The sequence below is a fragment of the Pseudomonas sp. 2 genome (assembly GCF_056627435.1).
Genome location: NZ_JBWXNG010000016.1, coordinates 114042 through 171712, shown reverse-complemented (window position 1 = coordinate 171712; position 57671 = coordinate 114042). Strand labels below are relative to the sequence as shown.

General features: G+C 61.6%; 47 protein-coding genes (2 of these 47 cut by a window edge). 42 read left to right on the top strand and 5 right to left on the bottom strand.

The window, feature by feature from the left end:
- The 8 genes from AC1MEK_RS23560 to AC1MEK_RS23525 form a co-directional block, all read left to right on the top strand.
- Positions 1-972, top strand: the 3' portion of a protein-coding gene (locus tag AC1MEK_RS23560) for a hypothetical protein (protein ID WP_480398679.1). Its footprint begins 216 nt before the window's first position; the window shows 972 of its 1188 coding nt (coding positions 217-1188); the start codon falls outside the window, past its left edge; its stop codon occupies positions 970-972.
- Positions 932-1726 (top strand): class I SAM-dependent methyltransferase, encoded by a 795-nt coding sequence (locus AC1MEK_RS23555; protein ID WP_480398678.1) that lies wholly within the window; start codon positions 932-934, stop codon positions 1724-1726. Before AC1MEK_RS23560 ends, AC1MEK_RS23555 begins: the two co-directional genes overlap by 41 nt.
- A 25-nt stretch (positions 1727-1751) precedes the next feature.
- On the top strand, positions 1752-2363 hold the full coding sequence (gene cysC, locus AC1MEK_RS23550; protein WP_480398677.1) for an adenylyl-sulfate kinase: 612 nt from the start codon (positions 1752-1754) through the stop codon (positions 2361-2363).
- A gap of 102 nt (positions 2364-2465) precedes the next feature.
- Positions 2466-3101 (top strand): CGNR zinc finger domain-containing protein, encoded by a 636-nt coding sequence (locus AC1MEK_RS23545; protein WP_480398676.1) that lies wholly within the window; start codon positions 2466-2468, stop codon positions 3099-3101.
- 123 nt (positions 3102-3224) lie between these two features.
- Positions 3225-4142: a DUF72 domain-containing protein gene (locus AC1MEK_RS23540; RefSeq protein ID WP_480398675.1), complete on the top strand. Its 918-nt coding sequence runs from the start codon at positions 3225-3227 to the stop codon at positions 4140-4142.
- 101 nt (positions 4143-4243) lie between these two features.
- On the top strand, positions 4244-4945 hold the full coding sequence (locus tag AC1MEK_RS23535; RefSeq protein ID WP_480398693.1) for an endonuclease/exonuclease/phosphatase family protein: 702 nt from the start codon (positions 4244-4246) through the stop codon (positions 4943-4945).
- Positions 4946-4947: 2 nt separating this feature from the next.
- The gene (gene clsB / locus AC1MEK_RS23530) at positions 4948-6186 is read left to right on the top strand and encodes a cardiolipin synthase ClsB (RefSeq protein WP_480398692.1); all 1239 of its coding nucleotides are present in this window, start codon (positions 4948-4950) and stop codon (positions 6184-6186) included.
- Positions 6183-7211, top strand: a complete 1029-nt coding sequence (locus AC1MEK_RS23525; RefSeq protein ID WP_480398674.1) for a lysylphosphatidylglycerol synthase domain-containing protein — start codon at positions 6183-6185, stop codon at positions 7209-7211. The genes clsB and AC1MEK_RS23525 overlap by 4 nt, the downstream gene beginning before the upstream one ends.
- A 740-nt stretch (positions 7212-7951) precedes the next feature.
- On the opposite strand, the gene AC1MEK_RS23520 is transcribed toward AC1MEK_RS23525, so the two are convergent.
- Positions 7952-8875: a MurR/RpiR family transcriptional regulator gene (locus AC1MEK_RS23520; protein WP_480398673.1), complete on the bottom strand. Its 924-nt coding sequence runs from the start codon at positions 8873-8875 to the stop codon at positions 7952-7954.
- Between the two features lie 239 nt (positions 8876-9114).
- Between AC1MEK_RS23520 and AC1MEK_RS23515 the strand changes: the two genes are divergently transcribed.
- The 12 genes from AC1MEK_RS23515 (at position 9115) to AC1MEK_RS23460 (ending at position 24617) form a co-directional block, all read left to right on the top strand.
- Complete coding sequence (locus tag AC1MEK_RS23515; protein ID WP_480398672.1) at positions 9115-11052, top strand: bifunctional 5-dehydro-2-deoxygluconokinase/5-dehydro-2-deoxyphosphogluconate aldolase; 1938 nt, start codon at positions 9115-9117, stop codon at positions 11050-11052.
- A gap of 67 nt (positions 11053-11119) precedes the next feature.
- Positions 11120-12028 (top strand): myo-inosose-2 dehydratase, encoded by a 909-nt coding sequence (iolE, locus tag AC1MEK_RS23510; protein ID WP_480398671.1) that lies wholly within the window; start codon positions 11120-11122, stop codon positions 12026-12028.
- Between the two features lie 2 nt (positions 12029-12030).
- Positions 12031-12840 (top strand): 5-deoxy-glucuronate isomerase, encoded by an 810-nt coding sequence (iolB, locus tag AC1MEK_RS23505; protein ID WP_480398670.1) that lies wholly within the window; start codon positions 12031-12033, stop codon positions 12838-12840.
- A 145-nt stretch (positions 12841-12985) separates the two neighbouring features.
- The gene (locus AC1MEK_RS23500; protein ID WP_480398669.1) at positions 12986-14485 is read left to right on the top strand and encodes a CoA-acylating methylmalonate-semialdehyde dehydrogenase; all 1500 of its coding nucleotides are present in this window, start codon (positions 12986-12988) and stop codon (positions 14483-14485) included.
- Positions 14486-14674: 189 nt separating this feature from the next.
- Positions 14675-16606, top strand: a complete 1932-nt coding sequence (gene iolD / locus AC1MEK_RS23495; protein WP_480398668.1) for a 3D-(3,5/4)-trihydroxycyclohexane-1,2-dione acylhydrolase (decyclizing) — start codon at positions 14675-14677, stop codon at positions 16604-16606.
- Positions 16607-16751: 145 nt separating this feature from the next.
- The gene (locus AC1MEK_RS23490) at positions 16752-17774 is read left to right on the top strand and encodes a Gfo/Idh/MocA family protein (protein ID WP_480398667.1); all 1023 of its coding nucleotides are present in this window, start codon (positions 16752-16754) and stop codon (positions 17772-17774) included.
- 273 nt (positions 17775-18047) lie between these two features.
- Positions 18048-18272, top strand: coding sequence for a hypothetical protein (locus tag AC1MEK_RS23485; RefSeq protein WP_480398666.1), 225 nt, complete (start codon positions 18048-18050; stop codon positions 18270-18272).
- A gap of 58 nt (positions 18273-18330) precedes the next feature.
- Entirely contained in the window at positions 18331-19260 is a 930-nt protein-coding gene (locus AC1MEK_RS23480) for a sugar ABC transporter substrate-binding protein (RefSeq protein WP_480398665.1), read from the top strand.
- 79 nt (positions 19261-19339) lie between these two features.
- Positions 19340-20896 carry a sugar ABC transporter ATP-binding protein gene (locus AC1MEK_RS23475; protein ID WP_480398664.1) on the top strand — a complete coding sequence of 519 codons (1557 nt, stop codon included), beginning with the start codon at positions 19340-19342 and terminating at the stop codon, positions 20894-20896.
- A gap of 57 nt (positions 20897-20953) precedes the next feature.
- Positions 20954-21979, top strand: a complete 1026-nt coding sequence (locus AC1MEK_RS23470) for an ABC transporter permease (protein WP_480398691.1) — start codon at positions 20954-20956, stop codon at positions 21977-21979.
- A 352-nt stretch (positions 21980-22331) separates the two neighbouring features.
- Positions 22332-22736, top strand: a complete 405-nt coding sequence (locus AC1MEK_RS23465) for a TraR/DksA family transcriptional regulator (RefSeq protein ID WP_166597929.1) — start codon at positions 22332-22334, stop codon at positions 22734-22736.
- 417 nt (positions 22737-23153) lie between these two features.
- Positions 23154-24617, top strand: coding sequence for a phospholipase effector Tle1 domain-containing protein (locus AC1MEK_RS23460; protein ID WP_480398663.1), 1464 nt, complete (start codon positions 23154-23156; stop codon positions 24615-24617).
- A gap of 110 nt (positions 24618-24727) precedes the next feature.
- Here the strand turns inward: AC1MEK_RS23460 and AC1MEK_RS23455 are convergent, their stop codons facing one another.
- Complete coding sequence (locus AC1MEK_RS23455) at positions 24728-24964, bottom strand: DUF2789 domain-containing protein (protein ID WP_480398662.1); 237 nt, start codon at positions 24962-24964, stop codon at positions 24728-24730.
- A gap of 336 nt (positions 24965-25300) precedes the next feature.
- On the opposite strand from AC1MEK_RS23455, the gene AC1MEK_RS23450 reads away from it, so the two are divergent.
- Positions 25301-25768: a hypothetical protein gene (locus AC1MEK_RS23450; protein ID WP_480398661.1), complete on the top strand. Its 468-nt coding sequence runs from the start codon at positions 25301-25303 to the stop codon at positions 25766-25768.
- 28 nt (positions 25769-25796) lie between these two features.
- Here the strand turns inward: AC1MEK_RS23450 and AC1MEK_RS23445 are convergent, their stop codons facing one another.
- Positions 25797-27929, bottom strand: coding sequence for a TonB-dependent receptor (locus AC1MEK_RS23445; protein ID WP_480398660.1), 2133 nt, complete (start codon positions 27927-27929; stop codon positions 25797-25799).
- Between the two features lie 222 nt (positions 27930-28151).
- The gene (locus AC1MEK_RS23440; RefSeq protein WP_480398659.1) at positions 28152-28544 is read right to left on the bottom strand and encodes a DUF2946 domain-containing protein; all 393 of its coding nucleotides are present in this window, start codon (positions 28542-28544) and stop codon (positions 28152-28154) included.
- Positions 28545-29640: 1096 nt separating this feature from the next.
- On the opposite strand from AC1MEK_RS23440, the gene flgB reads away from it, so the two are divergent.
- From flgB to AC1MEK_RS23415, 5 genes are all read left to right on the top strand, one after another.
- Entirely contained in the window at positions 29641-30048 is a 408-nt protein-coding gene (gene flgB, locus AC1MEK_RS23435; protein ID WP_480398658.1) for a flagellar basal body rod protein FlgB, read from the top strand.
- 3 nt (positions 30049-30051) lie between these two features.
- Positions 30052-30495 (top strand): flagellar basal body rod protein FlgC, encoded by a 444-nt coding sequence (gene flgC, locus AC1MEK_RS23430; RefSeq protein ID WP_480398657.1) that lies wholly within the window; start codon positions 30052-30054, stop codon positions 30493-30495.
- Positions 30496-30510: 15 nt separating this feature from the next.
- On the top strand, positions 30511-31206 hold the full coding sequence (locus AC1MEK_RS23425; RefSeq protein ID WP_480398656.1) for a flagellar hook assembly protein FlgD: 696 nt from the start codon (positions 30511-30513) through the stop codon (positions 31204-31206).
- Between the two features lie 28 nt (positions 31207-31234).
- Positions 31235-32557, top strand: coding sequence for a flagellar hook protein FlgE (gene flgE / locus AC1MEK_RS23420; RefSeq protein WP_480398655.1), 1323 nt, complete (start codon positions 31235-31237; stop codon positions 32555-32557).
- Positions 32558-32813: 256 nt separating this feature from the next.
- The gene (locus tag AC1MEK_RS23415; RefSeq protein WP_480398654.1) at positions 32814-34625 is read left to right on the top strand and encodes a flagellar hook protein FlgE; all 1812 of its coding nucleotides are present in this window, start codon (positions 32814-32816) and stop codon (positions 34623-34625) included.
- A gap of 196 nt (positions 34626-34821) precedes the next feature.
- Here AC1MEK_RS23415 and AC1MEK_RS23410 read toward each other — a convergent pair whose 3' ends face one another.
- Positions 34822-34998 carry a hypothetical protein gene (locus AC1MEK_RS23410; protein WP_480398653.1) on the bottom strand — a complete coding sequence of 59 codons (177 nt, stop codon included), beginning with the start codon at positions 34996-34998 and terminating at the stop codon, positions 34822-34824.
- A 273-nt stretch (positions 34999-35271) separates the two neighbouring features.
- Between AC1MEK_RS23410 and AC1MEK_RS23405 the strand changes: the two genes are divergently transcribed.
- The 16 genes from AC1MEK_RS23405 to pseB form a co-directional block, all read left to right on the top strand.
- Positions 35272-36012, top strand: coding sequence for a flagellar basal body rod protein FlgF (locus tag AC1MEK_RS23405; RefSeq protein WP_480398652.1), 741 nt, complete (start codon positions 35272-35274; stop codon positions 36010-36012).
- A 48-nt stretch (positions 36013-36060) separates the two neighbouring features.
- Positions 36061-36849, top strand: coding sequence for a flagellar basal-body rod protein FlgG (gene flgG, locus AC1MEK_RS23400; RefSeq protein ID WP_480398651.1), 789 nt, complete (start codon positions 36061-36063; stop codon positions 36847-36849).
- An 88-nt stretch (positions 36850-36937) separates the two neighbouring features.
- A complete protein-coding gene (gene flgH, locus AC1MEK_RS23395; RefSeq protein ID WP_480398650.1) occupies positions 36938-37651 on the top strand; it encodes a flagellar basal body L-ring protein FlgH in 714 nt (237 codons plus the stop codon).
- A gap of 13 nt (positions 37652-37664) precedes the next feature.
- A complete protein-coding gene (locus AC1MEK_RS23390) occupies positions 37665-38774 on the top strand; it encodes a flagellar basal body P-ring protein FlgI (protein ID WP_480398649.1) in 1110 nt (369 codons plus the stop codon).
- A gap of 25 nt (positions 38775-38799) precedes the next feature.
- Entirely contained in the window at positions 38800-40071 is a 1272-nt protein-coding gene (flgJ, locus tag AC1MEK_RS23385; protein ID WP_480398648.1) for a flagellar assembly peptidoglycan hydrolase FlgJ, read from the top strand.
- An 18-nt stretch (positions 40072-40089) separates the two neighbouring features.
- A complete protein-coding gene (gene flgK, locus AC1MEK_RS23380) occupies positions 40090-42135 on the top strand; it encodes a flagellar hook-associated protein FlgK (RefSeq protein WP_480398647.1) in 2046 nt (681 codons plus the stop codon).
- A 13-nt stretch (positions 42136-42148) separates the two neighbouring features.
- A complete protein-coding gene (locus tag AC1MEK_RS23375; protein WP_480398646.1) occupies positions 42149-43738 on the top strand; it encodes a flagellar hook-associated protein 3 in 1590 nt (529 codons plus the stop codon).
- A gap of 119 nt (positions 43739-43857) precedes the next feature.
- The gene (locus AC1MEK_RS23370) at positions 43858-47472 is read left to right on the top strand and encodes a glycosyltransferase (protein ID WP_480398645.1); all 3615 of its coding nucleotides are present in this window, start codon (positions 43858-43860) and stop codon (positions 47470-47472) included.
- A gap of 1043 nt (positions 47473-48515) precedes the next feature.
- Positions 48516-49289: a glucose-1-phosphate cytidylyltransferase gene (gene rfbF, locus AC1MEK_RS23365; RefSeq protein ID WP_480398690.1), complete on the top strand. Its 774-nt coding sequence runs from the start codon at positions 48516-48518 to the stop codon at positions 49287-49289.
- Positions 49280-50353, top strand: a complete 1074-nt coding sequence (gene rfbG / locus AC1MEK_RS23360; RefSeq protein ID WP_480398689.1) for a CDP-glucose 4,6-dehydratase — start codon at positions 49280-49282, stop codon at positions 50351-50353. Before rfbF ends, rfbG begins: the two co-directional genes overlap by 10 nt.
- Positions 50350-50910, top strand: coding sequence for a dTDP-4-dehydrorhamnose 3,5-epimerase family protein (locus AC1MEK_RS23355; RefSeq protein ID WP_480398644.1), 561 nt, complete (start codon positions 50350-50352; stop codon positions 50908-50910). The genes rfbG and AC1MEK_RS23355 overlap by 4 nt, the downstream gene beginning before the upstream one ends.
- Positions 50907-52142: a methyltransferase domain-containing protein gene (locus AC1MEK_RS23350; RefSeq protein WP_480398643.1), complete on the top strand. Its 1236-nt coding sequence runs from the start codon at positions 50907-50909 to the stop codon at positions 52140-52142. Before AC1MEK_RS23355 ends, AC1MEK_RS23350 begins: the two co-directional genes overlap by 4 nt.
- Positions 52139-53005 (top strand): NAD-dependent epimerase/dehydratase family protein, encoded by an 867-nt coding sequence (locus tag AC1MEK_RS23345; protein WP_480398642.1) that lies wholly within the window; start codon positions 52139-52141, stop codon positions 53003-53005. The genes AC1MEK_RS23350 and AC1MEK_RS23345 overlap by 4 nt, the downstream gene beginning before the upstream one ends.
- Entirely contained in the window at positions 52995-54092 is a 1098-nt protein-coding gene (locus AC1MEK_RS23340) for a class I SAM-dependent methyltransferase (RefSeq protein ID WP_480398641.1), read from the top strand. The genes AC1MEK_RS23345 and AC1MEK_RS23340 overlap by 11 nt, the downstream gene beginning before the upstream one ends.
- 71 nt (positions 54093-54163) lie before the next feature.
- Positions 54164-57097: a TIGR00180 family glycosyltransferase gene (locus AC1MEK_RS23335; RefSeq protein WP_480398640.1), complete on the top strand. Its 2934-nt coding sequence runs from the start codon at positions 54164-54166 to the stop codon at positions 57095-57097.
- Positions 57098-57121: 24 nt separating this feature from the next.
- Positions 57122-57671: the 5' portion of a UDP-N-acetylglucosamine 4,6-dehydratase (inverting) gene (gene pseB / locus AC1MEK_RS23330; RefSeq protein WP_480398639.1), read on the top strand. The gene runs 452 nt beyond the window's last position; 550 of the gene's 1002 nt are visible here — the first part of the coding sequence; it begins with the start codon at positions 57122-57124; its stop codon lies off the right edge, out of view.

Genomic DNA, 57671 nt, shown 5'->3' with positions numbered 1-57671 from the left:
GAGCGCAATGCCAACACCCTTTCCAGAATCAGGCCGGACATCATTCTCAACTGCGCCTCGCTGCAGTCCTGGCGCGTCATCACGCAACTGCCCAAGGCCACGTTCGAGGCGCTCGATCAGGCGCAACTCGGGCCCTGGCTGCCCATGCATCTGGCGCCGGCCTACGCCCTGATGCGTGCGGTCAAGCAGTCGTGTCCCAGGGCACTGGTGGTCAATGCGGCGTTTCCCGATGCGGTCAATGCGGTGCTGTTCAAAGTCGGCCTGGCGCCGGACGTGGGCGTGGGCAACATCGCCAATCTGGTGCCGGCCACGCGCTGCGCCATTGCCCGGCTGGCGCGCTGCGAGCCGCTGCAAGTCTGCGTCAAGCTGGTCGGCCAGCACTTCTTCAGCCATTACGTGCCGCGCCGGGGGCTGCCAGCCCAGGCCCATTTCAATCTGAGTTACTGGATCGACGGCCGTGAATGCAGCGATGAGTTCGAGCCAGCGGCCATCTTTGCCATTGTCGCCGAGCACTTCCGTCGTCTGGGTGGCGTCGATGGCCAGTACCTGACCGCCATGTCGGCGATCCGCGTGGTGGAAAACCTGTTCGCCGCGGAAGAAGTGCATGTTCATGCCCCTGGCCCTCATGGCCTGCCGGGCGGTTACCCGGTCAAGGTCGGCATGGGCCAGGTGTTGCTGGGGCTGCCCTATGGCGTCACCCGTGAGGAGGCGATCGGCCTGAACGAGGCCGGGCAGCGTCAGGACGGCATCGAATCGATTCTCGCCGATGGCACTGTGGTGTTCGGGCGCCCGCAGATGGGCGTCATGGAACAGATGCTGGGTTTCTTCATGCCGCAAATGAAGGTGTCGGACGCCGCGCAATACGCACAGGAACTGGGGCGCAAGTATCAGGCGTTTGCCACGAGTGTCCACCAACAGGGAGTCAGCAGCCATGTCAGTCAGCAACACGCTTTCACTCGTCGTGCCGGTTGAGATGAACGACCAGGCCAGTGATCAGGACTATGCCCAACAGTATTGCGCCGACTTCGTGGCCCGCTGGGACGAGCTGATCGACTGGAAGAAACGCGCGGCAGGAGAGGGCTCATTTTTTTCCGACCTTCTGCTCAGGGCGGGTGCCTGTCGGGTCCTTGATGTATCCACCGGTACAGGCTTTCATGCGGTGCAGTTGCGCCGGGCGGGGTTCGACGTGGTGGCCTGCGATGGCAGCCGGACCATGTTCGAGCGGGCCAGGGTCAACTTTGCCCGCCACAGGCTCGACATCCCTCTACTGCGTCTGGACTGGCAGCGCCTGAGCTCCGAATTGCTTTGTACGTTCGATGCTGTGGTATGCCTGGGCAGCTCGTTGTGCCACCTGTTCGACGAGGCCGAGCGAGTCGAGGTGCTCAAGCGCTTTCGCAGCCTGCTCAAGCCTGGCGGCGTGTTGCTGATCGACCAGCGCAACTTTCAGGCGATTCTCGGCGGCCATTTCTCCTCTTCCGGCCGCTATTACTACTGCGGCAAGAGCGCCAGGGTCAGCCTCGGTGAACTCACCCCCTCGTTGTGCGAGTTCGTTTACACCTTCAACGATGGTGCCTGCTTCAGGCTGCGGGTATTTCCGCTCCTGCCGGAGCAATTGCGCAAAGAGATGGCGATGGCGGGGTTCGAGGTGGGCAAGAGCTTTGGCGATTTCAAGCACGTCTACGACCCGATGCGCGCCGACTTCATCATTCATCAGGCTTTTGCCTGACCTCAAAAGCCAGGGAGGCTTTGCCATGAACATCCAGACCGTGCCCTCGGGCGCGCACAACAATCTGTTCGCCTACGCGTTCACCCAGCAAACGGCCCCCGAGGGCCAGCCGACGCCCCATGTCATCTGGTTGACCGGCGTGTCTGCTGCCGGCAAGTCGACCATTGCCGACAGCCTCAACCCGGTACTCAAGGCCCGAGGTCTGCGCACCTGCATTCTGGACGGTGACTCGGTACGCAGCGGCCTTTGTCGGGACCTGGGCTTTACTGACCAGGACCGTGACGAAAACGTGCGCCGTGTCGCGGAAGTCGCAGCGCTGATGGCCGATGCGGGGCTGACCGTCATGGTGGCGCTGATCTCGCCCACCTGCGCCTGCCGTCACCATGCGCGTTCGATCATCGGCAACGAGCGCTTCGTCGAAGTCTTTGTCGATGCGCCGTTGGCGGTGGCGGAGGCGCGCGATCCCAAGGGCCTGTACAAGCGCGCCAGATGCGGCGATATCCGCGGTTTTACCGGGGTCGACTCGGTGTATGAGCCGCCGGTCTTTCCCGAGCTGCACATTCGCAGCGATCAGGTCAGCGTCGCCTGCGCCGTGGAGATGATCGACGACTGGCTGCGCCACTCCAGGGGTGAGTGAAGGTCCCGTCACACTCATTTGAATAGTCAGTCGTCCGAAAGCGCTTCAAAATCGCCCGTCTCTGCCATTATTGAGTGGTAAGCCACTGCTGGGGGACGGGCGATGTCTATCGGTCAGTTGAAGATCAATGCCATTCGTCTGGTCGGCGGCGTGGCCGTGCTCGACTTTCTCAATACCTGTGACGGCCGCCGGCCGGGCAGTGGATTGGGCGAAGTGGTCGACAAACTGTCGAGCCTGGAAGACATCGTCCACTGGTTTCACCATGCGGGGCTGATCTCAGCCGCCGAGCATGAACAGCTGGTGCAGGTGGTGGACCAATCGTCCTGGCACAGCATCACGGCCTTCAAACAACTGATCGCCTTTCGTGAGTCGCTTTACCGTGTATTTCTGCCTCTGGCCTTGGGTCAGCCCGCCGATCCGCAAAGCCTTGATGAGCTGAACACCGCTCTGGCTACAACCAGCGCCCGACGCCGGGTAGTGCCAATGCCGGGCGGGTTCGTCTGGCGCTGGCTGCCCTGCGATTCGCTCGAATCGATGACCCAGGGATTCATCGGCCGCATGGCGGTGCAGGCCGCTGCACTGCTGACATCGCCCGATCTTGCCCGACTCAAGGCCTGCGCCACGCCCAATTGCGACTGGCTGTTCATCGACACCTCGAAAAACGGCCGTCGGCGCTGGTGTCAGATGAATGTCTGCGGTGCGCGGGAAAAGGCCAGGCGCGCTGTCAGTCATTTCTAGCAACATTCCTCCGACCCGCTGCGCGACGAAAAACACGGAACCTGGCTTTCAGCGAGGCTTCATATCCTTTGTTCACGGCCGCCATGGCATGGGGCGTGGTGCAAAGGACAGAAGAGCACTTGCATGAGCGATATCCGTATTGGCATCTCCGGCTGGCGCTATGTGCCATGGCGCGGTGATTTCTACCCGCAAGGCCTGGCCCAGAAAAACGAACTGAAATTCGCCTCCAGGGCGGTGAACAGCATTGAAATCAATGGCTCGTTCTACTCCCTGCAGTCGCCGGAGCTGTATGCCCGCTGGTATGCCGATACGCCCGAAGGCTTCGTTTTCAGCCTCAAGGCGCCGCGTTACATCACCCATGTCAAACGCCTGAACGACATCGACGAGGCGCTGGCCAACTTCTTCGCCTCGGGCCTCTTTCAGTTGAAGGAAAAACTGGGGCCGATCCTCTGGCAATTCCCGCCGAGCTTCAAGTTCGATGCCGAGCGTTTCGAGCATTTTCTGCAGCGTTTGCCCCACGACGGCAAGGCGGCGAAGGCCTGCGCCAAACATTGCGCGGAGCGCATGGAAAAGCCCGGCTACCTGGACATCCCCGGCAAGGCGCGAGTGCGCCACGCGGTGGAAATCCGCCACCCGAGTTTTGCCGTGGCCGAGTTCATTGCCCTGCTGCGCAAACACAAGGTCGCGCTGGTCGTTGCCGATACGGCAGGCAAGTGGCCGTATCTGGAAGACCTGACCTGCGATTTCGTTTACCTGCGCCTGCACGGCGACAAGGCGCTCTACGCCAGTGGTTACACGAAAGCCGCGCTCAAGCGTTGGGGTGATCGCATCGACGCCTGGCGTCAGGGCGCACAGCCCGACGACGCGCATCTGGCCAGCGACAAGGCGATGCGGGCACGCGAGTCGCGGGATGTGTTCTGTTACTTCGACAACGACATCAAGGTGCGCGCGCCCTATGACGCGCGGGCGCTGCTGGCGCGTTTCAAACTGACGGACGGGCTGCCGGTCGCCCCGGGCGATCTGCAAGGAGTGACGTTTTGAACAGCGTTTCCAGCAGCGCGCCTGCCGCCCATGACGCGGCGCAACGGCGAGCGCCGACAGCGACTCGCATCACGCTGCATGTGCTGACCATGAACATGCACATGGGCTTCGGTTTTCTCAACCGCCGTTTCATCCTCCCGGAGTTGCGCGATGCGATGCGCGCAGCCTCCGCCGATGTAGTGTTCCTGCAAGAGGTGCACGGCGAGCAACAGAGCCATGCGCAGAAGGTGAAAGACTGGCCGACGATTTCCCAGTACGAGTTTCTCGCCGACAGCATGTGGACGGACTTCGCCTACGGTCGCAATGCGGTGTATCCCCATGGCCATCACGGCAATGCTCTGCTGTCCAAGTACCCTATCGTGCGCCATGAAAACCTCGACATCTCGATCCTCGGCACCGAGGAGCGCGGCCTGTTGCATTGCGTGCTGCAGGTGCCGGAGTTTGGCGAAGTGCACGCGGTGTGCGTGCATCTGGGTCTTAAGGAAGTTCATCGTCAGCAGCAACTGAAGCTGATGGCCGATCTGGTCTCGCGCCTGCCGGCCCAGGCCCCGGTAATCATCGCCGGAGACTTCAACGACTGGCGCCTGAAGGCTGATACCGCGCTGGCCGGGACGGGCCTGCGCGAAGTGTTCGTCGACACCTTCGGCAGCCCGGCGAAAAGCTTTCCGGCGCGTTTCCCCTTGCTGCGCCTGGACCGTATCTACGTGCGCAACGTGCGCATCGACAAACCCAGGGTGTTGTCCAACCGGCCCTGGTCGCACCTGTCCGATCATGCGCCGCTGGCGGTGGAGGTGATTCTGTGAAGATCTTCAATGACCGCTGTGGCATCTGGCAGGACGGCAATGCGGTGGAGTTGCTGATCAATGGCGAGGATTTTTTCAGCAAGGTCTTCGAGTGCATTCGGGCGGCACGCACGGAAGTGCTGCTGGAAACCTTCATCATTTTCGAGGACCGCGTCGGCGAAGGCCTGCAGCAGGCGGTGATCGAGGCCGCACGCCGAGGCGTACGGGTGGTGATCACGGTCGACGACTACGGCACCAGCGACCTGAGTTCGGCGTTCGTGGCGCAGATGATCGATGCCGGCGTGCAGATCCAGCTGTTCGACCCGCGCCCGCGCTTCATGGGCATGCGCACCAACCTGTTCCGCCGTCTGCATCGCAAAATCGTGGTGATCGATGGCGAGCTGGCGTTCGTGGGCGGCATCAACTACAGCGTCGATCACATGGCCGACACCGGCATCACCGCCAAGCAGGATTACGCGGTGTTGGTGCGCGGGCCGATCGTGGCCGACGTCCACCGTTCGACCCTGAACATGCTCAGCGCCGCGCTGCGCAAGACCTTCACCCCGGTCAAACCGTCGGCCGATCAAGCGGGCGGGGCGCGCATGTTGCTGGCCGAGCGCGACAACCGCCAGCACACCACCGATATCGAAGAGCAGTACCTGCTGGCCATGCGCAGCGCCCAGCAGCGCATCACCCTCGCCAATGCCTATTTCTTTCCCAGTTATCGCTTCCTGCGCGAACTGCGCAATGCCGCGCGGCGCGGGGTCAAGGTCACGCTGATTCTGCAGGGCCAGCCGGACATGCCGTTCGTGCGCATGTGCTCGCGCCTGACCTACACCTGGCTGCTGCGCGAAGGCGTGGTGATTCACGAGTACAAACAGCGCGCCCTGCACGGCAAGGTGGCGTTGATTGATGAGGAGTGGTCGACCGTGGGCTCGAGCAATCTTGACCCGTTGAGCCTGGCGCTGAACCTGGAGGCCAACTTGTTCATTCGTGACCGCGCACTCAACGAGCAGCTGCATCGGCATCTGCAAGAGCTGGCCGCAGCTCACAGTAAACAGGCCAGCCTCAAGGGTCTGGCGAAAGGGCAGTGGTGGCGGGCGCCGATGATCTTTCTGAGCTTCCACTTTCTACGCCACTTTCCGGCGATTGCCGGGCTGTTTCCGGTCCACGGCCCACGCCTGAAACCCCTGCGCACCGCGCAGACCCTGCCCGAGGCGCAGGTGATTAAACAGGAGTTGGAGCAGGAGAAGTCATCATGAGCGGCCTGTCGCAGACCTCGGAACAGGATGCACGCTCGACCGGGTCCGGCACCCAGCGCCCCTGGCTGAAATGGGCCAAACGCGGCCTGACCCTGTTTTTCTTCATCGCCGTGCCGATCCTGCTGTTCATGCTGGTCAGAAACCTGGACTGGAACGAGGTGACCCACGCGCTCGAGTCCTACAAGGCCAGCACCCTGGCGCTGGGGTTCCTGGTGGCAGCCGGCAGCTACCTGACCTACTGCGGCTTTGACGTCCTGGCCCGCCGTTACACCGAGCACAAACTGTCGGTGAAGCAGATCGTGCCAGTGACGTTCGTCTGTTATGCCTTCAACCTCAACCTCAGCTCCTGGGTCGGCGGCATCGCCTTGCGTTACCGGCTGTATTCGCGCCTGGGGCTGGATGTGCCGACCATCACGCGGATTCTCAGCCTGAGCCTGATCACCAACTGGCTGGGCTACATGCTGCTGGCCGGCTTCGTGTTCGCCGGGGATTTCATCGACCTGCCCGCAGGCTGGAAGATTGGCGATGCGACGCTGCAGTTGATCGGGTTTGTGTTGTTGGCGGTGTGTTTCGGCTATTTCCTGGCGTGCCGGTTTTCGCGCAAGCGCAGTTGGACAATTCGCAAACAGAAGCTGGTGTTGCCGTCGTTGAATCAGGCGCTGCGTCAGGCCTGTCTGGGGGCGTTGAATTGGGGGCTGATGGCGTTGCTGATTTTTATCCTGTTGCCGGAGAAGGCGTTTTATCCGGCGGTTTTGGGGGTTTTGCTGATCAGCAGTATTGCCGGGGTAATTGCGCATATTCCGGCGGGGCTTGGGGTGTTGGAGACGGTGTTTATCACGCTGATGCAGCATCAGTTCGGCAAGGGGCAGTTGCTGGCGGCGTTGATCGGGTATCGGGTGATTTATTTTCTGATTCCGTTGGGGGTGGCGGTGGGGGTTTATCTGGTGCTTGAGAAGCGGGCGCGTTCGATGCGGTTGCGTAATCAGGGGCAAGATCAAGATCAAGATCAAGAGCGTTCTTCCTAACGTCAGATCTGTTTCGACTTCGTCGAGTTACTTGGAAAAGACACCCAAGTAACCAAGGTGTCTTGCTCCTGGTTTGGGTCTGACTTCGTCAGACTTCCTTCATTCCGGTCCCGCTCCGTGGGCCCGGCGCGAATGGGCCATCCATGGCCCCGCGCCTCGCGCGGCATCCATGCCGCTTGGCCCACTCCACGAGACCTCCATTCAGCCTGCACCCAAGTCGCGATTTGTGGTGTCTGAGCTATTGCGTACGAAGATCAAAATCAAAGGCAGATCAAAAGCGATGAACGACACCGTCCGTAGCAGCACGGCTTGCCGGCGGGGGCGATCTTGAGGGCGACCCGCGAGCAAGCTCGGCTGCTACGGGACGGGGCTCACCGCAGGCTCTTGATCTGGCTTTTGATCTTCATGCGCGATAGCTCAGACGACACAAAACGCGACTTGGGTGCAGGCCGAACGCAGGTCTCGCGGAGTGGGTCGAGCCGCATGGATGCGGCGAGAGGCGCGTGGGCCATGGATGGCCCTTTCGCGCCGGGCCCACGGAGCGGGACCGAAGAGAGGGAAGTCCGACGAAGTCGGACCCAAACCAGGAGCAGGACCCCTTGGTTACTTGGGGGTCTTTTCCAAGTAACTCGACGAAGTCGAAACAGGTCTGACGTTAGGAAGAACGCTCTTGATCTTGAAGCAGCATGTGGCCCCAACCACAGCATCGGATCAGCCCACCATCAACCAAGCGAAAGCGCTCAGTCCTCAAACCCCACCTGCTCCGACATCTCATCGACCTTCAACTCCAACCGATACGCCACCGCGATAAACAGCGCCTGACACAAACACAACGTCGCACTCAACGAACGAAAGGCAAACGAACTTCCCTCATTGACCAGCAACACCGCATTGGCCCGCTTGGCCAGCGGGGACAGGTTGCTGTCGGTAATGATCAGCGTCTTGGCCTGATGATGTTGCGCAATGCGCAGGCAATGCTGGGTCTCCTTGCCATAGGGCGTGAAACTGATCGCGATCACCAGATCGTTGGCGCGCACGCTGCGCATCTGCTCGCGGTAGCTGCCGCCCAGCCCCGATACCAGATGAATGCGCTTGTTGGTGTGCTGCAGGTTGTAGACCAGATAGTCCGCCACCGCGAAGGAGCGGCGCACGCCGACCACGTAGATGTTGTCGGCATTGACCACCAGATCCACCGCCTTCTCGAACGACTCGTCGTCCAGTTCCAGCGCCAGCCGCTCCAGGCCCGATAGCGTGGCGTTCACGCATTCGCGGGCCAGGTCGCCGCCGCTGGCCTTCTGCGACTTGTTGGCGATCATGCTGCGGATGCGCTGCTGGTAGTTCTGCACCGGCGTGGCTTTGTGGGTGTAGGCCTCGCGGAACAGCGCCTGCATTTCGCTGAAGCCACTGAAGCCGAAACGCTGGGAGAACCGCACGATGGCCGAAGGGTGCACCTCGCATTCGCGGGCAATGTCGCTGATGCGGTCGACCATGATCCGGTCGCTCTGCTGGCTCATGTAGCTGGCGATGCGCTTGAGCTGGCGCGGCAGGCTCTCGTACTCGGCGGTGATCAGCTTGAGCAACGCCTCGGCGGTTTCCGGCGCGCTGGCGGGCGAGGCGGCCTCGGCGGCGGTTTCGGGCAGGGTGGGCTGATCGGGGCTGGACATACGACATGATCCTCAAGCTTTTCTTATGGCCCGCAGTCTACAAGGGCTTCACATTGGCTGCCTGCCTGTTTAGCACGAAAGTGCCATCGTTTGCGCAAATTGGAATAAATTTTCCACATGAAAATAAAATGGAAAAAATCATTGATCCCGACGCCATGCCGTTCTAGTCTGCATTCACGAACGCGGCCTGCTGCTCTGGCACAGGCCAAGGCTGATAAAAATAAATATGAGGAGCCGGCATGGGCCAGACTCGTTTTGCCAGTGGGCGTCAGTTGGATGTGGTGTGCCTCGGACGTCTGGGCGTCGACCTTTACGCGCAGCAGATCGGCGCGCGGCTGGAGGACGTCTCAAGTTTCGCCAAGTATCTGGGCGGATCGTCCGCCAACATCGCCTTCGGCACGGCTCGGCTGGGTTTGAAGTCGGCCATGCTGACCCGCGTGGGCGATGACCACATGGGGCGTTTTCTGGTCGAGTCGCTGGCCGCCGAGGGTTGTGATGTCAGCGGCATCAAGGTCGACGCCGAGCGCCTGACCGCCATGGTCCTGCTGGGCATCAAGGACCGCGAAACCTTCCCCTTGGTGTTCTACCGGGAAAACTGCGCCGACATGGCCCTCAGTGCCGACGACATCAACGAGGCGCAAATTGCGTCGAGCAAGGCGCTGTTGATCACCGGCACTCATTTCTCCACCGATCAGGTGTTCAAGGCCAGCAGCCAGGCGCTGGACTACGCCGAGAAGCACAACGTCAAACGCGTGCTGGACATCGACTACCGCCCGGTGCTCTGGGGCCTGACCGGCAAGGCCGACGGTGAAACCCGTTTCGTCGCCAGCCAGAACGTCAGCCAGCACGTGCAGCGCATCCTGCCGCGCTTCGATCTGATCGTCGGCACTGAGGAAGAATTCCTTATTGCCGGTGGCGCGACCGACTTGCTGGCGGCCCTGCGCAAGGTGCGCGAGCTGACCGCCGCCACGCTGGTGGTCAAGCTTGGGCCGCAAGGCTGCACGGTGATTCACGGGGCGATTCCGGCGCGCCTTGAGGACGGCGCGATCTACCCCGGCGTGCGGGTGGAGGTGCTCAATGTGCTGGGCGCGGGCGATGCCTTCATGTCGGGCTTTCTCAAGGGCTGGCTCAATGATGAGTCTGACGAGCGCTGCTGCCAGTTGGCCAACGCCTGTGGCGGCCTTGTGGTGTCGCGTCACGCCTGCGCGCCAGCGATGCCGACCCCGGCGGAGCTGGAGTACCTGTTCAGCAGCCCGGTGCCGATCACCCGGCCGGATCAGGATGTCACGCTGCAACGTCTGCATCAGGTCAGCGTGCCGCGTAAGGAATGGCAGCAGCTGTTCATTTTCGCCTTCGACCATCGCGGGCAACTGGTGGAGCTGGCGCAGAAGGCCGGGCGCGATCTGTCGTGCATCCCGAAGCTCAAGCAGCTGTTCATTCAGGCAGTGGAGCGGGTCGAGGCGGACCTGGCCAAACGCGGCATCGCTGCCAATGTGGGCCTCTTGGCCGACCAGCGTTTCGGCCAGGATTCGCTGAACGCCGCCACCGGTCGAGATTGGTGGATCGCCCGTCCGGTCGAGGTGCAGAACTCGCGGCCGCTGGCGTTCGAACACGGCCGCTCCATCGGCAGCAACCTGATGGCCTGGCCGAAGGAACAGATCATCAAGTGCCTGGTGCAATACCACCCCGACGATGAACCGATGCTGCGCCTGGAGCAGGAAGCGCAGATCATGGGGCTGTATCAGGCGTCTCAGGCCAGCGGCCACGAGCTGCTGCTGGAAATCATCCCGCCGAAGGATCATCCGAGCACTCATCCCGACGTGATCTACCGCTCGCTCAAGCGCCTGTACAACCTGGGCATCTACCCGGCGTGGTGGAAGATCGAGAGCCAGCCCGCCGAGGTCTGGGAAAAGCTCGATGCGTTGATTCAGGAACGCGATCCGTACTGCCGAGGCGTGGTGCTGCTGGGCCTGAACGCGCCGGCCGAAGCACTGGCTGCAGGCTTTCGCGAGGCGAGCAAAAGCGTCACCTGCCGTGGTTTTGCCGTGGGCCGCACGATTTTCCACGAGCCCAGCCGCGCCTGGCTGGAAGGGGAAATCGATGATGCCGGGCTGATCAACCGGGTGCAGAGCACGTTCGGCTTTCTGATCGAATCCTGGCGCGAGGCGCGCAGCTGATCCGGCCCGTTGCCTGTTCATTTCCATGCGAGAGCAACACTCGAGAACAACTATAAAAGGTGCAGCCATGCCCGCTTCTGCAATCCGAATTGGCATCAACCCGATTTCCTGGAGCAACGACGACCTGCCCGCACTGGGCGGCGAGACCCCGCTGAGCACCGCCTTGAGCGAGGGCAAGGAAATCGGTTACGAAGGTTTCGAGCTCAACGGCAAGTTCCCCAAGAGCGCCCAAGGCGTTGCCGACGTGCTCAAACCCTATGACCTGGCGCTGGTGTCCGGCTGGTACTCCAGCCGCCTGGCCAGGCGCTCGGTGGCCGAAGAAATCGAAGCCATCGCCGGCCACGTCGAGCTGCTCAAACACAACGGCGCCAAGGTGCTGGTCTACGGCGAAGTGGCCGACTCGATTCAGGGCCAGCGCATTCGCCTGGTGGAGCGCCCGCGTTTTCACAGCGAGGCGGCCTGGCAGGAATACGCCGACAGACTCACCGAGCTTGCGCGTTTCACCCTGTCTCAGGGCGTGCGCCTGGCCTATCACCACCACATGGGCGCCTATGTCGAGTCGCCTGAGGACATCGATCAGTTGATGGCCAGGACCGGCAGCGAAGTCGGCCTGCTGTTCGATTCGGGCCACTGCTACATGGGTGGCGGCGAGCCTTTGCAGGTGCTGCGCAAACACATCGACCGGGTGTGCCACGTGCACTTCAAGGACGTGCGCAAGCCGGTGGTGCAGCTGGCGCGCAATAACCTGTGGAGCTTTCCGGATTGCATCGTCAATGGCACCTTCACCGTGCCGGGGGATGGCGACATCGATTTCGCCGCGCTGCTGGACGTGCTGATCCAGGCGGGTTACCAAGGCTGGCTGGTGGTCGAGGCCGAGCAGGATCCGGCCGTCGCGCCGAGCTACGTGTACGCCAAAAAAGGCTACGAAACCCTGCGCAATCTGCTGGCCGCCGCGCAACAACAAGGGAGCCTGTGAGCATGAATCTTCTGGTCAAGAGCAAGGCCGAGGGCCGCGATGTCGTGGCCCTGGCTGAAGGTGCGCTGGAGTACGTCGGCTTTTCCGCCCATCGCCTGACCGTAGGCGAACGCCTGCCGGTCAGTGCCGGCGACAAAGAGTTGTGCTTGGTGCTGCTCAGCGGGCGCGTCAGCGTCAGTGGCGAGGCGCCGGGGCAGGGCGCGTTCAACTGGGAAAACATCGGTGACCGGCAGTCGGTGTTCGAGGAAAAATCACCCTTCGCCGTTTATCTGCCGCCCGGCAGCCAGGCCCAGGTCACGGCCCTGAGCGCAGTACAGATCGCCGTCTGCGCAGCGCCCGGTGATGCCACCAAGGGCTTGCCTGCGCGGCTGATTCGCCCCGAAACCATGAAGCGCAGCGTGCGCGGCAAGTCGGCCAATACCCGCTATGTCTGCGACATCCTGCCTGATTCCGAGCCTGCGCATTCGCTGTTGGTGGTGGAAGTGCGCACGCCTTCGGGGCATTCCTCCAGCTATCCGCCGCACAAGCACGACAAGGACGATCTGCCCCACGAGAGTTTTCTGGAAGAAACCTATTACCACCAGATCAACCCGCCCCAGGGCTTCATCTTTCAGCGGGTCTACACCGACGATCGCAGCATCGATCAGGCCATGGCGGTGGAGAACAACGATCTGGTCACCGTGCCCAGGGGCTATCACCCGGTCAGCGTGCCCTATGGCTACGAGTCCTATTACCTGAACGTGATGGCCGGGCCCAAGCGCGCCTGGCAGTTCCATAACGATCCGCAGCATCAGTGGTTGCTGGATCTTTAAGCCGTACATGTGGGAGCCGGCTTGCTGGCGAATGCGGTGGGTCATTCAACATTGTGGTGTCCGAATGACCCCATTCGCCAGCAAGCCGGCTCCCACGGCCTTCGGCCAGAGGCAACGATAATCGAACCTTTCAAGGAGCCCCGCAATGAGCACCACCCCAATCATCGGCCACTACATCAACGGCCAGGTGCACGACACCAGCGAACGTTTCAGCGATGTCTTCAACCCCGCCACCGGCGAAGTCCAGGCCCGGGTGGCGCTGGCCGAACTGAACACCGTGGAGCAGGCCGTCGCCGCAGCCAAGGCGGCTTTCCCGGCCTGGGCCGATCAGTCCTCGCTGCGCCGCGCGCGGGTGATGTTCAAGTTCAAGGAATTGCTCGACCAGCATCACGATGAGCTTGCCGAAATCATCTGCCGCGAACATGGCAAGGTGTTCTCCGATGCCAAAGGCGAAGTGGTGCGCGGCATCGAGATCGTCGAGTTCGCCTGCGGCGCCCCGAGCCTGCTCAAGAGCGATTACAGCGACAACATCGGCGGCGGCATCGACAACTGGAACCTGCGCCAGCCGCTGGGCGTGTGCGCGGGCATCACGCCGTTCAATTTTCCGGTGATGGTGCCGCTGTGGATGATTCCCATGGCATTGGTCACCGGCAACTGCTTCATTCTCAAGCCGTCCGAACGCGATCCGTCGGCGAGCCTGTTGATGGCCCGTCTGCTCAAGCAGGCCGGTCTGCCCGACGGCGTGTTCAACGTGGTACAGGGCGACAAGCTGGCGGTGGATGCGCTGTTGCAGCACCAGGACATCGAGGCCGTTTCTTTCGTCGGTTCCACGCCGATCGCCGAGTACATCTATCAGCAAGGCACCGCCAACGGCAAACGCGTGCAGGCCCTGGGCGGGGCGAAGAACCATATGATCGTGATGCCCGACGCTGACCTGGACCAGGCCGCCGACGCCTTGATTGGTGCGGCTTACGGCTCGGCGGGCGAGCGCTGCATGGCAATTTCCATTGCCGTGGTGGTGGGCGATGTCGGCCAAAAGCTGATCGACAAACTGCTTCCGCGCATCGACTCGCTCAAGGTCGGCAACGGCATGCACAAGGATTCGGACATGGGCCCGCTGGTCACGGCGGTGCACAAGGCCAAGGTCGAGGGCTACATCGAGCAGGGCGTGAAAGAGGGCGCGAAGCTGATCGTCGACGGCCGCCACTTCAAGGTGCCAGGGGCCGAGAATGGCTTCTTCGTCGGTGCGACGCTGTTCGATGACGTCACCCCGGACATGACTATCTATAAGGAAGAGATTTTCGGGCCGGTGCTGGGCATCATCCATGTCGCGGATTTCGCTGCGGCCGTGGCGCTGATCAACGCCCATGAATTCGGCAACGGCGTGTCCTGCTTCACCAGCGACGGCGGCATCGCCCGCGCGTTCGCCCGCAGCATCAAGGTCGGCATGGTCGGCATCAACGTGCCGATCCCGGTGCCCATGGCCTGGCATTCGTTCGGCGGCTGGAAGCGCTCGCTGTTCGGCGACCACCACGCCTACGGCGAAGAAGGCCTGCGCTTTTACAGCCGCTACAAGAGCGTCATGCAGCGCTGGCCGGACAGCATCGCCAAGGGCGCGGAGTTCAGCATGCCGACGGCGAAATGACGACGTTCTTTTTGTTGAAATGCTGTCCACTGTGGGAGTGAGCTTGCTCACGAAGAGGTATTCCAGGCGCCAAACATGGTTGAACCTAGCGGCCCTTTCGTGAGCAAGCTCACTCCCACAGAGGGGAGCGTTGTGGCCGCAGAGTTTTGCGCAACGCTCCATCACCTCCAATAACAACAAGGTGCAAGCATGACCACGACACGATTGACCATGGCCCAGGCCCTGGTGAAGTTTCTCGATAACCAGTACGTCGAAGTCGACGGCGTGCAGAGCAAGTTCGTCGCCGGGGTGTTCACCATTTTTGGCCACGGCAACGTGCTGGGCCTTGGCCAGGCGCTGGAGCAGGACGCAGGCGACTTGATCGTGCATCAGGGCCGCAACGAGCAGGGCATGTGCCACGCGGCGATGGGCTTTGCCAAGCAGCACCTGCGGCGCAAGATCTACGCCTGCACGTCCTCGGTCGGCCCGGGCGCGGCGAACATGATTACCGCGGCGGCCACGGCTTCGGCCAACCGCATTCCGCTGTTGTTGCTGCCGGGGGACGTCTACGCCAGTCGCCAGCCCGATCCGGTCTTGCAGCAGATCGAACAGTTTCATGACCTGAGCATCAGTACCAATGACGCGTTCAAGGCCGTGAGCAAATACTGGGACCGCATCAACCGGCCCGAGCAGTTGATGAGCGCTGCGTTGAACGCCATGCGCGTGCTCACCGACCCCGCCGAAACCGGCGCCGTGACCCTGGCGCTGCCGCAGGACGTGCAGGGCGAAGCCTACGACTACCCGGATTCGTTTCTGCAAAAACGCGTGCACCGTATCGACCGCCGGCCGCCGACTCAGGCCATGCTCGCTGACGCGCTGGCTCTGCTCAAAGGCAAGCGCAAGCCGCTGCTGATCTGCGGCGGCGGGGTGCGTTACTCAGGGGCCAACGCGCAGTTTCAGGCGTTCGCCGAACGCTTCGATATTCCCTTCAGCGAAACCCAGGCGGGCAAGAGCGCCATCGTCTCGGCCCATCCACTAAACATGGGCGGCATCGGCGAAACCGGTTCGCTGGCGGCCAACACCCTGGCTCGCGAGGCGGACCTGATTATTGGCGTCGGCACCCGTTACAGCGATTTCACCACCGGTTCCAAATCGCTGTTCCAGAACCCGGACGTGCAGTTTCTCAACCTCAACGTCGGCGCCTTCGACGTGCAGAAGCTCGACGGCGTGCAGGTCCTTGCCGACGCGCAACTGGCGTTGCAGATGCTCGGCAACGCCCTGGGCGATTACAAGGCTCAGTGGGGCGATGCGCCGCAAAAGGCCAGGGCCGCGCTGGATGCCGAAGTGGACCGGCTGTACGCCGTCGAGTACCAGACCCAGGATTTCGAACCCGAAGTGCCCGGGCATCTGGACCCGCAGGTACTGCGCGACTTCATCGAAATGACCGGCTCATGCCTGACCCAGAGCCGGGTGCTGGGCCTGCTCAATCAGCAGTTGCCTGAAGACGCGGTGATCGTCGCCGCGGCTGGCAGCCTGCCGGGCGATCTGCAGCGAGCCTGGCGCAGCACCAGCGTTGACAGTTATCACGTCGAGTACGGCTATTCGTGCATGGGCTACGAGGTCAATGCGGCGCTGGGCGCGAAGTTGGCTGCACCGGAGCGCGAGGTCTATGCGCTGGTCGGCGACGGCTCCTACATGATGCTGCATTCGGAGCTGGCGACCTCGATCCAGGAGCGGCGCAAGATCAACGTGGTGCTGCTGGACAACATGGCGTTCGGTTGCATCAACAACCTGCAGATGGGCAACGGCATGGGCAGCTTCGGCACCGAATTCCGCTACCGCAACCCGGAAACCGGGCAGCTGGACGGCGACTTCGTGCCAGTGGATTTCGCCATGAGTGCGGCGGCCTATGGCTGCAAGACCTACCGCGTCAAGACCGCCGAGGAGCTCGCCGCCGCGCTGATCGATGCGCGCAAACAGAACGTCTCGACCCTGATCGACATCAAGGTCCTGCCCAAGACCATGATCCACGGCTACCTGTCGTGGTGGCGGGTGGGCGTGGCCGAGGTCTCGAACAGCCAGGCCACGGCCCAGGCCCATGAGCGGCAGCAAGCGATGTTGGCGAAAGCCCGCAAGTACTGAGAGGTGCGAGCTTTTGTGGGAGCCGGCTTGCTGGCGAATTCGGGGTGTCAGGCACTGCTGGGTTGAATGACACATTGCATTCGCCAGCAAGCCGGTTCCCACAGTTGTATCGCGTTCATCCAGACATATGGATAGAGGTAAAGCTATGAAAATCGGACTCATCGGCTACGGCAAGGGCGGCCGTTTTTTTCATGCGCCGCTGTTGGCCAGCATGCCCGGCGCGACATTCGCCGGGGTGGTGACACGCTCTGCCGAGCGGCGTCACGAACTGCAACAGGATTACCCCAAGGTCCCGGCCTTCGACAGCCTGGCCGACCTGGTGGCCGCAGGCGTCGATGCGGTGGTGATTTCCACGCCGCTGGCCTCGCGTCAGGCGTTGATTCTCGAGGCCATCGAACGGGGCGTGCCGGTGGTCAGCGACAAGCCGTTCGCGCCTGATGCGCAAAGTGCGCAGGCCTTGGTGGACGCCGCCGAGCGCCGAGGCGTGCTGCTCGGGGTGTACCAGAACCGGCGCTGGGATTCGGACTTTCTCACGGTGCGCAAGCTGATCGATCAGGGCGTGCTGGGCAAGATCACGCGCTTCGAATCGCGGGTAGAACGTTATTCGCCGAACTCGGTAGGCAAGGAATCCGGCGGCGGCATCCTGCGCGATCTGGGCAGCCATCTGGTGGATCAGGCGCTGCTGCTGTTCGGCCCGGTCAAGCGGGTCTATGCCGAGCTTGAATTCGCGACGCCGGAGCAGAAGGTCGATCACGGCTTTTTTGTGTCGCTCACCCATGCCAGCGGCGTGGTCTCTCACCTGTGGGGAAATTGCCTGCAAAACAGTCAGGGCCCGCGTTTTCGGGTCAATGGCTCGCAGGGCTGCTATACCGTTGAGGGCCTCGACGGTCAGGAAGCAGCCGCTCTGGCCGGGCTGTCTCCGAAGTCCGAGGGCGAGCGTTGGGGCGTCGAGGAGCACCGGCGCTGGGGCTGGTTCGAACAGGGCGATCATCGCGAGCGGGTGCCATCGGAACGCGGTTGCTGGACCGAGTTCTATCGCCAGTTGCAGGAGGCGGTGATGAATCAGGGGGCCAACCCTGTGAGCGCGCGGGATGCGGTGGCGTCGGCCAAGGTGCTGGATGCGGCCAGAGTCAGCGCTACAGAGGGCAAGGTAGTAGAGCTGCATTGACACCTTCCTGTAGGAGCGAATTCATTCGCGAAGATCTGTCAGACGATGGAAATACATCGGATGCACCGCCCAATCGCGAATGAATTCGCTCCTACAGGTTGATCTGCGTTCACTGCAAAAAACCGAAATAGAAATAAATTCTAAAATCAGTTGAAGTAGAAATTATTTTCCAATACAGTCATTTCCAGGTTGCCGAATCTCGACGTCCAGGCCTCTGAACGGGGCCGGACGAGCGAAACAAAAACAAGAACGCAAACAAGACAGGTACCGTCGATGAACATCCTTAAACGCGCCGTTCAGTCCTGCAGCTCCGCATCTCGCTCTCTTGTCGCTTCACGTATCAAGCCCTTCCTTGCCGTTGCCCTCGACAAATCCCTGGAAACCGCCGCCCGCGTGCTCTGTGTGCAAAGCCACGGGGTGATGGTATGCGGCTCGTCGGCAGCGTCGGTTGCGCATTTCGCCAATCCGCATTTTTCCGGCTCCACCCGCACCGTCTGAACACCCGCAGTCGTTAGCCAATTCACTACAACAAAAAGAATTTGGAGAAAGACCGTTCATGAATACCAAAGCCCGTTTCACCTCTCTGGCACTGGCCCTGATGCTTGGCAGCGGCGCAACCCTGGCGGCCGATCTGAAGATCGGCGTGGCCATGTCGCAGTTCGATGACACCTACCTGACCTACATGCGCGAAGACATGAGCAGCAAGGCCAAAGCCATGGGCGGCGTCGACCTGCAGTTTGTCGACGGTCGCAACGATGTGAACAAGCAGCTCGATCAGGTGCAGGAGTTGATCGGCAAGAAGGTCGACGCGCTGATCGTCAACCCGGTCGATACCGCCGCCACCGCGCGCATCACCAAGGCTGCCACTGCGGCGGGCATTCCGCTGGTGTACGTCAACCGCCGTCCGGACGATCCGAAGCTGCCGGCAGGCGTGGCGTCGGTGACCTCCGATGACAAGGAAGCCGGTCGTCTGCAGATGGAATACCTGGCCAAGAAAATGGACGGCAAGGGCAGTGTGGTGATTCTGCTGGGTGAGCTGTCGAACAACTCGACCCGCGACCGCACCGAAGGCGTGAAGGAAATCCTCAAGAAATACCCCGACATCAAGGTCGCCGAAGAACAGGAAGGCGCCTGGGGCCGGCAGAAAGGCATGGACATCACCAATAACTGGCTGACCCAGGGCCGTGATTTCAGCGCGGTGGTGTCCAACAATGACGAAATGGCCATTGGCGCGGCGATGGCGTTGAAGCAGGCAGGCAAGAAACAGGGCGATGTGCTGGTGGCCGGTGTCGACGGTACGCCGGACGGCCTGGCTGCGGTGAAGAAGGGCGAGTTGACGGTCTCGGTGTTCCAGGACGCCAAGGGCCAGGGCGAAGGCTCGATCGATGCGGCGGTGAAAATGGCCAAGAAGGAAGCGCTGCCGCAGCAGGCCATCGTGATCCCGTTCAAGCTGATCACGCCGGATAACGTCAGCACCTTCAAATAACGTTCACACCACGAAAATGACCGGACGCAGCGGGCGCCAGATGCGCCGCTGCTCCGGGTCACTTGAGGAGCCTGTGACCATGTTCGCTTCAGCGACTGCTTCGAACGCTGCCCCTGCCGTCGCCCGGTCGACCGGCGATGAACACCCTTATCTGCTGGAAATCACCAACATCAGCAAAGGCTTTCCCGGGGTCGTGGCCCTGGACAAGGTCGAGCTGCGCGTACGTCCCGGCAGCGTACTGGCGCTGATGGGCGAGAACGGGGCGGGCAAGTCTACCCTGATGAAAATCATCGCCGGGATCTACCAGCCCGACACCGGTGAAATCCGCCTGCGGGGCAAGCCGGTGGTGTTTGACACGCCGCTGGCCGCGTTGCAATCGGGCATTGCGATGATCCATCAGGAACTCAACCTGATGCCGCACATGAGCATCGCCGAGAACATCTGGATCGGCCGCGAGCAGCTCAACAGCCTGCACATGGTCGACCACCGCGCCATGCACCGCTGCACCGCCGAATTGCTCGACCGGCTGCGCATCAACCTCGATCCCGAGGAACATGTGGGCAACCTGAGCATCGCCGAGCGGCAGATGGTCGAGATCGCCAAGGCGGTGTCCTACGACTCGGACGTGCTGATCATGGACGAGCCCACCTCGGCCATCACCGAGAAGGAAGTGGCCCACCTGTTCTCGATCATTGCCGACCTGCGTGCCCAGGGTAAGGGCATCATCTACATCACCCACAAAATGAACGAAGTGTTCGCCATCGCCGACGAAGTGGCGGTGTTCCGCGACGGCGCCTACATCGGCCTGCAGCGCGCTGACAGCATGGACGGCGACAGCCTGATTTCGATGATGGTCGGCCGCGAACTGACGCAACTGTTCCCTGAACGCGATAAGCCCATCGGCGATCTGCTGCTGAGCGTGCGCGACCTGGCGCTGGATGGCGTCTTCGAAGGCGTGTCGTTCGACCTGCACGCCGGCGAAGTGCTGGGCATCGCCGGGCTGATGGGTTCGGGTCGGACCAACGTCGCCGAGACCATTTTTGGCATCACCCCCTGTTCGCGCGGCGAGATCATTCTCGATGGTGCGCCGATCAAGGTCACCGACCCGCATTTCGCCATCGAGAAAGGCTTCGCCCTGCTGACCGAGGACCGCAAGCTCAGCGGGCTGTTTCCGTGCCTGTCGGTACTGGAAAACATGGAAATGGCCGTGCTGCCGCACTACGTGGGCAATGGTTTCGTGCATCAGAAGGCCCTGCGCGCCCTGTGCGAAGACATGTGCAAGAAGCTGCGGGTCAAGACGCCGTCGCTGGAGCAGTGCATCGACACCCTGTCGGGCGGCAACCAGCAGAAGGCGCTGATCGCCCGTTGGCTGATGACCAATCCGCGCATTCTGATTCTGGACGAGCCGACCCGCGGCATTGACGTCGGTGCCAAGGCGGAGATCTACCGGCTGATCTCGATGCTCGCCAGTGAAGGCATGGCGGTGATCATGATTTCTTCGGAGCTGCCGGAAGTGCTGGGCATGAGCGACCGGGTCATGGTCATGCACGAGGGCGAAATGATGGGCACCCTGGATCGCGCCGAGGCGACCCAGGAGCGGGTCATGCATCTGGCATCGGGCCATTCGGTCCACTGACGCCGGTTTGCCAAAGGCCCGCCTGGGTCAGAACAAGAACAAGAGGCACGTATGAAAATGAACGCGATACTGGACAACAAGCAACCCACGCTGGCACCGAACAAGCACAAACGCCGCCTGCCCACCGAACTGAGCATTTTTCTGGTGCTGATCGGCATCGGCCTGATCTTCGAGCTGTTTGGCTGGATCGTGCGCGACCAGAGCTTTCTGCTCAACTCCCAGCGCCTGGTGCTGATGATTCTGCAGGTGTCGATCATTGGCCTGCTGGCTATCGGCGTGACCCAGGTGATCATCACCACCGGCATTGACCTGTCATCCGGCTCGGTGCTGGCGCTGTCGGCGATGATCGCCGCGAGCCTTGCCCAATCGTCCGATTACACCCGCGCGGTGTTCCCGTCACTGACCGATTTGCCGGTCTGGGCGCCGATCATCGCCGGGCTTGGCGTCGGGCTGCTGGCCGGGGCGATCAATGGCAGCATCATCGCCATTACCGGCATCCCGCCGTTTATCGCAACCCTGGGGATGATGGTCTCGGCCCGCGGCCTAGCGCGTTTCTACACCGGTGGCCAGCCGGTGAGCATGCTCAATGATTCCTACACCGCCATCGGTCAGGGCGCGATGCCGGTGATCATCTTCCTGGTGGTGGCGGTGATCTTCCACATCGCCCTGCGTTACACCAAGTACGGTAAATACACTTACGCCATCGGCGGCAACATGCAGGCGGCGCGCACCTCGGGGATCAACGTCAAGCGCCATCTGGTGATTGTCTACAGCATCGCCGGGCTACTGGCGGGGCTGGCCGGCGTGGTGGCCTCGGCACGGGCGGCAACGGGGCAGGCGGGGATGGGCGTGTCCTATGAACTGGACGCCATTGCCGCAGCGGTGATCGGCGGGACCAGCCTGGCCGGTGGGGTCGGACGAATCACCGGCACCGTGATCGGCGCGCTGATTCTCGGGGTCATGGCCAGCGGATTTACCTTCGTGGGCGTCGATGCCTATGTACAAGACATCATCAAAGGGTTGATCATCGTGGTCGCGGTGGTGATCGATCAGTACCGCAACAAACGCAAGCTCAAGCGCTGATGGCTTGATGCCAGTCGTTCGAAGATCATCGAAAAGGGCCCGGATCGGGGCCCTTTTCGTTTTTCTGTCGGTTTGAACCCGAGCGCAATTGGCGGGTCAGACAGCGTCCCTGGCCACGGCGTAACACTCGCGACACAGGTTGAAACACCGGTTTGGCTCAATGCCACCGGGGTTTTGGGGGCTTGTTGAGCGATTCCTGTTCAATTATGTTGCCGAGTACGAAACCCGGGCTTAGACTGCCGCCCCTCGTAAATTGAGTGCCAGGTGGCGCTTGGAGACCACGGCGCTTTTACGATGACGCAGAGGCGCTGCACAAAATCGCCTTAATGCACGTTTTTTTATAGAGAAATCAATGACCAAGGAAAAGTTGCTGGCGATGCCGGCCGATGACTACATGAATGCGGAGCAACACGCCTTCTTCATCGAGCTGCTGCAAGCCATGAAAGTGGAAATCCACGAGCGTATCGAGCAGAGCCGTATCGCTATCGAAAGCCTGGACACCCCGGCTGATCCCGCCGACGCCGCTTCCGTCGAAGAAGAGCGCCACTGGCTGGTCAACGTGATCGACCGTGACCAGCGCATGCTGCCACAGCTGGAAATGGCCCTGACCCGTATTGCCGAAGACACCTTCGGCTGGTGCGACGACAGCGGTGAGCCTATTGGCCTCAAACGCCTGCTGATCAGCCCGACCACCAAATACTGCATCGAAGCGCAAGAGCGCCACGAGCAGATCGATCGCCACCAGCGTCAGGCCTGATCGCGATTCTCGACCGCGAGCTCTCGCGGTCGTGTCCAATCGCCCGAGGCGTTCGCCCGGGCGATTTTCATTGCCCAATGAAACGCCGGACGTGCTCCCGACGGCTCCGTTGTCAGCCGAGCGGGATTCGCGCGTAGGCGTCCGGTGTCGCTTAATGTTTATGAGTGATGGGTAATATTTAATTATTGTTCATGCGTTCATTTGTTGTGCGACGTTACTTGTTTATTTAAGAAAAATGCCTGGTGCTTGTAAGATTCAAGTGCAAGATTTTTTTTAAGGTCTGATTTTTAAGTGGGAAGTTTCTGAAGTTGTACTGACCCCATTGACGATGTCGTGAGGGTGAGCATTCTGTGAGGTATGTGTCCGGATATTTAAAACAGTATTCCGGACAATGTCGACACTTACAGGAGTTCGAGTATGACAGTGCTACGCTGTTTCAAGGGATCGACGCCAACGCCCGCTTCGCTTGGGGTGACCGTGCGTATCGGCGTGTTCTTCGACGGAACCGGGAACAACCGGATCAATAGCCAGATCGGTGCCGATTGCCAGGCCATGACGAGCGTCTACAAAAGCGCTCATATCAAAGAGTGCGGTGGACGTCATTCCGATCCCAACAGTAGTTACAGTAACGATTTCACCAATATTGCGCTGTTGGCCGATCTCTATGGCCAACAACTGGTGGCCCGTAACGAAGGACAGGGATTGCGGGTTTATCATCCGGTTTATATCAGTGGCGTCGGCACTACTTCAGGTGGGCGGGATTCGCTGCCCGGCCAGGGGTTTGGTCGAGGCAACACCGGGGTGGTCGCCAAGGTCTGTAAATGTGTGAAGAAAGTACAACGTGTTTTGAGCAAGTTCGAAACGCACAATCCGGGCTGCGCCATCGCTGCTCTGGAGTTTGATGTTTTCGGATTCAGTCGCGGTGCAGCGTCGGCTCGGCACTTTGCCAACGAGGTGCTCAAACGATCGAAGGGAGCACTGGGGCCGCTGCTCAGCCGCCATAAACTGCCACTGGCCGCCGATTTCAGTTGGGACAACGCCAGCGTACGGCTCAAGGTCATCGGGCTGTTCGATACAGTGGCGGCCGTTGGCGGGATTTCCGATCTGGGCAGCGTGGGGGACGACGTCAACAGACGGGTCAATCTGTTCCTGCCCCCCGGGTGCGCCCAACAGGTCATTCATCTGGTCGCCGCCGACGAGCATCGGCGCAATTTCTCTCTCAACAGCGTCACCCCGGCATGGCCGCGGGAGATCGTGTTTCCGGGTAGCCACTCCGATATCGGTGGCGGTTATCACCCCTACATGGTCGAGAAAGTGGCCCTGACCCGGCCTCGGCGCAGTGTCGTCAGTATCCAGACACCCTACGACGCTACGGAAGCCTGGCTAAACACTCATCAGGAAATGGACACGCTGGGTGCGCAGCGTTGGATCGACCCTCAGGATGAAGACGCGTCCCTGGCCGTGGAGTGTATCGAAACGGGCCCCAAAAAAGGCCAAGGGCTCAAGCGCGTAGTGGCCAGGGTCATGCTGGAGCGGCGCGTGTTCGGGCATCTGTCACGCGTTTATCTGCGCATCATGCATGCGCTGGCGTGCGATGAGGGGGTGCCGTTCCGGCCGTTGCCCGAAACGCCGCCGTTCGTGCTGTCGCCCGAATTGAAAAAGCTGCAAGGCAAGATGCTGGCCTATGCAAGAGGCGGGGAGAATGAGCTAACCCGCGAAGAAATGCAGATGCTTTACAGACGCTACATTCATTGCTCCGCGCACTGGAACAGCTCGTTGAAAAGGCGTGGCCCGTTTATCGACGGCCTGTTCGTGCACGCGCCAGCCAGTGGGGGCCGCGCGCGTTATCCCAACGTGCAGCAGCCGGGCTACCCCCATTAGTGGCGACGTTTGCCGAGGTGTGGTCAGCGATCATGCGAACCCGTGCTTTCCGAGCGATGGCGGCATGGACACATCCGCCACCGCTTGGGTCTGGTTCTCACGCCGTACTGTTACTTGGCTGAATGCAGCAGCTCGTTGAGCTCGTCGACCACGGGCGCCCAGTCGGCGTCTTCATGCAGTTCTTCTTTCAGGAAGCGTGCCTGCTGGGGTGTCCAGAAGTCGGCCTCCACCAGTTTTTCATCATCGGCCAGCCGATGTCGGGCAACGAAAGCGTCGATGCTGGCCTGATCGGAATCAAGGCCCAGTTGTTCAAACAGTGTCGCAAGGGTCGGTGTCGTGATTTCCATGTTGCCTCCTGCGGGCAGGGCCGCGGATTGCCGTGGAGGGTCAATGCCCTGGTGTTGCATGTGAGTTCGGCCGACTGCAAGAGTTTCCGGACTTTAGCCTTAACGATTCAGCCTGCGCGGTGCGCAAAATCCGCACGATTGCACACAGCCATCACGTCGGATTCGTGTACAAAACGATAAACATTACGGACGAAAGGCATATATTCCGTATAGACTCTGTGCCGGTAGAATCCAGTTTTTTGCCAGCGTCCGGCATTCGCGACGCACCGTTTTCACGTCTTTTTCTTGCCTGACCCATCGGTCGGGCACGTTCATATCTGGTTGGGAGTTTGTACATTGGCAGTCAGTAATCTGGATACCCACGCGCTGTTCGTGCTCGGCGACTTGCGCGCGAAGTTGGTGAAGCTGTTCCAGGCGCGTTTTGTTTATGTCATCGAACAGTCCCCCGAAGGCATCTACATGTCGGAGATCGACACCGAAACCGCACTGGTGGTCGATGACAAACCGCGGCTGGAGCTCAAGGTGGGCGATCATTTTCGCGCCGCCGTGTTGCCCAGTCGCGAAGGCGGCAAGTTCGAACTCAAGTTTCGCGATATCAAGATGACCATCTACGGCCTGGGCGAATATGCCTTCGTCGAAGTGCCGGAAGGCCATGGCATCGTGTTCAAGGAATCCCACAGCGTGTTCATGGTGTTTGCCGCCCACGAGCAGATTCAGCTAGGGCTGTCCAAGGTGCTCAAGGCTGCAACCGCCAAGGCCGCCAAATGGCGCAAAGGCGAACTGGTGTTCAAGGCCAGCGAGTGATTCGCTGGCCTTTTTGTTGCTCACGAGTTTAAAAGCGCGTCTGCAGCGCCAGTTCGAACGTGCGCGGCTCACCCAGGTAGTACGCCGGTGACACATGGGCGAAGCGGGCATAGACCTCGTCGGTGAGGTTGCGCACGCGGCCGGTGATGCTCGTGTGGTTGTCCACCTTGAAGGTCAGAAAGCTTCCGTACAGCGTGTAGGACGGCACGGTCTGGGTATTGGCGTTGTCGGCATACACCGACGCCACGTAGCGCGCGTCCACGCCGCCTTGCCAGCGCGGGGTGAAGTCGTAGGTCAGCCACAGGTTGCCGACCCGGTCCGGCACGTTGGTCGGCGTATTGCCCTTGCGCGAAACCACCACGCCCGCCGCGTTTTTTTCGCTGAATTCGTCGTATTGGGCGTCGACCCAGGCGACATTGCCTTCGAGCAGCAAGGCGTCGGTGATGCGCAGCGAACTCGCCAGCTCGATGCCCTTCGATGACTGCTGGCCCACGGGAATGGTGTTGGTCGGGTCCTGCGGATCGGTGATGGCAAAATCCTTGCGCTCGATGCGGTACGCCGCAACGGTGGCCGAACCGCGGCCCTGCAGGTAGTCGAACTTGCTGCCGATTTCCCATTGCTTGCCGGTGGACACATCGAAGTTCTGCGTGCCGCTGGGCTGCTCGGCGGCGGTGCTGTATTGCACATAAACGTTGGCGCTGGGCAGGAATTGCCAGGTCAGGCCGGCGCGGCCGGTCAGCGGTTGCCAGTCGCGGCGCAGGTGCCGGGGATTGCTGGCGGTCACGACGCGGTGGTTGGTCACGTCCAGGTCGATGTCGTCGTACCGCAGGCCGGTCACCAGCGACCACTGTTCATTGAGTGCCAGATGGTTCTCGACGAACAGCGCTTTGGTGGTCACTTCGTTGGTCTTGTCCTTGACGAAGCTCTGACGCGTGCCAGGCAGGTCATAGAAGTGGCCGGGGTCGAAATGATCCGGGTCGACACTGTTGTTGGCCGGGACATTCCACGGATTGTTGGTGGTGGAATTGACCTTGTACTCGAAGCCGCCGGCCCAGGTGGTGACCATGCCCAACAGGCTGCTTTCGTGACGCAGCTCGAACTGGTTGCCCTGCTGCCAGCCTTGATGCCTTACCAGATAGGCGGTGGAGCGGTTGATCGCGCTGTTGTCCGCGTTGTACTGGTAGGTCTCCAGATTGCGGTAGTCGCGCTGGCTGTCCAGGCGGTACAGCGTGTTGCGCAGGGTGGTGGCGTCATCGACGCGGTAGTCGATGATCGAACGCACCCAGCGCGTGCGCTGCTCGTAAAGGCCATCGTCGACGTTGTAGTTGCGAAAGCGATTGTGCTTGTCGATCTTCAGCTCGCCGGCCTTGGGGTTGAGTACCGGCGTGCCCCAGTAGGGGCTGTCCTCGTGCTCGTCCTGATACTCCAGCGCCAGGGTGTGAGACAGGTTCGGTGTGAGGTCGCTGAGCAAGGAAAACGCCGCGCTCCAGGCATCGTTTTCCTGCCGGTCGATGTAGCCATTGCTCGTAGTGTGGCTGACGTCGAGCCGAGCGTAATGCTGCACGTCCGAGGTCGGCTCGCTGAGCCGGTGATTGACGCCGAACGCGGTTTGCGTGGTGTCGAAACTGCCGTAACTGACGCGCCCCTCGGCGGCCTGTTCTTCACGGGTCGCCAGTTTGGTGACGTAATTCAGCGAACCGCCCACCGAGCCCGCGCCATTCATTAACGACGAAGGCCCGCCGAGCAATTCGACCCTGTCATAGATCCAGCTATTGACCGGTCGCGCCAGGCCGGTGGCGACATTGATGCCGTTGAACATCTGCGTGACCTGGCTGCTGGTGAAGCCGCGATAGGAAATGAACCCGCCAAACCCCGGCGGGGCACTGGCGTTGACGCCGGGCAGGGTGTTGGCAACGTCCTGGAAGTTCTGCGAGCCACGGCGCTCGATGTCGGCGCGATTGGCCACGGCCACCGAGGCCGGCGTCTGGCGCAGGCTCAGGCCCAGGCGGGTGGCGCTGGCGGCCTGTTGTTCCAGATCCAGCCCTTGGGTGGGTTGTTCGTCGCCATTGACCGTGATCGGGGCGAGGTCCAGGGCGGTCTGGGCGTGGGCAAGCGGCGAGAGGCTGCCGATCAGACCGGCGAGCAGGGGAATGCGTTTCATGGTGAAAACCTGAAATGAGGTCGAGCGGATCCCTGCGTTCAGATGCACGGCTCTTCGTAGCAGCACGGCTTGCCGGCGGGGCGGTGTGTCAGTGACGGATTTATCGACTGACACGCCGCTCCCGCCGGCAAGCCGTGCTGCTACTGGGCATGTGCGTGTCTGCAGGCGTGCGAAAGCCGCAGACACAGGCGTCTGAAAAACAGAGTCGGTTTAGTGCTGAAGTCAGATCAGGGAGAAGGGCGGGGCGCGGGGATTGGCGGTGGGCCAATGGGGATCGGCGGGGATTTCATAGGAGGCGACCAGCGCAGGCGGCGGGCTGTGCTGTTCGGGCAGGATGGCCAGGGTCAGGCTGCTATTGAGCGCCGGCCCCATGCCGCCGGTGGAGCACAGCGGGCAGCCGAAGGCGGCGGACAGGGTGGGCAGCTTCTGCTCGCCAGGCTTGAATGCATCGACCACCAGCGCCCGGCCATCGGTGGAACAGAATTCGCCGCCGATGCCGTTGAGCTGCATGCCGACCATCTGGCCATGGCCGATGCTGCAGGCGAACACGTTGAACAGGACGCAGCAGTAGAGCATCCAGGCAATGACGTGGCGGTCGCGGCGGGTGGTTTTCATGGGGCGCGAAGGTAACAGAATGGAGGCGATGAGCGGGGTGCGGCAAAATGGCGCGGGCTTGTTTTTTCTAAGATCAAGATCAAGGTCAAGGTCAAAAGCGTTCTTCCTAACGTCAGACCTGTTTCGACTTCGTCGAGTTACTTGGAAAAGACACCCAAGTAACCAAGGGCTTTTGCTCCTGGTTTGGCCCTGACTTCGTCAGGGTCCCTTCACTCCGGTCTCGCTCCGTGGGCCCGGCGTGAAAGGGCCATCCATGGCCCACACGCCTCTCGCCGCATCCATGCGGCTCGACCCACTCCGCGAGACCTGCGTTCAGCCTGCACCCAAGTCGCGATTGGCGTCGTCTGGGCTATCGCGCATGAAGATCAAGATCAAAAGCCAAATCAAAGGCCAACGGCTAATGCCGTCCCCGTAGCAGCCGGGCTTGCCCGCGGGACGCCCTCAAGATCGCCCCGCCGGCAAGCCGTGCTGCTACGGCGGGCATCGCCCTTGCGCTCTTGATCTGGCTTTTGATTTTGATCTTCATGCGCGATAGCCCAGACGCCACAAAACGCGACTTGGGTGCAGGCTGAATGGAGGTCTCGCGGAGTGGGCCAAGCGGCAGGATGCCGCGCGAGGCGCGGGGCCATGGATGGCCCATTCGCGCCGGGCCCACGGAGCGAGGCCGGAATGAAGGAAGTCCGACGCAGTCGGACCCAAACCAGGAGCAGGGCCTTTTTGGTTACTTTTTCGGCTCTTGGAAAAAGTGACCCGCCGTAAGGGCGGAACCATAAGCGGCCGTGACAAAGAAAATGGATATGCCCAGAAATCCCAAAACCAACAAAAATCTGCTTTTCACGTTAAAAGACCACAACCTGCCAGCCACCGAATAACCGCTTCTAGCTGACAGCCAACCGGCAACCCCAAACGGCAAAAAAACGACACCCCCCTTGCCGCTCCCCCTCCCACCAGCGGAAATCGCTTGCCGCTTTTCTGGCATAAACCCTTGCCACCACCCCCGAACCCCAACAAACACGGCCTTTTTCAAAATTGGCACGCCACTTGCTCAAAGACCTGCAGTCACGAACATCTGGTCAACCGATAAAGGTTTCCCGACATGAGCATCAGCTTCGACAAGGCACTTGGCATTCACGAAAAGGCGCTGAACTTCCGCGCCCAACGTGCAGAAGTGCTGGCCAACAACATCACCAACGCCGACACGCCCAACTACAAGGCGCGCGACCTGGATTTCTCCAAGGTGCTGGCCGCCGAAAGCGACAAGGCCAACAACGGGACCTTTGCCCTGAACATGACCAACAGCCGCCACATCGAGGCCGAAGGCATGAGCACCGGCGATGCCAGCCTGCTGTACCGCACGCCGTCGCAGCCGTCGCTGGACCAGAACACCGTCGATACCCAGGTCGAGAACGCCAACTACGCCGAAAACGCCGTGGGCTTCCAGGCCAGCTTCACCTTGCTCAACAGTAAGTTCAAAGGGCTGGTCGCAGCCCTGCGCGGAGAGTAATTCATGTCTCTATCCAGTGTTTTCAACATCGCCGGTAGCGGCATGAGTGCCCAGAACACTCGCCTGAACACCGTCGCCAGTAACATCGCCAACGCCGAGACCGTCTCGTCCAGCCTGGACAAGACCTACCGCGCCCGTCACCCGGTGTTCGCCACCGTGTTCCAGGGCCAGGAAGCCGGCGGCAGCGCTTCGCTGTTCGAAGACCAGGGCCAGGCCGGCACCGGCGTGCAGGTGTCCGGCATCGTTGAGGACGCTTCCAACCTGGAAGCCCGCTACGAGCCCAACCATCCAGCGGCCGACAAGAACGGTTACGTCTACTACCCGAACGTCAACGTCGTCAACGAAATGGCTGACATGATCTCGGCCAGTCGCTCGTTCCAGACCAACGCGGAAGTGATGAACACCGCCAAAACAATGATGCAGAAGGTCCTGACCCTGGGTCAGTGATAAGGGGCGACAGTCATGACGGTTACCAACGACACCTCCAGCAGTTTCATCAAGTCGCTACAGACTGCGACGTCTGGCAAGACCGGCGACACCACCACCGGCGCCAGCACCCTGGGCAAGGATTCGTTCCTGCAGCTGCTGGTCACCCAGATGCAGAACCAGAACCCGCTCGATCCGCAGGACAACAGCGAATTCGTGGCCCAGCTGGCGCAGTTCTCCAGCCTGGAAACCATGCAGAACCTGAGCACCTCGGTCGATGCCATCGGCGGCATGTACCAGTCTTCGCAGGCGCTGCAGGCGTCCTCGCTGGTAGGCCGCAACGTGATCGTCGACAGCGGTTCGACCAGCGTCGACACCACCAAGGGCATGACCGGCCAGGTGGTTCTGCCGTCGAGCAGCACCACCACCACGGTCAAGGTCTACGCCAGCGACGGCAAGACGGTGGTGCGCACCATCGACCTGGGCGAACAGAAGGCCGGCAACGCCAGCTTCACCTGGGACGGCAAGGACGAGGAGGGCAATGTGCTCGAATCGGGCAACTACAGCTTCGTCGCCAGTGGCAGCCTCGATGGCCAGTCCACGACCTTGACGACCTATCTGCCAGCCACCGTGACCAGCGTCACCATGGGCTCGGCGGGTACGTCCATGACTCTCAACCTGGCCAACGGCGAAAACATTGCCTTGTCCAAAGTTCAACAAATCGGAATCTAGAGCCGATTCGACGGCGCAGGAGTGATACATGTCTTTCAATATCGGTCTGAGTGGGCTCTACGCAGCAAATAAAAGTCTCGACGTCACCGGCAACAACATTGCCAACGTCGCGACCGTCGGCTTCAAGGCCTCCCGTGCGGAGTTCGCCGACCAGTACGCGCAATCGATCCGTGGCACCTCCGGTGGCACCAACGTCGGTAGCGGCGTGTACACCGCCGCCGTGACCCAGAACTTCAGCCAGGGCTCGCTGACCACCGGTACCGGTCGCGACCTGGACCTGGCGATCAACGGCAACGGCTTCTTCATGGTCAGCAACAACGGCGAGAAGCTGTACACCCGTGCCGGTAACTTCCACACCGACACCGCCGGCAACATCATCGACACCAACGGCAACAACCTGCAGGGTTATGGCGTGGATGCCAACGGCAACGTGAAGACGGGCGTCCTTACCAATTTGAAGGTCGACACCTCGAACATGCCGCCGAAGGCGACGTCGAGCATTACCATCAGTTCGAACCTGGACTCGAGCAAAGAGATCAACACCGCTGCTGCGTTCGACCCGGCCAAGGTTGAAACCTACGACCTGACCTACAGCACCAAGATCTACGACAGCCAGGGTAACGAACACACGCTGGACCAGTTCTTCCGCAAGACCGGACTCAACAGCTGGGACATGTACACCCTGGTCGATGGTCGCAACGTCGCCGACCCGACCTCGACCACGCCGGACACCACCAAGCTGACCTTCGATTCGGCAGGCAACCTGATCACCAGCCCGGCGCCGACTTCGACCGCCAACGTGACGGTGAACACCGACGGTACCTTCCAGGTTGTGAACTGGGTGCCGGCGCAGAGCAAGACCGTCGGTTCGACCACCACTTGGGCGGCCAACGGTGCAGCGGCGACAGCGGGCGGCATGAAGCTGGACATGCTGGCCACCACCCAGACCAACGCGGCGGGCGGTGCCATCGCCAAGAAGCAGGACGGCAACTACACCGGCCAGATCAGCGCGATGAACGTCGACTCCTCGGGCAACCTGTTCGCCACCTACACCAACGGCGAATCCCGCGTCATTGGCCAGGTCGCGCTGACCTCGTTCGCCAACGTCCAGGGCCTGGCCCCGGCCGGCGGCACCATGTGGCGTGAAACCTACGCCTCGGGCATCCCGGTCACCGGCGCGCCGGAGTCGGGTACGCTGGGTAACATTACCGGTTCCGCGCTGGAAGAATCCAACGTCGACCTGACCACCGAACTGGTTCAGCTGATCAAGGCGCAGAGCAACTATCAGGCGAACGCGAAGACCATTTCGACTGAAAGCACCATCATGCAGACCACCATTCAGATGACCTGATGACGGCCGGCTGAAGGCGACACTGAAAACCCCTCCTCGGAGGGGTTTTTTTATGGGTAATGGACGGCTGCTCGACAGCCTTGAAACGTCCAGAACCGTCCCACTCGATACCCGGAAACTTCCTACTTCCGTTTTTGCGAGCATGAAACCGCTGACAAATGAATGCGTTTGCGCCCCCGGGCTCGACCGCATTCGTTTGCCCGCGCCCATCAATGCATTGACGGATGTGTCGTCACAGACGACTCAGGGAGTGTTCATGTCATTCAACATTGCGGTTTCCGGTTTGAACGCAGCGCACAAGCGCATGGAAGTGGCGGGCAACAACATCGCCAACGTTAATACCTCGGGTTTCAAGTCTTCTCGGGCGGAGTTTTCTGCGGTCTATGCCTCCGCGACTCTGGGCGGCAGCCGTTCTGCCGTTGGCGACGGGGTACGGCTTGCCAACGTTTCGCAGAACTTCGCCTCCGGCGGCGCCATCAGCAGCGAAGGGCGACCGCTGGATCTGCGGATTCAAGGCAGCGGTTTTTTCGTGATGAGCGACAACGGCGCCATCAGCTACACGCGCTCGGGAGCGTTCAACAAGGATGCGGAAAACTTCATCGTCGACAGCCATGGCAGCCGCTTGCAGGGCTATGCGGTCAATGCTGAAGGGCAGGTGATCGGTGGCGTGCGCACGGATCTGAAAATGGACACCGCGAACATGTCGCCCAAGGCGACCGGCAAGGTCGAACAGACGCTGAATCTGGATTCGTCAGCGGCTTCACTGGCGGCACTGCCGCGTTTCAATCCCGACGATCCGCGCACCTACACGCGCATGACCACCCAGACCATCAAGGATGCCGGGGCCCCGGAGATAAAGGAGGTCAAGGGCACGGATCACAACGGCAAAGAGGTCATCACTACTCGCGCCCGGGCGGCCATTGCCCCGCAGGATCACGAGCTCAAGCAGTATTTCGTCAAGACCGACGACAACAACTGGACGTCTTACATCCTCATCGATGGCATCAACCCGCTGGACCCGACCAGCATGTCGCCTCTGGAAATCGGTCTCTACACTCACCCCAACGGCAAGCTGCATCTGACCGGTACGACTGCCGCAGTGAAGGTCGAGAATGACACCGAACTGGCGCTGCACAACTGGAAGCCGGCGATCAAGGTCAATGGCAGCTGGACCGCCAGCCCGGCGGCCAGTGCCGGCCCGGTCAAGCTGCCGCTGACCGAGGCTGGCGCGCCGCTGCTCGACCCGGCCGATGCACCGATGGTGCGCCCCGTTCCGCCGTTCAACCCTGCCGATGTGACCACCTACAACAAGGTCATTCCCACCGGCCTGTTCGACAGCCTTGGCAATCGTCATGAGCTGAGCCAGTACTTCGTCAAGGACGGCAGCAACAGCTGGAAAATGCATGTGCTGATCGACGGGCGCAACCCGCAGAATCCGGAGAGCACCGAGCCTTTGACCGCCAGCATGCTGTTCAACGCCGATGGCTCGATGCAGTCGCTCAGCGGTACGCCGGGGTTGGTGGCAGCCAATGGCAAGCTGACCTTGAGTGGCTGGATTCCGGCCAAATCCCTGGACGGCAACAAGCCTGACGGTCGCTGGGGCAGTAGCGGTGCGACGGGCAACGGCGACGGCATCGTGCTCGATTACAGCAAGCTGTCCCAGCACCGTGCCGAGACCGGCCGCTCCAGCGTGGTCGTCGACGGACATGCGGCCGGGGTGGCGTCGGGGCTGAAAATCGACAAGTCCGGGATCATGAGCGTCGGTTACACCAACGGCCTGCATCGCAAGATCGGTCAGGTCATGCTCGCCAGCTTCGCCAATGAACAGGGCCTGCAACCGATCAGCGGCACCCGCTGGGTCGAGACCCATGCGTCAGGCATGGCCAACTACGACAACCCCGGGGTGGGCGGCCTGGGCTCCGTGGTCAGTCATTCGCTGGAGGGCTCCAACGTAAAGTTGAATGAAGAACTGGTGGAGTTGATTCAGGCGCAGACGGCGTATCAGGCCAATTCAAAAACGCTGTCGACCGAGGCTGAGTTGATGCAGACCCTGATCCGCGCAACCTGAGGGCGATTTGGTCAGGCTTCTGCCGAAGGCGTAGGAGCTTGGCTTGCCAGCGATCTGGCGCGAAGCGGCAGCAATTGCGGACTACGCGGTTTGCCTGACACGGCCAAGGTGCCTGATTTTGCTGCCGCTTCGCGCCAGATCGCCAGCAAGCTGCGCTCCTACGCCCTTCGGGCAGAAACGGAGCGGTTCAAGTCATTCAAACCGAACAATCCGACTTCACAAAGGCCGCACTCACCCGCGTCCAGCCCTTGCCTGGGCTGGTCTGGGCGCAGACGGTCTTGTGTTTGCCTTGCCACAGGTAATAGGGCGCAGGCGCTGCCACGGCAAAGGTGGCGCAGGCCAGGAGCAGGGCGAGGATCAAGGGCTGGCGCATGGCAGATTCCTGTTGGCGAAGGGGCCGATAGTCGAAGCGCTGCAATTATCGCTCCCTGCGCGAAATTTTTTTGGCGCGCGACCGGTGGCGATTCTATCGAAAGTGGCGGTCCTCCGTCGCGGCTGAAAACACCACCGGCAATCGATCTCGATCCACCCCCGAAATCACTGGGGAATCAGCCATTTGTATCCCCTCTGAAAAACTGGCGCGATCATTGCTAACACCTGCTCAGTACAGCTACAGGCGGCAAGCGTCTGTCGGAGGAGGAAGACTGTGGACAAGTTGCTTTACGTGGCCATGAGCGGAGCGTCGGAAAACGCCATCGCGCAGAAGGCCCATGCCAACAACCTGGCGAACGTCTCGACCAACGGGTTTCAGCGCGACCTTGAACAGGCCCGCTCGATGCCGGTATTTGGCGAGGTCAACCCGTCTCGCGCCTATGCCATGAGCGAGCGCCCGGGCACTGACTTCAGCCAGGGTTCGATGATCGACACCGGTCGCGAACTGGACGTTGCCGTCAAGGGCGACGGCTGGATGGCGGTCCAGACACCCGACGGCGGCGAAGCCTACACCCGCACCTCCAGCATGAACATCGACGCTCTGGGCGTGTTGCGCGATGGCAATGGTTTGCCGGTCATGGGCAACAGCGGGCCGATTGCCGTGCCGCCACAGCAGCAGATCGAGATCGGCGCCGACGGCACGATCAGCGTCCAGTCGCTGGGCGAGAGCCCGCAGGTCATGGCGCAGATCGACCGCATCAAGCTGGTCAAGCCTGACCTGGGCAACATGGAAAAAGGCCCCGACGGCCTGATGCACACCAAAGACGGCAAACCGGCGCAGGCCGATGCCAGTGTGCAGGTCGAATCCGGTTTCCTGCAGTCGAGCAACGTCAACGCCGTCGAGGAAATGACCTCGGTGCTGGCGTTGTCCCGTCAGTTCGAACTGCATATCAAGATGATGAAGACCGCTGAGCAGGACGACGAGTCGATGGCTCGCGTCTTGCAAATGGGCTAATGACTGACAGCTTGCGCCGATAATCAGGCGCGCGAGGAGATTCAACACATGCTTCCGGCACTTTACGTCGCTAAAACCGGCCTGGCCGCTCAGGACATGAACCTGACGACCATTTCGAACAACCTGGCCAACGTCTCGACCACCGGCTTCAAGAGTGATCGCGCCGAGTTCCAGGACCTGCTCTATCAGATCAAGCGTCAGCCAGGTGCTCAGTCCACTCAGGACAGCGAGCTGCCATCGGGCCTGCAGCTGGGTACCGGTGTGCGCATCGTCGGCACCCAGAAGAACTTCACCGCTGGCAGCCTGCAGACCACCAACCAGCCGCTGGACATGGCGATCAATGGCCGTGGCTTCTTCCAGATCCGTCAGCCGGACGGCACCGTGGCCTACACCCGCGACGGTACTTTCCACCTGGACCAGAACGGCCAGATCGTGACCGCCAACGGTTACGCGCTGGAGCCAGCGATTGTCGTGCCTCAGGACTCGCAGACCTTCACCGTCGGCGAAGACGGCACCGTGTCGGTGACCACCTCGACCGCCACGGCCACGCCGCAGGTGATCGGCAACATCCAGACCGCCGACTTCATCAACCCGGCCGGCCTGCAATCCCAGGGCGGCAACCTGTATCTGGAAACCGCGTCCAGCGGTGCGCCGCAAGTCGGTACCCCTGGCCTGACCGGTCTGGGCGTGGTGCGGCAGAACACCCTGGAAAACTCCAACGTCAGCACCGTTGAAGAGCTGGTGAACATGATTACCACGCAGCGTGCCTACGAGATGAACTCCAAAGTGATCTCGACCGCCGACTCGATGCTGCAGTACGTCACGCAGAACTTGTAATACCAGCCTGTAACGGAACCTGAATCGCCTGATGTCGGTTAACGAAACACCTGATCAATCCTTGCTACACCGAGAGGTTTTAAGTGTCATGAAACGGCTTTCTGTACTGCGGCTTTCCCTGTTGGCAGCACCGCTCTGCGGGATCGCGCTGCTGACCGGTTGCGTTGCGCCTTCGGCCAAGCCCAATGACCCTTACTACGCGCCGGTGTTGCCACGAACACCGTTGCCAGCTGCTGCCAACAACGGCTCGATCTACCAGGCAGGTTTCGAACAGAACCTCTATGGCGACCGCAAGGCGTACCGGGTCGGTGACATCATCACCATCACCCTGTCCGAGCGCATGGCCGCCAGCAAGGCCGCCAACTCAAGCCTGAGCAAGACCAGCGACACGAGCATTGGCCTGACGTCGCTGTTCGGTGCGGGCGTGAAAACCAATAACCCGGTGGGCGGTGGTAGCCTGAGCCTGGATGCTGGCTACAGCGGCGACCGCGCCACCAAGGGCGACGGCAAGGCGGCGCAGAGCAACAGCCTGACCGGTTCCATCACGGTGACCGTGGCCGATGTGCTGCCCAACGGCATTCTGTCGGTGCGCGGCGAGAAGTGGATGACGCTCAATACCGGCGATGAGCTGGTGCGTATCGCTGGCCTGATTCGTGCAGACGACATCGCGACCGACAATACCGTGTCGTCCACCCGGGTGGCCGATGCGCGCATCACGTATTCCGGTACGGGAGCATTCGCCGATACCAGTCAGCCAGGCTGGTTCGACCGCTTCTTCCTGAGCCCGTTGTTCCCTTTCTGATACCGGGATAGCCATGATCACGTTCAAGCAACTCATCGCCGCAGCGCTGCTGTTCACCACGGCCCTCGGTGCCCACGCCGAGCGCCTGAAGGACATTGCCAGCATTTCCGGCGTGCGGACCAACCAGTTGATCGGCTACGGCTTGGTGGTGGGGCTCAACGGTACGGGTGACCAGACCACCCAGACCCCGTTCACCCTGCAGACCTTCAACAACATGCTCTCGCAGTTCGGCATCAAGGTGCCGGCAGGTTCGGGCACCGTGCAGCTGAAAAACGTCGCGGCCGTGGCCGTGTACGCCGACCTGCCGCCGTTCGCCAAACCCGGTCAGCAGATCGACATCACCGTGTCGTCCATCGGTAACTCGAAAAGCCTGCGCGGCGGTGCGCTGCTGATGACCCCGCTGAAAGGTATCGACGGTAATGTCTATGCCGTCGCCCAGGGCAACCTGGTGGTGGGCGGTTTTGACGCCGAGGGCCGCGACGGTTCCAAGATCACCGTCAACGTTCCGTCTTCGGGTCGTATCCCGGGTGGTGCTTCGGTTGAACGCGCGGTGCCGAGCGGTTTCAACCAGGGCAACTCGCTGACCCTGAACCTGAACCGCAACGACTTCACCACCGCCAAGCGCATCGTCGACAAGATCAACGACATGCTCGGCCCAGGCGTGGCCCAGGCCATCGACGGCGGTTCGGTACGCGTCACTGCGCCGCTGGACCCGAACCAGCGCGTCGACTATCTGTCGGTGCTGGAAAACCTGGAAATCGACCCAGGCCAGACCTCGGCGAAAGTCATCATCAACTCGCGTACCGGCACCATCGTCATCGGCCAGAACGTCAAGGTTTCGCCGGCCGCCGTGACCCACGGCAGCCTGACCGTGACCATCACCGAAGACCCTGTGGTCAGCCAGCCGGGTGCGTTCTCCAACGGCCAGACCGCCGTGGTGCCGCGCTCCAAGATCAACGCCCAGCAAGAGCTGCACCCGATGTTCAAGTTCGGCCCGGGCACCACGCTCGACGAGATCGTGCGTGCGGTCAACCAGGTGGGTGCTGCGCCTGGCGACTTGATGGCGATTCTCGAAGCACTGAAACAGGCTGGCGCACTGCAAGCCGACTTGATCGTGATTTAAGGCTGTTTGACTTGAAGGTGCAGGCATGAGCATTCCAACCGGCGGTACGAGCACAGTGGATTCGGGGGCGTATACCGACCTCAATCGCCTGACCGCCATGAAGAACGGCGACCGCGACAGCGAAGCGAACCTCAAGAAGGTGGCGCAGGAATTCGAGTCGCTGTTCGTCAGCCAGATGCTCAAGGCCATGCGTTCGGCCAACGAAGTGCTGGCCAAGGACAACCCGATGAACACCGCCGCGACCCGGCAGTATCAGGACATGTACGACCAGCAGCTGGCGGTGAGCATGTCCCGCGAGGGCGGCGGTATCGGTCTGCAGGACGTGCTGATGCGTCAGCTGTCCAAGAACAAGGGCGATGTCGCGCCTGCGACCAATCAATTGCACCCGACGGCGCAAGCCGCCAGCGATACCGCGCAGAATCAGGCCCAGGGTGGCCTGGCCACGCGCATCGCCCAGCGTCCGCTGTGGGCCACCCGCTCAGTGGCGCCTGCGTCCACTTCGCTGGCCACCAATGCCGACGGCACACCGCACAACGACGTGGCCGCGCTCAATTCCCGGCGCCTGTCGCTGCCGAGCAAGCTGACCGACCGGATCATGGCCGGCATCGTCCCGAACACCGCTCAGGATGCGACAGCAACCACGCTGAAAAACCGCATTGCCGTGTCCAGCGCCGTGGCCGCCGCGAAAAAGGCCGGCACCAACGGCGACTGGACCATCGGCCCGGAATACACCGCCCAGGCCGACAGCTATGTACGCACTCGCGTGCAGACCCCATTGGCGCCGGGCAAGGCTGCGTTCGCCAACGCCGACGAATTCGTTGCCACCATGTTGCCATTGGCCAAGGACGCTGCCGCACGCATTGGTGTCGATCCGACCGTGCTGGTGGCCCAGGCGGCGCTGGAAACCGGCTGGGGCAAATCGATCATGCGTCAATCCGATGGCTCGAGCAGCCACAACCTGTTCGGCATCAAGGCCCAGGGCGGTTGGCAGGGCCCTGAAGCGCGGGCGATCACCAGCGAGTTCCGCGACGGCAAGATGGTCAAGGAGACGGCGGACTTCCGTTCCTATGATTCCTACGCCGACAGCTTCCACGACCTGGTCAGCTTCCTGCAGAACAACAATCGCTATCAAGCCACGCTCAAGTCGGCCGATAACCCGGAACAGTTTGTAAAAGAGTTGCAGAAGGCCGGCTACGCCACGGATCCGGGCTATGCCAGCAAGATCACGCAAATCGCGAAACAGATGAAGAGCTACCAGAACTATGCAACCGCATCGAGCTCCTCTTCAACGTTATGACTTTATAAGGTTTGAACCATGTCACTGATCTCTATCGGGCTTTCGGGACTGAACGCCAGCAGTGCAGCGATGACCACCATCGGCAACAACACTGCCAACGTCGACACGATGGGTTACTCGCGCCAGCAGGTGATGACCACCTCCAGTGCTCAGCAGAATATCGGCGTCGGCTTCATCGGCACCGGTACCACGCTGTCGGACGTGCGTCGCATCTACAACGGCTTCCTGAACACCCAGGTGCAGACCAGTACATCGCTCAACTCCGACGCCCAGGCGTACCTGGGGCAGGCCAGCAAGCTGGATTCGATCCTGTCGGACAGCTCGACCGGCGTCAGTACGGTCTTGAGCAATTTCTTCACAGCGTTGCAGACGCTGTCCAAATCGCCGACGGACTCCGCGGCGCGCAACAGCTTTCTGACCAGCGCCAAGTCCCTCGCGGGGCAGTTCAACACCATCGCTGCGCAGATGAAGGACCAGAACAGCAGCATCAACAGCCAGCTGACCTCCATGACCGGGCAGGTCAATGCCCTGGCCTCGTCGATCGCCGATCTGAACACCCAGATCACCCAGGCCAAGGCCACCGGTGGTGAGCCCAACTCGCTGCTCGATGCGCGGGACGAGGCTGTGCGCCAGCTCAACGATCTGGTCGGTGCCAAGGTGGTCGACAACAACGGCAGCTACGACGTGTACATCGGCAGCGGCCAGCCGCTGGTCACCGGTGGCAAGGCCGGTACGTTGACTGCAGGCCCCAGCGACAGCGACCCGAACGTGTATTCGGTCAAGCTCAACTATCAGAACAGCAGCGTCGATGTGTCGTCCGTCGTCACTGGCGGCAGCATCGGTGGCCTGCTGCGCTACCGCAGCGATGTGTTGCAGCCGGCATCCAACGAACTGGGACGTCTGGCACTGGTGGTCTCCGACCAGATCAACCAGCAGATGGGCCAGGGTGTCGATGCCAACGGCAACTTTGGCTCGAGCATGTTCAACAGCATCAACGACCCGAGCCTGGTCAGCCAGCGCAGCCTTGCCAACAAGGGCAACAGCGCAGGTTCCGGCAATCTGGATGTGACCATCGCCAACACCGGTGCGCTGACCACCAACGATTATCAGGTGACCTTCACCAGCGCCACCGGTTACAGCGTCACCCGCCTGCCGGATGGCCAGAACATGGGCGCCTATGACCTGAGCACCACGCCGCCACCGGTGATCGACGGCTTCTCGCTCACGCTCAATGGCGGTGGTCTTGCCGCGGGTGACTCGTTCAAGGTCAGCCCGACCGGCAACGGCGCCAGTGGGATCAAGACCGTCATGACCGATGCGAAGGGCATTGCCGTCGCAGCGCCATTGACCGGTTCCACTGGCTCGAACTCGGGCAGCGGCACCTTCACTCAGCCTGTGTTGAACACCCAGGCGAACATCTACGACACCGTTGGCACCACTGACCTGCGAAATGCAATCAGCGGGGCGACGCCAATGCGCCTGATCATGGGGGCTGTCGCCGCTGATGGCTCGCAAGCCTACTCGCTGGTCGACGCCAGCGGCACTCCCGTGAACGACAAGAACGGCAACCCGATCACCGGCAGCATCGTTCCGAAGCAGAACAACGACATCACGCTGGACGTGGGCTACACCGATTCGTCCGGCACCCGTCAGTCGTTCTCGATTGGCTTGTCGATCAACGGCGAACCGAAGTCGGGGGATACCTACAGCATCGACATGACCGGCGCCGGCTCCTCGGACAACCGCAATGCCCAGACCACTCTGGATCTGCAAACCAAACAGACCGTCGACACCGCAGGTGGCAACGGCACGGGCATGAGCTTGAGCGGTGCCAACGCCAACCTGATTTCCACCGTCGGTGCCAAGGCCAAGCAGGCGGCCAGCGATGCCACCGCCACCACCGCCGTGCTGACTCAGGCCAAGAGCGCCCGCGACAGTGTGTCCGGGGTTTCGCTGGATGAAGAAGCGGCCAACCTGGTCAAGTACCAGCAGTACTACACGGCCTCGTCGCAGATCATCAAGGCCGCTCAAGCCATCTTCAGCACGCTGATCAACAGCCTTTAAGGGATCGTAAACCATGCGTATTTCTACCTCCCAGTTTTACGAAACCAGCGCTGCCAACTACTCGCGCACCTATTCGAACGTGGTCAAGACCGGTGACGAAGTCTCCAGCCAGATCAAGCTCAATACCGCGGGTGACGATCCGGTGGGCGCCGCCCGCGTGCTGGCGTTGCAGCAACAGAACTCGATGCTGTTGCAGAACCAGTCCAACATCAGCGCCATCAACACGGGCGTGGTGAATACCGAGACCGCGCTGACGGCCATCACTTCGGCGATCCAGCGCGCGCAAGAACTGGTGCTGACCGCCAGTAACGGCACTAACACCGATGAAGACCGTCAGGCGAGCGCGCGTGAGCTTTCGGCGCTGCAGAGCCAGATCCTGGGGTTGATGAACTCCAAGGACTCGGACGGCAACTACCTGTTCTCCGGCTCCAAGTCGAGCACGCCGCCGTACTCCGTCAATCCGGATGGCACCTACAGCTACCACGGCGACCAGACTCGCAACCTGCTGGATATCGGCGGCGGCATCTCTATGGCCAGCAACACCACCGGCTGGGACGCCTTTGAACAGGCGATCAACACCACCCGCACTTCCGCCACGCTGACGTCGCCTGCCACCGACGATGGCGTGTTGACGCTTTCGGGCGGTTTCGTCAGCGACTCCGCCACCTACGACAGCAAGTTCACCAGCGGCGAGCCGTACAGCATCACGTTCCAGAGCAGCACCCAGTACCAGATTCTCGACAAGAACGGTCAGGACGTCACCGCGGAGGCCACCTCGGCGGGCAAGTTCAATTCCTCCAGCTCGGCCAACCAGACCATCGGTTTCCGCGGCCTTGAGCTGAACCTCAACGTCAACCTGACCGATGCCCAATACAAGGATGCGGGGCTGGCGGATACCGCCGTGGCCGGCCATACCTTCAAGCTGGCGACTTCGCCGAGCAACGTCAGTACCGCGCGCCTGCCTGCCAACCCGTCGACTACCGTGATCACCGGTACGTCAGTGACCGATCAGGCTCAGTTCAACAGCACCTTTCCGTCGGGCGGGGCGATTCTGCGCTTCACCAGCGCCACCGATTTCGACCTGTACGCAGCGCCCTATGACCCGGCGTCCAGCAAGCCGGTCTCCAGCGGCACGCTGACCGGTACTCCGCCGACGGCCACCGCTGCGGGTGTGACGTTCACGCTCAATGGCGCCCCGGCGGCGGGTGACCAGTTCACGGCAGCCTCGGCCACGCCGCAGAACCAGAACATCCTCAACACGCTGGGCAGCATCATCACGGCGCTCAACGGCAAGGTCGACGGTGATCCGATCGCCAAGCAGAACCTGCAGGCGACGCTGACCTCCACCATCGGCAACCTCAAGAGTGCGGCCACGCAGATTGGTGGTGCGATCGCCGACGGTGGTGCGCGCGCGGCCACGGCCACCTCGCAGAGCACGACCAACCAGTCGCTGATCGATAACGGCACCACCGAGTCCGGCACGATTACCGCGTCCGATCCGGTCGACGCCATCGCCCGCCTGACGCTGCAGAAAAACATGTTGCAGGCTTCGCAACTGGTGTTCACCCAGCTGTCTTCGCTTAACCTGTTCAGCAAGTTGTAATCGCCTGCGCGGGGCGGCGTCGGGCCCGATCCGGCGCTGCCCGTGCAGTGTCAAACGTCTAAGTCAGCGACACAGCCGATCCCTCGGCCGAGGGTGGCGCAACGCTTGTGAGTCCGCCCGTGAATCCAGTACCCCTCGTCAGTATCGTCATTCCCGCCTTCAACCCACGGTTTTTCCAGAGAGCGTTGAAAGGGGCGCTGGGGCAGGTTTATAGCCATCTGGAAGTGATCGTCTGTGACGATTCGCCTGGCGACGAGATCGAGCGGATCGTCCAGAGCCTGGCCCAGACCAGCCATGTGCCGGTGCGCTATGTGCGCAATCCGCAGCGCCTGGGTTTCACGGGCAACCTCAAGGCGTGCCTGGCCCAGGCCACGGGCGAGTACATCAAGTTCCTGTGCGACGACGATCAGTTGTTCGCGCTGTCGGTGCAGCTGCAGGCGCAGCAGTTGACCCTGCACGCTGACGTGAACCTGGTGCTTTCCCAGCGGCTGTTCTGGGATGCCGATGACATTCAGCTGCCCGAGCGCATGGAAAACAGCGCACTGGCCCCTGGCAGCGCGATTTATCGTGGCGACGACTTGCTGGCGATTTTCGAATCCTTCCCGCTCAATTTCGTCGGTGGCCTGAGCAGCTCGATGTTTCGTCGCAAGGACGTCCTGGAGCTGTTGCCAGCGCTGACCACGCCTGATCACTGTTTCACCGCAACCCTGGACCTGGCCTTGTACATCTGCCTGATGCGCCGGGGCAATGTCGTGGTGCTCAACAACGTGCTCAGCGTTGAACGCTTGCATCCCGAACGCCTGAGCCGGGTGCAGGCAATCAAGGATTCGATCGAGCAGGAGCGGGTCTGGCTGGTACAGATGCTCACGGCCCGCAGTGGCGAACAGGCGCCTGCCAAGGGTTGGGTGCGCTATCAGCCGTTGACTGAAGCGGAGCTTGCCGGCGGCCTTGCCCAACCCCGGGAATGGCAGGAGTTCTGCCTGGGCCGCTCGCTGGGGGTCAAGAACAGCACGCAGCAGTGGTGGGTGGGCGTGCAGAGTGAAAGCTTCGCCGAGCTCTACCACCATTGGCTCGATTGCCGGACGTTGACGCCGGTGCAGCAGGCGCAATTGCCCAATACCCTGAGCCGTTGGCCGTACCGTCCAAAAGTGGTGCCGGTGGTGATCGACAGGCTTGGCAGTCGCTCGGCACTTGAGACAACGCTGGCCAGTCTTGAGCAGCAGTTGTATCCGGCGGAGCGGGTGCTGGTGCTTTCGCGCAGCTGTACGGAGTCCCGCGTCGAAGGGCGGATTTTTACCGTGCCGTTGCAAGACGATCCCTACGCTCAGATCAACCAGCTGATGCCACAGCTCAACGGCGCGCAGTGGTTGTATCTGCTGCAGGCCGGGGATCGCCTGACGACATCGGCGTTGCTGATCATGGCCGAGCGCATCGCGATGAACGATGCCTTGCAATGCCTCTATGCCGATGAAGGCGCCCTGCGCGAAGGCGAGTCTGCCGAGCCTGTGTTCAAGCCTGACTTCAACCTGGACCTGATGCGCAGTTACCCCTACGTGGGACGCGCCCTGGCGTTTTCCCGGGACGCCCTGTTGGCGGTGGGCGGGTTTGATGCAGCCTTTGGCGAACTCGCGCCTCACGATGCGCTGTGGCGTCTGTTCGAGCAGGCGGGCGACGTTGCCATCGGTCACGTCAGCGAGCTGCTGGTCGAATCCACCCTGTCGCTGCCCAAGTGGCTGGCGCTGCCCCAGGTGGTGGAGCAGAACCTCAACGTGGTTCAGGCTCACCTGAACCGCTGCGGTATTGCCCACACCATCGAGCCTGCCGACGGCATGGTCTTGCTCAACCGCATCCACTACCTGCATGCGCAGCAGCCTCTGGTGTCGATCATGCTGATCGTCAAAGACCAGTTGGCGGCGTTGCAGCGTTGCGTGGAAACGTTGCTGGAGAAAACCACCTACGGCCGCTTCGAGCTGTTGATCGTCGACAATGGCAGCCAGGCCCCCGAAACCCGCGCGTGGCTCGATGGCATGGCGCAGCTCGATCCTGCGCTGTTGCGGGTATTGCGCTATCCACAGGTCAGCGGGGAAATGGCGCTGTACAACCAGGCCAGCGCAGCGGCACGGGGCCAATACCTGCTGTTGCTCAACCCTTACGCGATGATTACCCACGGTGACTGGCTCGGCGAGCTGGTCAGCCAGGCGCAACGGCCGGAAGTGGGGGTCGTGGGCGCCAAGCTGTTCGGCTCCGAGGGGCAGGTGCTGCATGCCGGCCTGATCCTGGGCTTGCACGGTCCGGCCGGGCGGCCGTTCTACGGTGAGGGTCTGAGTGCCAGTGGATACCTGCAACGCCTGCAGGTCGTCAATGATCTGAGTGCGGTCGGTGCAGACTGCCTGATGGTGCGCAAGGCGCTGTTCGAGGATTTGGGCGGCCTGGACGACGCGTGCTACGGCAACGAGCTGAGCCACGTCGACCTGTGCCTGCGTGTGCGTCAGAGCGGTCATCTGGTGGTGTGGACGCCTCATGCGTTACTGGCCCTGGGCACACAGCCGGCGCCGCAAGACAGCGTTGGGCAGTACGAGCGGCAAGTCAGCGACCAGGAGCGATTCTACCAGCGCTGGTTGCCGCTGATCGCGCGCGACCCTGCCTACAACCCCAACCTTGCGTTGAACAGTCTGGGAGGCGGAAGCTTCAATCTGGAGGCGGGTCTGATCAGTGGCTGGACGCCGTTTTCCACCACTGAACTGCCGCAGATCCTGGCATTGCCCATCAACGATTCTGCCATTGGCCATTATCGCGTCACCCAGCCGCTGATCGAGCTGCAGGCCGCCGGCCGTGCCGTCGGCAAAATTCACTACAACACCCCGAGCATCCTCGAGGTCGAGCGTCAGTCACCGGACATCATCGTTTTCCAGGGGCGCTACAGCAAATCGCGAATCGAGGAGATCGAGCGCTTCAAAAAGTACTCGAACGCACGGCGCATCTTCGAACTCGACGACTACATCATTCACGTTCCCAAGAAAAACACGCACTCGCGGGGCATGCCTCAGACCGATGAAATGCAGCGCCTGGTGGCTGAGGGCATCGGTCTGTGCGACCGGGTAGTGGTCTCGACCCAACCGCTGGCCGATGCGCTGTCCAGCATGCACCACGACATTCGTGTCGTGCCGAACATGCTGGCGCCAGAGTGGTGGAGCGGCTTGCGCAGCCAGCGTCGCACCACGATCAAACCCAGGGTCGGCTGGGGCGGTGGCACCAGCCACTCCGGCGATCTTGAAATCATCGCCGATGTCGTCCGCACGCTGGCCGATGAAGTGGACTGGGTGTTCTTCGGCATGTGCCCCGACGCACTGCGCCCGTATGTGAAAGAGTTCCACCCGGTCATCGATCTGAAGCTGTATCCGGCGCGCCTGGCCAGCCTGAACCTGGACCTTGCACTGGCGCCGCTGGAGCATCACATCTTCAACGACTGCAAGAGCAATTTGCGTCTGCTGGAGTATGGTGCCTGTGGTTACCCGGTGATTTGTACCGATACGCTGGCCTATCGCGGCTACCTGCCGTGTACCCGCATCGTGACCAACAGCACCGAGGAATGGCTCGAGGCGATCCGCAGCCATCTCGACGATCCGGACGCCAGCTACCGCCAGGGCGACGCGCTGCGCGAGACGGTGCTGCGTGACTACATGCTGCGCGATGATAATTTGCAGCATTGGGTCAATGGCTGGCTGGCGGATTGATTGTCTGCGCAGTGCGTGTGGAGGTGCCTGGATAGCGGGCATCTCCAGTTCTGCGGGGGCGCTGCTTTCGTTAGTTCTGCCTAACGGCAGAAGCGTTTCGACTTCGTCGAGCTACTTGAAGGGACCAAGTAACCAAGTCCTTCTGCTCCTGGTTTGGGTCTGACTTCGTCAGACTACCTTCATTCCGGTCCCGCGCCTCGCGCTGCATCCTGCGGCTTGGCCCACTGCGCGAGACCGGAATGAGGCCTGCACCCAAGTCGCGTTTTGCGGTGTCTGAAATATCGCGCATGAAGATCAAGCGCCAGATCAAGAGCCAGATCAAGAGCCAGATCAAGAGCATCGCGAGCTTCGCTCCCTCCCGCATTGAGATCAGCGTCCGTTTTTGAGAACACCGCGTCCCCGTAGCAGTCCGGCTTGCCGGCGTTCTGGCGCGAAGCGGCAGCAAATCCGATGAATGCGGTGTGCCTGATACAACCGAGCCGCCTGATTTTACTGCCGCTTCGCGCCAGAACGCCGGCAAGCCGGACTGCTACGGGTTTGGGGGTGAACCGGATCTTGAAAACACTCCATCCCGACGTAGCAGCACGGCTTGCCGGCGGGAGCAATCTTGAGAGCGACCCGCGAGCAAGCTCGGCTGCTACGGGGTGAAGTTCACCACCCGCTCTTGATTTGGCTCTTGATCTTCATGCGCGATAGGTCAGACGATACAAATCGCGACTTGGGTGCAGGCCGAACGCAGGTCCCTCCAAGTAACTCGACGAAGTCGAAACAGGTCTGACGTTAGGAAGAACGCTCTTGATCGTGATTCGACGAAGTCAGAACAGCCAAGCCTCACCACCTCATGAAACCGCGCCCCATCGCCACAAACCCGCCGCCGCCAAACTGGCGCGCTTCCTGCAAGTCCCCCTTCATATCGCCATAAATCGTGCATTCCGGGCATCGCCCGACAACGCACGACAGCGGTTTCAGCGGTTGGATCAGACGGCCCGCGAAGCGCGAAGAGCGCCAGCTTGAGCCCTGAACGGAACATGAGGGGAAGTGCAGTGAAAGCAGTAATTCTGGCGGGCGGTCTCGGGACCCGGATCAGCGAAGAGTCGCATCTGAAACCCAAGCCGATGATCGAGATCGGTGGAAAGCCAATTCTCTGGCACATCATGAAGCAGTACTCGGCCCACGGCATTCACGACTTCGTGATCTGCCTGGGCTACAAGGGTTACGCGATCAAGGATTTCTTCGCCAACTACTTCCTGCACACCTCCGACGTCACCTTCGATATGCGCGCCAATCGCATGGATGTTCATCAGAACTACAGCGAGCCATGGCGGGTGACGCTGATCGATACCGGTGAGGAAACCTTGACCGGCGGGCGGTTGCTGCGTGCGCGACACTATGTGGAAGATCAGGAAGCCTTCTGTTTTACCTACGGCGACGGCGTGTCGGATCTGAATATCGGCGCGCTGGTCGACTTTCATCGCAGCCATGGCCGGCTGGCCACGGTTACCGCTGTGCAGCCCCCTGGCCGCTACGGCGCGCTGGATCGCGATGGTGACCGCGTCCTGGGTTTCACCGAGAAGCCCCGCGGAGACGGTGGCTGGATCAACGGAGGCTTCTTCGTCCTGTCACCGAAAGTGATGCGCTACCTTGATGGCGATAGCACGCCGTGGGAGTCCGAACCGCTGGCACGACTGGCAGCCGATGATCAACTGCGCGCTTTTCAACACGATGGCTTTTGGCAGCCTATGGATACGCTGCGCGACAAAACCCAGTTGGAAGACCTTTGGCAGAAAGGACAGGCGCCGTGGAAGCAGTGGAACTGAACCCCGCGTTCTGGCAGGGCAAGCGTGTCCTGCTGACCGGGCACACCGGGTTCAAGGGCAGTTGGCTGGCCCTGTGGCTGGGAAGCATGGGCGCGCGGGTCACAGGCTTTGCGCTGGACCCCGGCACCGAGCCGAGCCTGTTCCAGCTGGCGCGAGTGGCGCAAGGTATCGACGATCGTCGTGGCGACCTGCGTGACCTGGGCGCGTTGCTCGAAGTGCTGGCCGACGTCGAGCCCGAGATCGTCCTGCATCTGGCCGCCCAGCCGCTGGTGCGCGAAGGCTATCGTGACCCGCTGGGGACCTATTCGAGCAACGTGATGGGCACGCTCAACCTGCTGGAGGCGATCCGTCAGGTCGGTTGCGTGCGCGCCTGTGTGCTGGTGACCACCGACAAGGTGTACGCCAACCAGGAGTGGCTGTGGCCCTATCGCGAGAACGAGCCACTGGGGGGGCATGACCCGTACAGCAGCAGCAAGGCCTGCTGCGAACTGCTGGCGCAATCCTATGCCGCATCCTTCTTTCATCCCGACAAGTACGCCGAGCACGGCCTGGCCATCGCCACGGCCCGCGCTGGCAACGTGCTGGGTGGCGGCGACTTTGCCGCCGACCGCTTGATCCCCGACGTGCTCAAGGCCTGGTCGGCCGGCGAGCCGGTGACCCTGCGTTACCCTCAGGCCGTGCGCCCCTGGCAGCACGCGCTGGAGCCGCTGGCAGGCTATCTGCTGCTGGCGCAAGGGCTCTATAACCAGGGCCCGGCATTGGCCGGCGCCTGGAACTTTGGTCCCGGTGACAGCGACATGTGCACCGTGGGCGAAGTGGTCTCGACCCTGGCCAGCCATTGGCCGGACGCGGCGGGCTTGCGCGTTGAAACCAGCGAGTTGCACGAAGCCGGCCTGTTGCGTCTGGACAGTAGCCGCGCGCGGCAATTGCTCGGCTGGCAGGCGCGCTGGTCGCTGGCCCAGTGCCTGAAAAACACCCTGGACTGGCACCTGGCCTGGAAGGCCGGCCAGGACATGCGCGAGTTCACCCTCGCGCAACTGAGCCTGTACACGGAGCGCACATGATCGACATGCAACTGCGCGCCTTGCCGCTCAAGGGGCTGTTCAGCGTTCAGCACCGTCGCCATGCCGATCCGCGCGGGCAATTCTCGCGGCTGTTCTGCGAGGGCAGCCTCGCGGCGTTCGGCCAGACCTTTCATATCCGCCAGATTAACCACTCCCGCACCACCGAGCGTGGCACGGTGCGCGGCATGCATTACCAGAAGGCCCAGGCCCCCGAGGCCAAGCTGATCACCTGCCTGCGCGGCGCGGTGTGGGATGTGGCGGTGGACCTGAACCCGGAGTCGGCAACCTTTTTGCAATGGCATGCCGAGCGTCTGGAAGCGGGCGACGGGCGCAGTCTGTTGATTCCTGCCGGGTTCGCCCATGGCTTCCAGGCCCTGACCGACGATGCCGAGCTTTTGTACCTGCACAGCGCCGATTATTCGGCCGAGCATGAAGCCGGTTTGTCGGCGCTGGACCCGCGGCTGGACATCCCGTGGCCGTTGCCTGTCAAGAATCTGTCGGCCCGTGACGCCGGCCACCCAATGCTGGACTCGACTTTTGCTGGAGTGCGTTTATGAACTGCCGTGGTTGTGGCGCGAAGCTTTCGCTGCCGCTGATCGATCTGGGCACCGCGCCACCGTCCAATGCCTACCTGCGCGCCGAGCAACTGACTCAGGCCGAACAGTGGGTGCCGCTCAAGGTCGACGTGTGCGAGCAGTGCTGGCTGGTGCAGACCGATGACTACACCAGCGCCGAAAGCCTGTTCGACGCCGACTATGCCTACTTCAGCTCGTTCTCCAGTTCCTGGCTGGCTCACGCCGAGCAGTACGTGGGCGAGATGGTCGAGCGCTTCGGCCTGACCCCTGACAGCCGAGTGGTGGAGATCGCTGCCAACGACGGTTACCTGCTGCAGTACGTGGCCCGTCGTGGCATCGGCTGCCTGGGCATCGAGCCGACCCGCAGCACCGCTCAGGCCGCGCGGGAAAAAGGCCTGGAGATCCGCGAAGTGTTCTTCGGCGAAGGCACTGCGCAAGGGCTGGTCGAGGAGGGCTGGTCAGCCGACCTGATGGCCGCCAACAACGTGCTGGCCCATGTGCCGGACATCAACGACTTCTTGCGCGGATTCGCGACCCTGCTCAAACCCACGGGCGTGGCGACCTTCGAATTCCCGCAACTGCTGGCGCTGATCGCCGGGCAGCAGTTCGACACGCTGTACCACGAACACTATTCCTACCTGTCGCTGACTGCGGTGCAGACCCTGTGCGAGCGCAACGGCCTACAGATTTTCGACGTGCAACAGCTCAACACCCACGGCGGCTCGCTGCGGGTCTTCGTGCAGCGCGGCAGTGCTGCGCAACCCGGTGTCCGGCCCGTGCAAGCGGCGGTCGCCCAGCAGTTGCAGGCTGAACTCGACGCTGGAGTGAAGACGCCCGAATTCTATGCCTCGCTGGCCCCGGCCGCAGAGCGCATCAAGCACCAGTTGCTGAGCTTCCTGCTCAAGGCCCGCGCCGAAGGCAAGCGCGTGGTGGGCTATGGCGCTGCTGCCAAGGGCAACACCCTGCTCAACTACGCCGGGGTCAAATCCGACCTGCTGGCCTGGGTCGCCGATGCCAACCCACACAAGCAAGGCAAGTTTTTGCCGGGCAGCCGCATCGAAGTGGTCTCGCCTGAGCGCATTGCCGCCGAGAAGCCGGATTACGTGCTGGTGTTGCCGTGGAACCTGCTCAAGGAGATCGGCGAGCAGCAGAGCCACGTCCACAGCTGGGGCGGGCGCTTCGTGATCGCCGTACCGGAGTTGACTTTCCTGTGAGCGCACGAAAAGTACTGGTGACCGGTGCCACCGGTTTTATCGGTCGGCACGTGGTCCGAACACTGCTGGCGCGAGGCTTTGCCGTGCGGGCCGTGGCGCGCGACCTGGACAAGGCGCGTGGCATGGACTGGTTCGCCGAGGTCGAATTCGTCGCCGCCGACATCCATCACCCGGGCACCGACGTCGGCGCGCTGAGCGCGGGTGTCGATGCCCTGGTGCACCTGGCCTGGCGCGGCTTGCCCAATTACGCGGAACTGTTCCACTTCGAGCGCAACCTGCCTGCCGACTACGCCTTCATCAAGGCAGTAGTGCAAAGCGGCGTCAAGCAGGTGCTGGTGACCGGGACCTGTTTCGAATACGGCCTGCAAAGTGGGCCATTGAGTGAATCGACGCCGGCGCAACCGACCAATCCTTATGGCCTGGCGAAGAACACCCTGCGCCTGTTTCTCGAAGCCCTGAGCCGCATCGAGCCGTTCACCCTGCAATGGGCGCGGCTGTTTTACCTGCACGGCGAAGGGCAGAGCCCCAACAGCCTGTTGGCCAGTCTCGATCGGGCCCTGGCGTCGGGTGCCACTCAATTCGACATGTCCCCGGGCGATCAGCTGCGTGACTATCTCCCAGTGGTGCAGGCGGCGCATTACCTGGCCACGCTGGTTGAACACCGCGACTGTGAGGGCATTTTCAACTGCAGCAGCGGCCAGCCGGTTTCGGTGCGCGGGCTGGTCGAGGACTACCTGCGCCAGCGCGGTGTGTCGATCAGGCTCAACCTTGGCCACTACCACTATTCGCCCCATGAGCCGATGGCGTTCTGGGGCATCAACAATCGATTGCAGCGTTTGACAGGGGCAGATCATGGCGCGTGAGTTGTACAGGGCAATGGGCATGCCTGTGTTGCAGAACCGGACCTTCTGCGATGCACAATCGGCCCGGGAGTCGACGGCGGCCGACGTCATCCTGGTGCAGGACGACGCAACCGGCCTTGTCTACAACCAGGCGTTCGACCCGGACAAGCTGGTGTACGACAGCAATTACCAGAATGAGCAGGCGCACTCGGCGGTGTTCCGTCAGCATCTTGAGGCTGTCGAGCGGATTCTGGCCCGACATTTTGCCGGCAAGCAGCTGATCGAAGTCGGCTGTGGCAAGGGCTATTTCCTGGAGATGCTCGGCGACATGGGCTACGCGGTTACCGGGGTCGATCCTGCGTACGAAGGCGACAATCCGGCCGTGATCAAGGATGCCTTCAGCCCGGCGCTCGGGATTTCGGGCGATGCGGTGATTCTTCGCCACGTGCTGGAGCACATCCCCGATCCTGTGGTGTTCCTGCATGAGATCGCGAAGGCCAACGGTGGCGGGCAGATCTACATCGAAGTGCCTTGCCTGGACTGGATTCTGGAGCACCGCGCCTGGTTCGATCTGTTCTATGAACACGTCAACTATTTCCGTCTTGAGGACCTGCACCGGCTGTTCGGTACGGTCCTTGAGTCCGGGCATCTGTTCAATGGGCAGTTTTTGTACGTGGTGGCCGATCTGGCCAGCCTGCGCCTGACACCCACCGGTCCATGGACGCCCGTGCGTCTGCCTGACGGTTTCGACGCCAGCCTGGCGCGGGCGGTTGAACTGATCAAGGCGTCGCCGCAACAGGGTGTGGCGATCTGGGGCGGCTCATCCAAAGGGGTGATCTTCTCGCTGTTTTTGCAGCGCCTGGGGATCGATGTCGATTACCTGGTGGATATCAACCCACTCAAACAGGGGCGCTACCTGCCGCTCAGTGGCGTTCGGGTGTCATCGCCAGAGCAGGCCATGGGGCAATGGCCGGCGGGTATCCAGCTGTTCGTGATGAATTCCAATTATCTCGAGGAGATCCGCGAGATGACCGGTGGCCAGTGTGTCTATCACGTGGTCGACGACGCCCTGTTTCTTTCCTCCGGCGCGGCGTTGAGCCTTGGCTGATCGGTGGGCGTTTTTCAAGTATTCGCAGCGCTCGCATGAGTCGGGCTGCTCATCAGTGTCAGGAGCAAGTGATGAAAACCAATAATGGTCTGGACGTTTCGGCCCCTCTGCAAGATCTGCTGACGGTGGTGTTGCTCAGCCACAACCGGCCGGTTTACCTGCGCCGTGCGTTGGCGTTTTACAGCGCCCTGCAATGCCGCGTGCTGGTGCTGGACTCTTCCGCCAGCCCGCTGGAAAGTGCGGAAACCACGCTGCCGTCGGTGGATTATCGCCATGTGCCGGAGTACGGCTACTGGAGTTTCCAGACCAAAGTGGCCTACGGCATGACCCTCGTCCAGACGCCGTATACGGTGATGGCCTCCGACGACGATTTCATGGTGCATGCGGCCCTTCGTGACTCGGTCGCCTTCCTGCAAGCGCATCCTGACTATGGTTTTTGCCATGGTTACTGCCTGATGTACGTCACTGAGGGCAGTGGCGTACGGTACCTGCGCCGGGACAAGAAAGTGCGCGAAGACTACGACGATGAGTGCGCAGAAGACCGCGTGCTCTCGTACATGGGCCAGTATCTGCCGCCGTTCTACGCAGTGACCCGCACCCATCTGTTGCGCAGCTTCTTCGAAGTCATGTCCGATCGCGGCTTTGAGTGGATGGAAATCGGCCACGTGTTCTTCATGCTGTCCCAGGCAAAGGCCCGAGTATTGCCGGTGCCGTATGTGGTGCGTGAGACGGGGGTTGTGTCCTCGGATCACAAGACCAACGTGCTCGACAAGCTCGGCCACCTGGACCCCAAGACCGTGGCCGAGCGCGAGGCGTTTGCCGAGTTTCTGGGGGGGCTGCCTTCGCAGCTGACCCAGACCGACCCCCAGCTGCGCAAACAGTTTGCCCTCGATGCGTTCGACGCCATGGGGCAGGGATTGTCCAAGCGCCGGTCGCTGACCCTGGAGCCGCTCTTCGAGTCGGTCTGGAACTCGCCCGAAGGCGGGCCTACCCGTGTCTTCGGGCCGAACCAGTACGTCGAGATGCCGTTCTACAACCAGGGCTTTTTCGATCTGCTGAGTGAATACGAGTTCTTGCAACATGCCATGCCCACAGGCCGCAAGCAGTTGTGGGAGCTTGAGGGCGTATGGGTCAAACAGCAGGCCCTGATGCAGCTTCACCCCAACGATGTGCCGGAAACGGTCTTGAACCGTCTGTGGCAGGCCATGGAACTCAATCCGTTCAACCGCGAAGTGGTCAATGCGCTGGCTGAGGCACTGGGCACGCGCGCTGAATCGAACGAGGAGGATGTGCAGATGATCAACGCCTGGTCTGCACGTCTGGCCAGTGCACCTGAATACGATCATCGCAAGACCTTCGAGGCCATGCCGTCCGGTCGCCTGCTCAAATGGCTGGATGCCCGCAGCCCGAGTGCGGCCCAGAGCAGCGCCTTGAACCAGCGTCTGGCCCAGGCCGGGGTGAGCCCGCAATTCGGTTTGTTCCTGCTGAATCTGGACGACGACATGAAGCGCTTGCAAGTGACACTCGACAGCTTGGTCGAGGGCCATTGCAAGGCTTTCAAGGTGGTGATTTTCACCACGGGCGAGCCCCCCGCGGCCACAGTGGTCAACAACACCCTGCACTTCGTGAAGGTGAGCAAGGGCAACTGGGTCGACAAGCTCAACCAGATGGTTCGCCAGACCTCATGCGACTGGGTCCTGCTGGCCCAGGTCGGCGATGTGTTCACCCCCGGTGGCCTGCTGCGCGCCAGCCTTGAGCTGCAATCGGCGCCCGGGATCCGTGCGGTGTCTGTCGACGAGATTCAACAGAACGAATCAGCGGCGCTGGAACACGTTCTTCGCCCCGGCTTCAACCTGGACCTGCTGCTGAGCGTACCGGCATTGATGGCTCGCCACTGGCTGGTGCGTCGCGAAGTGTTGCTGGACGTGGGCGGCTACTCGGCCGATTTCTCCGATGCGCTGGAGTTCGACCTGCTGCTGCGCATCATCGAGCAGGGCGGCATGAGCGACCTTGCACACATGGACGAACCGCTGCTGGTGTGTGACGCCAGCAAACCACAGGAAAACGAACACGAACGGCTGGCCCTGATCCGTCATCTGGGCAATCGCGGCTACAAGGCACTGGTGAGTTCGGCGCAGCCTGGCACTTATCAGATCGACTATTGCCACAGCGAGCGCCCTACGGTCTCGATCGTTGTGCACGGTGTTCATTCGGTCAACGCCTTGCAGAACTGCGTCACCAGCATCGTTCAGCGGACCCGTTACCCGCTTTATGAAGTACTGCTGACCGTTGCGCCCGAGCAGGAGTCGGCCATCACTCAATGGCTGAGCCAGCAGAGCAACACGTTGAGCAAGGTTCGTGTGATCGCCAACCGCGACGGGCTGGCGCAGAACGCCTTGCTCAACTCGGTTGCCGCACAGGCGCGTGGCGAGTATCTGGTGCTTCTGGCGGGCGACAGTCAGGTGATCAGCCCGAACTGGATTGGCTCGTTGCTCAATCAGGGGCTGCGTCCGGAAGTGGGTGCGGTGGGCGCCAAACTCATAGATGAGGCGGGCAAAGTCACGCAGGCCGGCCTGATTCTGGGGTTCGAGGGTGGCGTGGCGACGCCGTTCACCGGCCTGGACAAGAACGAGGGCGGCTACATGTCCCGCGCCTGCCTGGAGCAGAATCTCTCGGCGGTTTCGGGTACTTGCATGATGGTGCGCAAATCGCTTTTCGACAGCGTCGGCGGGCTGGATGAAGAGCACTTCGCTCACGCGTTCGCCGATGTCGACCTGAGCCTGAAAATCGGGCAGACCGGACACCTGATCGTGTGGGCACCGCTGGTCCACATCCAGCACCCGGGCACCCTGGCGCACGACCCGGTCGCCTTGGCGGCTCTGCGCGAAAAATGGGCCGCTACCTTCGCTCAGGACCCGGCCTATAGCGCCAATCTTTCCAGCAGCGGTGAAGCGTACACACTGGGCGCTGCCAATGGCTCCATCTGGCAGCAATGGCTGGCGTAGCCGGTAAAGGTAAAGGACACCGTCATGTTCAACGGCAAATCAGTGTTCATCTCGGGGGCGACCGGCTCGTTCGGTCGCCAGTTCATCCGCACGCTGCTGGCGCGCTATCAGCCGCGGCGGGTCGTGGTGTTCTCCCGCGACGAGCTCAAGCAGTACGAAATGCAGCAGGAATTCAACGCGCCCTGCATGCGCTATTTCCTGGGCGACGTGCGTGACGCCGACCGCCTGGTGCAGGGCATGCGCGGCATCGACTACGTGGTCCATGCCGCAGCGCTCAAGCACGTGCCTGCGGCGGAGTACAACCCGACCGAGTTCATTCGCACCAACGTCAACGGCGCCGAGAACATCATCGCGGCGGCCATTGCCAATGGGGTGAAGAAGGTGGTGGCGCTGTCCACCGACAAGGCGGCCAGCCCGATCAACCTGTACGGCGCGACCAAGTTGCTGTCGGATAAACTGTTCGTGGCCGCCAACAACATCGGCGGCGAAGAGCAGACCCGCTTTGCCGTGGTGCGCTACGGCAACGTGGCCGGCTCGCGCGGTTCGATCGTGCCGTTCTTCAACAAGTTGATCG

Coding starts and splice junctions, on each gene's coding strand:
- AC1MEK_RS23520 (WP_480398673.1), bottom strand. CDS start 8,875: ATGTCCAGCCCCGATCAGCCCACCCTGCCCGAAACCGCCGCCGAGGCC.
- AC1MEK_RS23535 (WP_480398693.1), top strand. CDS start 4,244: ATGGGCTTCGGTTTTCTCAACCGCCGTTTCATCCTCCCGGAGTTGCGC.
- AC1MEK_RS23480 (WP_480398665.1), top strand. CDS start 18,331: ATGAATACCAAAGCCCGTTTCACCTCTCTGGCACTGGCCCTGATGCTT.
- AC1MEK_RS23410 (WP_480398653.1), bottom strand. CDS start 34,998: ATGCGCCAGCCCTTGATCCTCGCCCTGCTCCTGGCCTGCGCCACCTTT.
- AC1MEK_RS23455 (WP_480398662.1), bottom strand. CDS start 24,964: ATGGAAATCACGACACCGACCCTTGCGACACTGTTTGAACAACTGGGC.
- AC1MEK_RS23540 (WP_480398675.1), top strand. CDS start 3,225: ATGAGCGATATCCGTATTGGCATCTCCGGCTGGCGCTATGTGCCATGG.
- AC1MEK_RS23490 (WP_480398667.1), top strand. CDS start 16,752: ATGAAAATCGGACTCATCGGCTACGGCAAGGGCGGCCGTTTTTTTCAT.
- flgK (WP_480398647.1), top strand. CDS start 40,090: ATGTCACTGATCTCTATCGGGCTTTCGGGACTGAACGCCAGCAGTGCA.
- iolB (WP_480398670.1), top strand. CDS start 12,031: ATGAATCTTCTGGTCAAGAGCAAGGCCGAGGGCCGCGATGTCGTGGCC.
- AC1MEK_RS23470 (WP_480398691.1), top strand. CDS start 20,954: ATGAACGCGATACTGGACAACAAGCAACCCACGCTGGCACCGAACAAG.
- AC1MEK_RS23500 (WP_480398669.1), top strand. CDS start 12,986: ATGAGCACCACCCCAATCATCGGCCACTACATCAACGGCCAGGTGCAC.
- AC1MEK_RS23515 (WP_480398672.1), top strand. CDS start 9,115: ATGGGCCAGACTCGTTTTGCCAGTGGGCGTCAGTTGGATGTGGTGTGC.
- flgC (WP_480398657.1), top strand. CDS start 30,052: ATGTCTCTATCCAGTGTTTTCAACATCGCCGGTAGCGGCATGAGTGCC.
- AC1MEK_RS23440 (WP_480398659.1), bottom strand. CDS start 28,544: ATGAAAACCACCCGCCGCGACCGCCACGTCATTGCCTGGATGCTCTAC.
- AC1MEK_RS23465 (WP_166597929.1), top strand. CDS start 22,332: ATGACCAAGGAAAAGTTGCTGGCGATGCCGGCCGATGACTACATGAAT.
- flgB (WP_480398658.1), top strand. CDS start 29,641: ATGAGCATCAGCTTCGACAAGGCACTTGGCATTCACGAAAAGGCGCTG.
- flgG (WP_480398651.1), top strand. CDS start 36,061: ATGCTTCCGGCACTTTACGTCGCTAAAACCGGCCTGGCCGCTCAGGAC.
- AC1MEK_RS23340 (WP_480398641.1), top strand. CDS start 52,995: ATGGCGCGTGAGTTGTACAGGGCAATGGGCATGCCTGTGTTGCAGAAC.
- AC1MEK_RS23350 (WP_480398643.1), top strand. CDS start 50,907: ATGAACTGCCGTGGTTGTGGCGCGAAGCTTTCGCTGCCGCTGATCGAT.
- AC1MEK_RS23425 (WP_480398656.1), top strand. CDS start 30,511: ATGACGGTTACCAACGACACCTCCAGCAGTTTCATCAAGTCGCTACAG.
- AC1MEK_RS23475 (WP_480398664.1), top strand. CDS start 19,340: ATGTTCGCTTCAGCGACTGCTTCGAACGCTGCCCCTGCCGTCGCCCGG.
- AC1MEK_RS23460 (WP_480398663.1), top strand. CDS start 23,154: ATGACAGTGCTACGCTGTTTCAAGGGATCGACGCCAACGCCCGCTTCG.
- iolD (WP_480398668.1), top strand. CDS start 14,675: ATGACCACGACACGATTGACCATGGCCCAGGCCCTGGTGAAGTTTCTC.
- AC1MEK_RS23525 (WP_480398674.1), top strand. CDS start 6,183: ATGAGCGGCCTGTCGCAGACCTCGGAACAGGATGCACGCTCGACCGGG.
- AC1MEK_RS23355 (WP_480398644.1), top strand. CDS start 50,350: ATGATCGACATGCAACTGCGCGCCTTGCCGCTCAAGGGGCTGTTCAGC.
- cysC (WP_480398677.1), top strand. CDS start 1,752: ATGAACATCCAGACCGTGCCCTCGGGCGCGCACAACAATCTGTTCGCC.
- flgJ (WP_480398648.1), top strand. CDS start 38,800: ATGAGCATTCCAACCGGCGGTACGAGCACAGTGGATTCGGGGGCGTAT.
- iolE (WP_480398671.1), top strand. CDS start 11,120: ATGCCCGCTTCTGCAATCCGAATTGGCATCAACCCGATTTCCTGGAGC.
- flgE (WP_480398655.1), top strand. CDS start 31,235: ATGTCTTTCAATATCGGTCTGAGTGGGCTCTACGCAGCAAATAAAAGT.
- AC1MEK_RS23375 (WP_480398646.1), top strand. CDS start 42,149: ATGCGTATTTCTACCTCCCAGTTTTACGAAACCAGCGCTGCCAACTAC.
- flgH (WP_480398650.1), top strand. CDS start 36,938: ATGAAACGGCTTTCTGTACTGCGGCTTTCCCTGTTGGCAGCACCGCTC.
- AC1MEK_RS23485 (WP_480398666.1), top strand. CDS start 18,048: ATGAACATCCTTAAACGCGCCGTTCAGTCCTGCAGCTCCGCATCTCGC.
- AC1MEK_RS23445 (WP_480398660.1), bottom strand. CDS start 27,929: ATGAAACGCATTCCCCTGCTCGCCGGTCTGATCGGCAGCCTCTCGCCG.
- AC1MEK_RS23335 (WP_480398640.1), top strand. CDS start 54,164: ATGAAAACCAATAATGGTCTGGACGTTTCGGCCCCTCTGCAAGATCTG.
- AC1MEK_RS23545 (WP_480398676.1), top strand. CDS start 2,466: ATGTCTATCGGTCAGTTGAAGATCAATGCCATTCGTCTGGTCGGCGGC.
- AC1MEK_RS23555 (WP_480398678.1), top strand. CDS start 932: ATGTCAGTCAGCAACACGCTTTCACTCGTCGTGCCGGTTGAGATGAAC.
- AC1MEK_RS23390 (WP_480398649.1), top strand. CDS start 37,665: ATGATCACGTTCAAGCAACTCATCGCCGCAGCGCTGCTGTTCACCACG.
- AC1MEK_RS23415 (WP_480398654.1), top strand. CDS start 32,814: ATGTCATTCAACATTGCGGTTTCCGGTTTGAACGCAGCGCACAAGCGC.